This window comes from Brevundimonas sp. Root1423 (genome assembly GCF_001426805.1).
In genome coordinates, this window is the sequence record NZ_LMFL01000023.1 from 155573 (window position 1) to 210535 (window position 54963).

Here is a 54963-nt window from a genome sequence, read left to right on the forward strand (position 1 = left end):
AAGGTCTCGGCCGGTCCGAACAACACCTGGGTTATCACCGACGCCAAGGGCGGTCGCTCGACCATCACCCAGGCTGACGTGGCCCAGTCGAACGGCATGGTCCATGTCATCGACACGGTCCTGATGCCATAACCACGGCGTCATCGCTGAAACGAGAAGGGCCGCTCCATCGCTGGAGCGGCCCCTTTTCGTTCGCCGTAGGCGCCGCGCTATTCGCCGTTGCGAATCTGGTCGCGGGCGATGGACTGCAGTTCGTCCATCTTGCGGCGGATCTCGCCTTCCGAAACGGTCAGGCCGGCGCCTTCCAGATCCTGCGCGATCTTGCGGAAGACGTCTTCCTCGCCGGGCTGTTCGAAGTCAGCCTTCACGATAGCGCGGCCGTATTCCTCGGCGCCCGCCGCGTTCAGCCCCATTTTTTCAGCAGCCCACAGGCCAAGGAGCTTGTTGCGCCGGGCAACCGCCTTGAACTCCTGTTCCTGATCGAGGGCAAACTTGGACTCGAAGCCCTTTTCCCGATCGTCGAAGGTGGTCATGGGCGTTGCGAGGCTCCGTCAGGCGGCCCAAGCGCGGCCGCAGTCGAGGTGGTCTATATCCACCCCCTACCCGAACGCAACCGGAACTGACGGGGTTGCGACGAGCCGCCTCGGAAGCGTGTCAAAACGACGCTGGTTTGTGTCGCGGCGCCGCATCCGCTAAGGGTTCGCGCGACTTTTTCCCGCCCGCCCGATTCCGGATCAAGCCGCCCAGACACGGTCTGGCCGCTCGTTTCGCGTTTCCGACAGGCTCCGCCCGGACCGAAGATGATGAACGTCAAGCGCAAGAAGCTCTACGAGGGCAAGGCCAAGATCCTCTACGAGGGACCTGAGCCGGGCACGCTGATCCAGTATTTCAAGGACGACGCCACCGCCTTCAACGGCGAGAAGAAGGCCCAGCTCGAAGGCAAGGGCGTGATCAACAATCGTATCAGCGAGTTCGTCATGTCGCGCCTGAACGGCATCGGCGTGACCAACCACTTCATCAAACGCCTGAACCTGCGCGAGCAGCTGATCCGCGAAGTCGAGATCATTCCGCTGGAGGTCGTCTGCCGCAACGTCGTCGCCGGCTCGATGAGCCAGCGCCTGGGCATCGACGAGGGCACGCCCCTGCCCCGCTCGATCATCGAATTCTACCTCAAGAAGGACGAGCTCAACGACCCGATGGTCACCGAAGAGCACATCACGGCCTTCAACTGGGCCACGACCCAGGAGCTGGACGACATCCTGGCCATGACCGTCCGCGTGAACGACTATCTGTCGGGCATGTTCGGCGCCGTCGGCATCACCCTGGTGGACTTCAAGATCGAGTTTGGCCGGGTGTGGGAGAACGACTTCAGCCGNGTGAACGACTATCTGTCGGGCATGTTCGGCGCCGTCGGCATCACCCTGGTGGACTTCAAGATCGAGTTTGGCCGGGTGTGGGAGAACGACTTCAGCCGGGTCATCCTGGCCGACGAGATCAGCCCCGATTCCTGCCGCCTGTGGGACACCAATACGGGCGAGAAGCTGGACAAGGACCGCTTCCGCCGCGATCTGGGCAATGTGATCGAAAGCTACACCGAGGTGGCCCGCCGCCTCGGCATCATGAAAGTTCTGGGGCGCACCGTGAAGACNCATCCTGGCCGACGAGATCAGCCCCGATTCCTGCCGCCTGTGGGACACCAATACGGGCGAGAAGCTGGACAAGGACCGCTTCCGCCGCGATCTGGGCAATGTGATCGAAAGCTACACCGAGGTGGCCCGCCGCCTCGGCATCATGAAGGACATGCCGACCGTGATTCAGGGTGGACTGCACTAAGATGGCCAAGGTGAAGGTGCACGTGTTTCTCAAGCCCGGCGTTCTGGACGTCCAGGGCAAGGCCGTCGAAGGCGCCCTGCACGGCTTGGGCTGGTCCGGCGTGACCAACGCCCGCGTCGGCAAGCTGATCGAGTTCGATCTGGACGGCGTCGCCGATCCCGCCGCCGAGGCGAAGAAGATGTGCGAGCAGCTGCTGGCCAACACCGTGATCGAAAGCTACCGCATCGAGGTCGCGTGAAGCGGCTGATCCAGTTCTCGGTCGCGGCTTTCGTCGTGGTCTGCGTGCTGATCTTCGCCGCGGCGCTGGCCGGCGGGCTGACAGACGATTCGGCTTTCACGCCGGCTGCGAAAGACGCGGCGCACTAGCGACCCGGATCGCGATTGTGCGTTAGGCTGGCTCCAGACACAGCGAGGAGCGATCCATGGCCTTCACCGTCACCTCCACCGGCTTCATCGACGGCGGCGCCCTGCCGGACGCCCAAGTGTATGCAAAGGGCAATCGCTCGCCGCAGCTGAGCTGGTCCGGCGCGCCTGAAGGCACGAAGAGCTTCGCCGTCACCTGCTACGATCCCGATGCGCCGACCGGCTCGGGCTTCTGGCACTGGACCGTGGCCAACATCCCCGCCGATGTGACCGAACTGGCCGAGGGCGGCCCTGTGCACGCCGGCGCGGTCGAGGGCCGCACTGACTTCGGCGAGCCGGGCTTCGGCGGCGCCGCGCCGCCTCCGGGACACGGGCCGCACCGCTACATCTTCACGGTGTTCGCCGTGGACGTGGACAGCCTGCCGGTCACGCCGGAGGACTCGGGTGCCAAATACGGCTTCAACCTGCATTTCCACACCCTGGCCAAGGCCTCGATCACCGGGATCTACGAGAACAAGGGCTGAGCACCGCTCCCCCGCCTGACAAGCCGGCCGAACGCTGCTAAAGGGCGCCGCCATGAGCGCAGCCGTCATCGTCTTCCCCGGTTCCAACTGCGACCGCGACTGCAAGGTCGCCGTCGAACGCTCGACGGGCGAGCGGGTCCAAATGGTCTGGCATCAGGAGACGGAACTGCCGTCAGGCCTGGACCTGATCGTGCTGCCGGGCGGCTTCTCCTACGGCGACTATCTCCGCTGCGGAGCCATGGCGGTGCAGTCGCCGATCATGCAGGCGGTGAAGAAGGCCGCCGACGACGGCGTGGCCGTTCTGGGCATCTGCAACGGCTTCCAGATCCTGTGCGAGGCTGGAATGCTGCCGGGCGCCCTGCTGCGCAACGCGGGTTTGAAATACGTCTGCAAGCCGATCAGCCTGACCGTGACCAATGGCCAGACACGCTTCACCGCCGGCTATCAGGGCCAGCGTGAGGTGATCATGACCCAGGGCAATGGCGACGGAAACTATTTCGCCGCGCCGGAAGAGCTCGCCCGCCTCGAGGGCGAGGGTCAGGTCGTGTTTCGTTATGTCGACAACCCCAACGGCTCGGTGAACGACATCGCCGGCGTCCAGAATGCGCGCGGCAACGTGCTGGGGATGATGCCGCACCCGGACCGGGCGTTCGAGGAAGAGCTGGGCTCGGCCGACGGCGCGACCCTGTTCCGGTCCATCTACGCCGCCGCCTGAGCCGCGGCTCGGCGATGACCATGAGCGAACGTCAGAAGATGGTCGCCGGGGAGCCCTACGATCCGGGCGATCCCGGGCTTCAGGCCGATCATGCGGCCGCAAAACAGTGGATGATCCGCTACAACGCGGCTTTCGGATCCAGCCCTGCCGACCGGCTCGCCCTGCTACGCGAACGGCTGTCCGCGGCGGGTGACGGCGCGGTGATCCGCCCTCCGTTTCATTGCGACTACGGCTACAACATCTCGCTGGGCCGCGGCGCCTTCCTGAACTTCAACTGCGTGATTCTGGATGTCTGCGAGGTTGTCATCGGCGACCAGACCCAGATCGGCCCGGGCGTGCAGATTCTGACCGCGGATCATCCGCGGGCGCCGGAAGAGCGCGCCGCGGGGATCGAGTTCGGCAGGCCGATCCGGATCGGCCGCAATGTCTGGATCGGCGGCGGCGCCCTGATCCTGCCGGGCGTCACGGTGGGCGACGACGCCATCATCGGCGCAGGCTCGGTGGTGACCCGGGATGTCCCCGCCGGAGCGACGGTCATGGGCAACCCCGCGCGCGTGAAGGCCTAGACGCCCCAGGCCTTTCCGCCCGCGCCATAGTCGTCGATGGCCTGGAACATGGCGGAGACCAGCGCGCGCTCTTCCTCGGTCACCTCAGGCTTCCAGACGTCGAAGATAAGGACGGTGCGGTCCTGACCGCTGTCATTGGCCGCCTCGTGCTCGATGGTGTCGTCGAAGGCCCAGGCCTGACCCTCCTTCCATTCGCGCACGTCGTTGCCGACGCGGAAGCGCGAGCCCGGCGGCGCGATCAGGGGCAGGTGGCAGATCAGGCGGGTGTTGATCAGCCCGTGATGCGGCGGGATGCGCGCGCCGGGCGTCAGCCGCGAGAACAGGATCGACGGCGTCCGGCCGGGCACGCGGCACAATGGAACCCCGGAGAGGGCCTCGAGCGTGCGCGGGCAGCGGCGCGCCATGTCAGGCTGCTCCTCGCCGTCCTTCCACAGAAACAGGGCGCTCCAGTCGGCGTTCGAAGCCATGCCCTTCGAATCGGTGTTGGGCCGGTCGGCGCGGGGTTCGACATAGGGGCGGAACAGATCCGGTTCGGCCAGCAGGGCCTGAAGCTCGGTCCGGATGTCCGCTGTCGCATCCTCGACCGCCGTCATCCACGGCAGGGTCTCGCGCGGCTGGAACTGGATCTGTGGCAGGCCGGGCAGCAGATAGAAGCGCGGTTCCTGCTGATACAGCCGCTTGCGGCCGGCCATCAGGTCCAGCGACAGGGTGAAACGGTCGCTGGACGTCGCCGCGTCAAAGCCGGAGCGAGCCAAACTGTCAGTCAGGTATGACTGGAACCGCGCGCTCTGGTCCTGCATGGCGCTCTGGGCCCGCCGCAAATCCGCTACCAGATCGGCTGGGAGGCCCTTGACCTCGGCGGCGCCGCGCAGGGCTGAGCCGTAGAAACTGGCTGCCGCCCGATCATCGCCAAGGCCGACGAGGGCGTCGCCCTTGGCGATCAGCGCGCGCAAGTCCCGCGGATTGGCGCGCAGGACCCGGTCGGCCTCGGCCAGCCTCGCCTCGAACGTTCGTTGTCCAGCGTCTTCCCCCATGTGCTGATCGGTAGCCGGCGAGGGAAGCCCGTCAAGACGAAACGTCAGACCGCGGGATTGTCGGCCCGGGAACTGCCGTCCTCGTCAGAGCCCTGAACGCCGACAGACTGATCCAGCGCGTCGGGATCGCTCTCGTCGGGCGTGCGGACACCGCCGGGATCGCGCTGGGCCTTCAACTCGCGCTCACCAAGGCCGAGGCCCTGTTCGCGGGCGCGGTCGGCCTGAACGGTGTCCGTTTCGAACACCGGGGATTCGGAGGGGGTCGCGGGGTCTTTGTCGGCCATGGTCAGTCTCCATTCCTGAGGCCGGTTCAACCCGCGTCGAGACGTCCCGGTTCCGGGATTGAACCTTTGTCCGCGACCGCACGTACTTGTGTCCACGTCCGAGGAGAAACCGATGTCGTCCATTGTCCGCGCCACGCCCGCCCAGATGACCCGCCGGGTCATCGTTCTGGCGGCGGCGATCTTCGCGATCGTCGTCGGGCAGGGGCAGATGGCGCTGGGGCTGGGCCAGACGGCCGCCGAGTTCGCCGCCGACAGCGACGCGACCCTGAAGGTCGCCGGCTACGCCTTCGCCATCTGGGGTCTCATCTATCTGGGATTGCTTGTCTACGCCGTGCGGCAAGTCCTGCCACAGACGGGCGAGAGCCTGTTGATCCAGCGTTTCGGCTGGCCGTCAGCGGCGGCGATGACCGGTATCGGCCTCTGGATCGTCGCGGCGGCCATGGATGCGGAACTGGCGACGGTGGTCCTCATCTTCGGGTCTCTGGCGGTGCTGCTGGTTCCGCTACTCGGCAACGCGGGCGCGATTCGCGCCCTTCCCATCCGGGAACGCGATCGATGGATGTTGGTGTGGCCGCTGGCCCTGCTGGCCGGGTGGCTGACCGTGGCCGCGCCTCTGAACCTGATTACAGTGGCGACCGGCAACGGCGCCCTGCCCGCGGCGCTTCCGCCAACGGTCTGGGCGATGATCGCCATTGCCGTCGTCGGTGTTGTCGCCCTGGGCGTCACGCAACGCATCAGGACCGTCGCCTATGCAATCCCGATCGCATGGGGCTTGCTGGGAGCCTTCGTGGCGGAACAACCGCGCAATGGTGCGCTCGCTTACTTTGCGCTGGCCGCCGCCGTCGGGGTGCTGGTCGGAGCGATCGTGCTAAGCCTTGGCCTGCGCCGGGGCGTGGAACGACCCGTCAGGGCCTAACCCTCGTCCTGTTCGTCGTCGTTGGCGGCCTCTTTCGAGGCTCGTTCGGCGGCGGCCGAAGCGCCCGCATCATCGGCGGCGATCTCGGGCGCGTCGGGATCTTCGGGCGTCGCAGCGGGGTCGATGGGTTCGTTCGGCATCGCAGCCTCCTTCAGCTTCACAGAAACAATGGGCGTCAGAGCGCGATGTTCCGCGTGGGCGGCTGACACGACTCCCCTGAACGGCTAGAAGGCGCGCCCATGAGCGCTCCTGAAAAGACCATGGCCGAACTGGCCGCCGAATACGGCCTGGCCCCGAACGAATATCAGGTCGTCCTCGACCGGCTGGGCCGAGAGCCCAACAACGTCGAACTGGGCGTCTTCTCGGTGATGTGGTCCGAGCACTGCTCGTACAAGTCGTCCAAGATCCATCTGGGCAAATTCCCGACCAAGGGACCGCGCGTCATCTGCGGACCGGGCGAGAACGCCGGCGTCATCGACATCGACGACGGCGACGCCTGCATCTTCAAGATGGAGAGCCACAACCACCCCAGCTTCATCGAGCCCTACCAGGGNGCGCCGGCCTGGACCAAGGCGCCCTGGTGCAGGGATTTGTGATAGGGACCGCGCGTCATCTGCGGACCGGGCGAGAACGCCGGCGTCATCGACATCGACGACGGCGACGCCTGCATCTTCAAGATGGAGAGCCACAACCACCCCAGCTTCATCGAGCCCTACCAGGGCGCGGCGACGGGCGTGGGCGGCATCATGCGCGACGTCTTCACCATGGGCGCGCGCCCGGTGGCCCTGCTGAACGCCCTGCGCTTCGGCGACCCCTCGCACGAGAAGACGAAGCGCCTGGTGAAGGGCGTCGTCTCGGGCATCGGCGGCTACGGCAACTGCGTCGGCGTGCCGACGGTGGCGGGCGAAACCAATTTCCACGCGGGCTACAACGGCAACATCCTGGTCAACGCCATGTGCGTGGGCGTGGCGAAGGCCGACAGCATCTTCTACTCGGCCGCGCCGGGCGGCGGCATGTCGGTGGTCTATTTCGGCTCCAAGACGGGCCGAGACGGCATCCACGGTGCGACCATGGCCTCGGCCGAGTTCGACGAGGACTCGGACGAGAAGCGCCCGACCGTGCAGGTCGGCGACCCCTTCGCCGAGAAGCTGCTGATCGAGGCGACGCTGGAACTGATGGCCTCGGGCGCCGTGGCCGCCATCCAGGACATGGGCGCGGCGGGCCTGACCTCCTCGTCGGTCGAGATGGCCGGCAAGGGCGGCGTCGGCATCGAGCTGAACATGGACGCCGTGCCCCAGCGCGAAGAAGGCATGACCGCCTATGAGATGATGCTGTCGGAGAGCCAGGAGCGGATGCTGGCGGTCCTGAAGCCCGGCCGCGAGGAAGACGGCCACCGCATCTTCAAGAAGTGGGGTCTCGACGCCGCCGTCATCGGCAAGACCACCGACACCGGCCATCTGGTCCTGAAGCACCACGGCGAGATCGTCTGCGATGTGCCGCTGGCCCCGCTGTTCGACGACGCGCCCCTATACGACCGCCCGTGGGTCCAGCCCGCGCTGCAGCCGCGTCTGGCCCCCGCCGACGTGCCCGCCCCCGAGGTCTGGGTCGATGCGGTGCTGAAGGTGCTGACCTGCCCCGACATGGCGTCCAAGCGCTGGATCTGGGAGCAGTATGACCGCCACGTGATGGCCGACACCCTGCAGGACTCCTCGACGGGCGCCGACGCCGGCGTGGTTCGCGTGCATGGCACGGACAAGGGTCTGGCCATGACCTCGGACTGCACCCCCCGCTATGTGCTGGCCGACCCCTATGAGGGCGGCAAACAGTGCGTGGCCGAGGCCTGGCGCAACCTGACCGCCGTCGGCAGCCGGCCCATCGCCATCACCGACAATCTGAATTTCGGCAACCCGCAGCGGCCCGAGATCATGGGCCAGATCGTCCGCGCCATCGACGGCATGGCCGAGGCCTGCCGGGTGCTGGACTTCCCGGTCGTGAGCGGCAACGTCAGCCTCTACAACGAGACCAACGGCGCAGCCATTCCGCCGACCCCGACGGTCGGGGCCGTGGGTCTGCTGACCAACTATGACGTGGTTGTCGGCTTCGGCGGCATGGTCGAGGGCGACGTGCTGGTGCTGATCGGCGAGACGGTCGGCGAGCTGGGCTCGTCCATCTATCTGCGCGAGGTTCTGGGCCGCGAGGACGGCGCCCCGCCGCCGGTCGATCTGGCGCTGGAGCGGGTCACGGGCGACTTCGTGCGCGGCCTGATCGAGGCCGGAGACCTGACCTGCGTCCACGACCTGTCGGACGGCGGCCTGATCGGGGCGGCGGCGGACATCGCCCTGGCCTCCGACTGCGGGGTCGAGCTGGACGCGACCTCGGCGACCCACGCCCACATCCTGCTCTTCGGCGAGGATCAGGCCCGTTATCTGGTCGCCACTCCGGACGCGACGGGAATCATCGCGGCGGCCCAGAAGGCCGGATTGCACGCCTCGGTCGTGGGCCGCGCCAAAGGCCGGGACTTCTCCTCGGGCGGACCGGACGGCGACCTGTTCCGCGTGCCGCTGGATCATCTGCGCGAGATGCACGAGGCCTGGATGCCGAACTGGATCGAAGGCTGATGCGCGCCGGCCTGACGCTCGTTGCGGCCGCCGCGCTCGCTCTGGGCGCCTGTGACGGCGGCGGCGACCCGGTCCAGCAAGCCCTGCGCGAGACGGCGGCGACGAACCAGTCGGCGACGGTCAAGGAAGGGGTGACGAGCGCCCACGCGTCGGCGAGCCATGGCGCAACCCTTGGCGATCGGACCTTCGCGGCGTCAGAGGCGGCGATGCACGCGGGTATGGCGACGGCGTCAGGCGAGACCGTGGACGAAGCCTATATCGCCAAGATGATCGAGCACCATCGCGGCGCCGTGGCCATGGCGGACGTGGCCCTCGCGCGGTCGCAGGACGCCGAAATCCGCCGCATGGCGCAGGCCGTCAAGGATACGCAGATGCGCGAAATCGCCGAAATGCAGGCCTGGAAACCGGCTCCCGCATCAGGCAAGTGACGAGCGTCACATTTCCGGGCTAGGTCGGACGCGTCGCTGACCGGAGGCCGCCATGCGCTCGTTCGATTCCCTGTCCCGTCGCGGACTGCTGCTGGGCCTCGGCGTCGGCGGCGTGCTGGCAAGCTCCAGCCGTCAGGCGCTCGCCGACCCGGTGTTCGCGGAATACCCGTTCCAGCTGGGCATCGCCGCCGGCGACCCCGCCCCCGACGGCTTCGTGATCTGGACCCGGCTGGCCCCGCGTCCGCTGGAGATCGGCAACGGCATGCCGTCCCAGCCCGTGGCGGTGAAATGGGAAATCGCAACGGATCGCGGCTTCTCCAACGTGGCGCAGAAGGGCGAAGCTGTCGCCCGGCCCGAGATGGCCCACGCCGTCCATGTCGAGGTCGTTGGGCTGGAGCCCGGCCGGGACTATTTCTACCGCTTCATCGCCGGGACCGAACGCACTGCCACGGGCCGGGCCAAGACGGCGCCGGCGGCCGGGTCGGCGGTCGCCCGCGCCAAGTTCGGCGTGCTGGGATGCCAGGCCTGGGAGCAGGGCTTCTACACCGCCCACCGCAAGGCTGCGGCCGAGGACCTCGACTTCGTCTACTGCTACGGCGACTACATCTACGAAGGGCGCGGCAGCCGGACCTACACGGGGTCGGGCGGCACAATGGAGAACCCGCGCCAGCATTTCGGCGGCGAATGCTATTCGCTGGACGACTACCGGCGCCGCTACGCCCAGTACAAGATGGACACGGACCTGCAGGCCAGCCACGCGGCGGCGGCATGGTATGTGACGTGGGACGATCACGAGATCGCCAACAACTGGGTCGGCGCGTTCGACGACGGCGTGCCGCCCGAGGTCTTCCTGCTGCGGCGGCAGGCGGCGGCCCAGGCCTTCTACGAGCATATGCCGCTGCGCCGGTCGGCCTTCCCGCGTGGGGCGGAGATGCAGCTGTACCGCCAGTCGTCGTGGGGCGACTTGCTTGACCTGAATTTCCTGGACACCCGCTCCTACCGCTCGGATCAGCCCTGCGATGACGCCTGGGCGTCGACCTGCGCCGGCGTGTCGGCGCGGGACGCCGAGGTGCTGGGGCAGGCGCAAGAGGCGTGGCTGTACCGCAACCTCGACCAGTCGCGGGCGCACTGGAAGGTGCTGGCGCAGCAGATCATGGTGATGGATCTGGACCGCAAGGAAGGGCCCGATCCGGGCTACAACCTCGACACCTGGGCCGGCTATTCGATCCCGCGCCAGCGGTTGCTGGACCGGCTGCGCGAACGCCGGATCGGCAACACCATCGTCCTGACCGGGGACGAACACCAGAACTATGCGGGCGAGCTGTACCGCGACAGCCACAATCCCGAGGGCGCGCCGATCGCGTCCGAGTTCGTGACGACCTCGATCAGTTCGTCAGGCGACGGTCAGGACCAGCGGGCCGACGGGCGGCGATATCTGGTGGACAACCCCTTCCTCAAGTTCAACAACGCCCAGCGCGGCTATGTCGTCTGCGACGTGACGCCGGAACGTTGGCAGACCGAGTTCAAGGTGCTGGACAAGGTGTCTGACAAGACCGGCGTGCTGACGACCCGGGCGAAGCTGGCCGTGGCCAGCGGCGACGCGCGGGTCGTGCCGGCCTGACTAGAGGTCCAGCCGGTCAGCCAGCAGGGCGACGAGGCGGTCGGGCTTACCGTCGAACAGGCGGTCCAGCAGGTCCTGTACCTCGCCCTCGACATAGGCCTGCCGGTCGATGACGGCGTGATAGCACTGGCGGCCGTCTTCCCTGACCGATTTGACGGCGCCCTTCTGCATCAGGCGATGCAGAAGGGTCTTGATGGTCGCGTCGCCCCAAGGATTGGCCGCCTTCACCTCATCGATCAGGGAGGCGAAGGACAGCGGACCGCGCTGCCACAGCGCGGCGAGGACCGCGCTCTCGGCCTCCGTGACGTGAAGACGGTCGGCCATCAGGAGCCCAGAACGGTGCGGTCGATGCGGGCCTCGATGACCCAATGGCAGATCACGCCGACGACGCCAGCCAGCAGTCCCAGCAGGAACAGAAGGGCCGCTTCGGCAAAGCCCGGGGCCAGCACCGTGACCGGAACCGGTCCGCCGGCATTGGCGATGCCGATGAAGCCCATCAACAGCACGAACATCGCGCCCATGAGGCCCAGCAGCGGACCTCCCAGCCTCAACGCCGAGACATAGGCCGACCCGCCCGACAGTCGGCGGCCCGAAGCCAGCTTTAGCACTGTCAGGATCACGGCGGCCAGGGCGCCGACGACAAGCAGGAGCATGACCAGTTTCACCTCGGGCGAGGCGTCGCCGAACACATTGCCCAGCGTAATGTCGGGACCCGCCGCAGAGGCGACGCCGGGGGCCGCAAGCGCGGCCAGAAGGGCCACTGCGCCGGCGCAGGAAATTCGCGAATCAGTCATGAAAGTCTCCTTGGTTGAAGTGGGGCTGGCGCGCACAATCACGGGACTCGGACGGTGTCGATGCGATCACCGTTGACGAAGAGGATCATCGCATTCGGTTCGAAGTCCGCACGGACGTCCATGTCCGGGATGAAGAAGCTCGTCGGAGAGCGGGGCCTCAGATCGACGGGCGGCATACCGGGGATGGCGGCGCGCAGGCCTAGCGACGTGGGAGCGATCCCAATCTCAACGCCGTTCTGCAGCGCGTAGCGGCCGGCGAGCTTGGCCAGCCCGTCAGCTGGCACATCGACCGGCTGGGGAAATTCAAGCGGCGCCTGGCGGGGCAGCAGGAACGGCAGGGCCTCTCCGAGGGCTGCGGGATAATAGGTGATGTGGAAGTCGCCGGCGAAGACGTGCGTCGCCAGCCGGTCTCCTCTGCCGGCCAAAGCAGCCGAGAGCTCCCGCCCGCCCTTGAGCATGTAAGGCTCCTCAAGCTCGCCCCAGCCGACGAAAACGCGCGGTCCCTGGCCATTGGCGCTAATCGTGCGCAGCCGGTCCGGCGCCGTCGTGTCGGCCCAGACGGAGGGACTGGCGATGAGGTAGCCCGCAAACGCGTCGGGGTGGTCGGCCAGCACGTTCGCTGTGAAGATGCCGCCCAGCGAATGGCCGAACAGCACGGCGCGCGACGGATCAACCGGATAGCGCGCCTCGATGAAGGGCTTCAGTTCCTCAAGCAGGAAGCGTGTAAACCTGTCCGAGCGGCCGCCGCGCGCGACGCTTCCGTCCTGTCGGGCGACGGGGCGGGGCAGAAGGTCTGCTTCGCGGCTGTTCGGCTGGCCCTGCGGATAACCGACGGTGACCATATAGGCCGGCGACATCGCGCCCCCGCCGCCCAAGACCCAGCCCGCGGCGCCGGCGACGCCCCAGCCTCCGTCCAGTGCATAGACAGCGGCGGCCTTCTGACCGGGAAAGACCGGCGGCCGGGCCGGCGGGGTCACCTCGATCAGATAGTTCCGATCCGCGTGCCGGGACCGGACGATGAACTGCGTCGCCCGGACCTGAATGGCCGGGCCCTCCTCCACAACGGTCAGCGCTTGGGCGCGGGCAGGCTCGTATGGGACGAAGAGAAGGATCGAAGCCGCCAGAGCGGGGAGCAGGGCACGAACGAGCATGAGCCACCTGTTTACGACCGTAATCCGGTTAGATTACACACGTAAACTTCATCGTCAAGCGACCTGCGGGACCGCTTGGCTCAACCGCCCTCCGACCCGGATCGGCTCGACCCGCGTGGCCAGTCCGGTCCTGTCGTCGGTTTCGACATAGACGCCGCAGATCGTGGCCGGCCCGTGGGCCGGGGTGTAGCGGCCGCCCGATAGACGGGTGGTGAAGCGCCGCAGGGGCTCTTCCTTCTCGTTGCCGATCACCGAATCATAGTCGCAGCAGCCGCCAGCGTCAGTCTGGTAGGCGGTGCCGGCGGGCAGGATCTGGCAGTCGGCCGTGGGCACATGGGTGTGGGTGCCGACAACCAGCGACGCCCGGCCGTCGCAGAAATGACCCATGGCCATCTTCTCGGAGGTGGCCTCGCAGTGCATGTCGACGATGATGGCGTCGGCGACCACGCCCAGCGGACAGGCCGCCAGCTCCTTCTCGACCGCGCTGAACGGACAGTCCATCGGATCCATGTGGATGCGGCCCAGCACGTTCATAACCAGCACGGTCTTGCCGCTGTGGGTCTCGAACAGATTGGCCCCCGCGCCCGGAGCGTCCATCAGCCGCGGATAGTTGGCCGGCCGGATCAGCCGCGGCTCGCGCACGATATAGGTCAGGGCCTCGCGCTGGTCCCAACTGTGGTTGCCCAGGGTCAGGCAGTCAGCGCCGGCCATGAAGAGCTCGCGCGCGGTGTTTTCGGTGATACCGAAGCCGCCGGCGGCGTTCTCGGCGTTGACCACCACGAAGTCGAGTTTCAGGTCGCGCTTCAGCCCCGGCAGGTGATCGCTCAGGCCGTCCCGTCCGGACTTGCCGACGACATCACCGAAAAAAGCCAGTCTCATGCGAAGGCTCTATAGCCCTTCTCGGTCAGAACGCCATGCAGGCGGATATCGTGCGTCTCGACCGGCAATCGCTCGACCTCCTGTCCGGCGTAGGCGAAGCCGATGCGGATGACGTCGGGCAGGGCCGCGAAGGTGCGGTCATAGTAGCCGCCCCCCTGCCCCAGCCGCCCGCCAGCGGCGTCGAAGGCCAGCAGCGGCGTCAGGATCAGGTCCGGCTCGACCGCCTCCGCCAGCGGGAACGGCGCGGGCACGCCGGCCTCGTCCAGCTCCAGCGGCTCACCGGGCGACCAGCGGCGGAAAATCATGGGCGCGTCCCGCTCGATCACCACCGGCAGGCACAGTTCGCGCCCGGCCCGGCCGAGCGCCAGCGACAGGGCGTCGATGTCCAGTTCCGAACCTATGGCGCGATAGACGGCGACGATCTCGCCCGGCGGCAGGGCGTCGGCCTGCTCCGCGGCCCGCCCGGCCGCGCTTGCATCCAACCCGGCCAGACGCTTGCGCGTGGCCCGCATGGCGGCGCGGAGCTGATGCTTGTCGGTCATGGGGTGAACCGTCCGGCCGCGTCGAGCACGCGCCGCAGCCCTACGCCTCCGTCCGGCCGCGCTCAAGCAGCGAGCCGCCGCGCGGCGAGTGATAGTGCTCAAAAGAGAGGAGAAGGTTGGCGGCGCCGCGAGAACCGTGAAGAGCGTTTCAATCCTCTCGACCTGGGTAGCCAGGTGGGCGCCGTGTGCCCAGGCCCACGAGCCTGGTCAGGGACAGCTCCCTTCGAGTGAATTAAGGTCGCAAGGAAATGTTGCCTTCGACGTGGGCCGCAGCAAGACCCGCCGTCGAACAAGATAGTCGTTCCGCCGGGGCGGAACAATGGCGAGACGTCACAGACCCTGTGCGATCTTTTCCAGCCGGGCGGCGACGGCGTTCAGGGCCTCGGCCACGCCGTCGGTATTGGCCGCCGCGGACGGAGCCGGAGCCGCCCCGCCGTTGGCGCGCGCCTCGTGCAGTTCGTCGGCCAGCATCAGACCGGCCATCAGGAACAGGCGAATGTCGCCGACATGCCCGACCTCGCCCGCGACCTGACGCACATGGCCGTCGAACTGGCTGGCCAGGGTGCGGACGCGATCCTCCTGGCCATCGGCGCAGCCGACGGCGTAGGGGCGACCGTTGATCTCGACGGTAACAGTCGCCATCAGCGAGCCTCCTGTTCGGACAGGCTTTCACGAATGGCGTCGGCTGCGCGCGACAGGGCTTCAGCGGCGTCGCGGCCGGCCGCTTCCAGCTCGTGGATGCGGATGCGGTCGGTCTCGGTCGAGGGCTCGGGCGCGAACAGGTCGTCATCCGGCACGCGGCTGGATCCCGCCGCGCGTCCCTTGAGGTCCAGCAGCCGGCGCTCGAGCAGGGCGAGCGCGCGGTCGACACGGTCCTTGGCGGCCGAAGCAGCATCCATTCGGGTCAAATCCTCCAGAATCCGTATAGAACCCGCGCGCACGCCGGGGTAAAGCGGCGCGCTTCCTTTTTTCCGCCCCCCGACGAAAGGTCCTCCCCGTGACCGACGCCAAAAACGTATCCGAAAAGGCCACCCCCAAACAGATGGCCGACGCCATCCGGGTGCTTTCCATGGACGGGGTCGAAAAGGCGAACAGCGGCCACCCCGGCATGCCGATGGGCATGGCCGACGTGGCGACGGTGCTGTTTTCGAAATTTCTGAAGTTCGACGCCAGCCGTCCCGACTGGGCCGATCGCGACCGCTTCATCCTGTCGGCCGGCCACGGCTCGATGCTGATCTACAGCCTGCTGCACCTGACCGGCTACAAGGCCGCGACGAAGGAAGAGCTGTCGAACTTCCGCCAGTGGGGATCGAAGACCGCCGGTCACCCGGAATATGGTCACATGCCCGGCGTCGAGACCACGACCGGTCCGCTGGGTCAGGGTCTGGCCAACAGCGTGGGCTTCGCCATGGCTGAGCGCCATCTGGCGGCGCGGTTCGGCGACGGTCTGGTCGACCACCGGACCTGGGTGATCGCGGGCGACGGCTGCCTGATGGAGGGCGTGTCGCAGGAGGCGATCGCCCTCGCCGGCCGATACAAGCTCAGCAAGCTGACCGTGCTGTGGGACGACAATTCGATCACCATCGACGGCGCGGTCTCCCTGTCGGACGCCACAGACCAGAAGGCGCGCTTCAAGGCCGCCGGCTGGGCCGTGAAAGCCATCGACGGCCACGACATCAAGGCCATCAAGTCGGCGCTGCAGTGGGCGACCCGGCAGGACAAGCCGACGCTGATCGCCTGCAAGACCAAGATCGGTCGCGGCGCCGCCACCATGGAAGGCAGCCACAAGACGCACGGCGCCGCCCTCGGCGCCGCCGAGATCGCCGCCACCCGTCTGGGTCTGTCGTGGGCCCATGAGCCGTTCGAACTGCCGGAAGCCGTCGACAAGGCCTGGAAGAAGGTCGGCCGTCGCGGCGCCAAGGACCGCAAGGCGTGGGAGGCGCGGCTGAACGCGTCGTCCCAGGCCGCCGACTTCACCCGCGCGATTAAGGGCGACCTGCCCGCCGGCGCCTTCGACAAGCTGCAGGCGAAGATCGCCGAACTGGTCGAGACAAAACCGGCCCAGGCGACGCGTCAGTCGTCGGGCGCGGCGCTGGACGAGCTGTTCGCCGCCATTCCCGAACTGATCGGCGGCTCGGCCGACCTGACCGGTTCCAACAACACCTTCGTCAAGGGCACGCCGATCTTCGATGCGCCAACCTATGAGGGCCGGTACGTCAACTGGGGCATTCGCGAGTTCGGCATGGCCGCGGCGATGAACGGCATGGCGCTGCACGGCGGGGTCATACCCTACGGCGGCACCTTCATGGTCTTCTCGGACTACAGCCGGCCGGCGATCCGCCTGGGCGCCCTGATGGGGGTACGGGCTATCCACGTCCTGACCCACGACAGCATCGGTCTGGGCGAGGACGGGCCGACGCACCAGCCGGTCGAGCACCTGGCCGCACTGCGCGCCATACCGAACCTGCTGGTCTTCCGCCCCGCCGACACGGTCGAGGCCATGGAGTGCTGGCAGCTGGCGCTCGAGCACAAGACCGCGCCCTCGGCCATGGCCCTGTCGCGCCAGAAGACCGCTGCGGTGCGGACGGTCGCCGCGTCCGAAAACCTGTCGGCCAGGGGCGCCTATGAACTGCGCGCCGCCAACGGAACAGCCAAGGCGACCCTGTTCGCCACGGGCACCGAGGTGCCGCTTGCGCTCGCCGCCGCCGATGCGCTGGAAGCGGAAGGCACCCCGGCCCGAGTAGTCTCGGTCCCCTGTTTCGAGCTCTTCTTCCAGCAGCCCAAGGCTTATCAGGACGGCGTCATCGGGCGCGGCACGGTCCGCGTCGCCGTAGAGGCCGCGATCCAGCAGGGCTGGGAACGGTTCATCGGCGAGGACGGCGGCTTTGTCGGCATGGACAGCTTCGGGGCATCCGCTCCGGCAGAGGTTCTGTACGAGAAGTTCGGAATCACGACGGACGCGGTCGTTGCAGCGGTCAAGGCGCGACTTTAGAGCCATGGCGCATCTCGGGGCCGTCAGCCTGCTGGTCCGCGACTACGACGAGGCCAGCGCCTTCTTTGTCGGCAAACTGGGTTTCGAGCTCAGTGAGGACACGGACATGGGCGGCGGCAAGCGCTGGGTGCGGGTGACGCCGACGGGCGGCCAGACATCCCTGCTGCTGGCGCGCGCGACGACGGACGCGCAGCGCGACGCTGTGGGCCGACAGGCGGGCGATCGGGTCTGGCTGTTTCTCGAGACGGACGACCTGATCCGCGACCACGCAGCGTGGTCGGCGGCGGGCGTCGTCTTCCGCGAAGCGCCCCGTCACGAGCCCTATGGCAAGGTGGTGGTCTTTGAGGACCTTTACGGCAACGCCTGGGACCTGATCGAACCCGCCTGCCCTGGAAACTACTCCCACGCGCGTCCCCGGGAGACAAGATCGTCCCTAGCGGGACTGTAGCGGAAACCACGGGTTGAATGTAGCTTGCGAGCCATGAGCGATTCATCGAACGAAGATTCGGCGGCTTACAAGCGCCTGTGCGATGCCTTCCCCTTTAAGCCGCCGTCTGAGGTGCCCAAGGGTGTGCTCTACCATTACTGCTCTTCAGATACTTTCCACGCAATCGTAACAAACAAGACGATACGGTCTTCAGACCTGTCTAAAATGAATGATTTTAGAGAGCTGTCTTGGGGACTCGATCTTGCGAAAGATGAGATATCGGAGCACCGAGGCATCATAAGCGACAATTTGTCAGATCTACTTTTGGATCGGGTAGATTACGTAAACAAAAATGCCCGACTTCTTATATCGTGCTTTTCTTTGGAAGGGGACATACTTAGTCAGTGGCGCGCCTACGCAGAAGACGCCAAAGGGTTTTCGATAGGATTTGACTCGGCAAAGATCTCGAAATGCTTGGGGAAAATGGGAAAAGTTCTCTATAAAGAAGAAGAACAGCGGGCTGAACTAAAAAACAGATTAATAAACGGTGGGAATTTGTTCCATCAATGCCCTGAATCTCAAAAAAACAAGATGGCCTTAAGGATCGCTACCCAGCTTCTGACCGCCGCTTGCTATATGAAAAACTCAGCATTCTCCGAAGAAAAGGAAGTTCGCTCCACCAGGGCAGTTGTTTATATAGAATCCGAAAAGGGTTTTGATATCTCATCCCCTGGCGGCAAAGAAATCGACATAAAATTTTCAATACGCGGCGGGCAACTCGTGCCGTACGCAGATCGGACTTTCGGGGATCAGTCCGGAGCGATAAAGAAAGTGATATTGGGTCCGAAGAACAGCAACTCAGAGTCTGACGTTAAGGCGTTCCTGAGTTTCTCTTCATTGACAGTTCCTGAGGTATCTCGATCCGCGGCCAGTTATAGATGATGCGTATCGGCACCCCCCTTTCGGACACCGCCGTCCGCGTCATGCTTCTGGGCGCCGGAGAGCTGGGCAAGGAGGTGGCGATCGAGCTGCAGCGGCTGGGCGTCGAGGTCATCGCCGTCGACCGCTATCCCAATGCGCCCGCCATGCAGGTGGCGCACCGCAGCCACGTTATTCCGATGACGGATCCCCACATCCTCGCCGGGGTCATCGCGGCGGAGATGCCGCACATAATCGTGCCCGAGATCGAGGCCATCGCCACGGACGTTCTGGCCGAGATCGAGGCGGCGGGTCATGCCGTGGTCATCCCGACCGCCCGGGCGACCCAGCTGACCATGAACCGCGAGGGCATCCGGCGGCTGGCCGGGGAAGAACTGGGCCTGCCGACCTCGCCCTACGCCTTCGCCTCGTCGGCTGATGAACTGGCTGAGGCGGCGGAGCGGATCGGCCTGCCGGTCTTCGTGAAGCCGGTGATGTCCTCGTCGGGCAAGGGCCAGTCCTTCGTCGAGGCGCCCGATCAGATGGCCGACGCCTGGGCCTATGCACAGTCCGGCGGACGGGTCGAAACGGCGACGGTTATCGTCGAGGGCCGCATCGACTTCGATTTCGAGATCACCCTTCTGACGGTCCGCTCTATGCGCGACGGCGCCGTGCGAACGGATTTCTGCGCCCCGATCGGCCATCGTCAGGTCAAGGGCGACTATGTCGAGAGCTGGCAGCCGCAGGCGATGACGCCGGCCGCCTTCGCCGCCGCGCAGGACATCGCCGGCAAGGTCACGGATTCCCTGGGCGGTCTGGGCGTGTTCGGGGTCGAGCTGTTCGTGAAGGGCGATCAGGTCTGGTTCTCGGAGGTGTCGCCACGTCCGCACGATACCGGTCTGGTGACGCTGGCGACCCAGACGATGAGCGAGTTCGCCCTGCATGCCCGCGCTATCCTCGGTCTGCCGGTCGACGTCAGCCAGCGCGACATCGGCGCCAGCGCGGTGATCTACGGCGGTATGGACGCGGCGGGCATCGCCTTCGAGGGCGTGGCCGAGGCCCTGTCTGTCCCGACCGCCGACCTGCGCCTCTTCGGCAAGCCCGAAAGCTATGAGCGGCGTCGCATGGGCGTGGCGACGGCGAAGGGGACGACGACGGACGAGGCCCGCGAGCGGGCGCGGCTGGCGGCGTCGAATGTCAGGCCGGTCGCGGTCTAGAGGGGTGCGCCAACGGCCGCCTGCGCCTGTTCGGGACGCCGCGCAGCCAAGGCGGCGAGGGCCGCTTCAAGCCCGGGATCCCGGCCGGCCCGGCGATCCTGCGCCGTAACGGCGGCTGCTACGTCGGGCTTCACGCCGTTCTTTTCCAGACGCACGCCGCCCGCCGTCACGAAGTCGGCGCGGCTGAGCGTCAACCGGCCGCCGTCCGGCAGACGCGTCTCGCGAGAGATCAGCACGGCTCCTGCGGTTGGCGCGCCGACCACCACGGCGCGGCGCGCCTCCTGAAGGGCGGCGGGAGTGAGTTCGGCGGCGCTGCGGCTCTGGTCGTCGACCAGCACCGCGACATCGTTGGCGATCGGGGCCGTCAGCGCGCCGCAGCCGCCGGCGGTCCTCATCTCGATGCGTCGGCCGTTCCGGGGCGTGCGGGTCGCCCAGGCGCGGTCTGTCGGCAGGAAGCAGCTCAGCACCGCATCCGCCTCCATCAAACGACCGCCGGGATTGCCCCGCAGATCCAGGATCACGTCTGTGTCGGGCGTCAGGTCGGCCAGTTGCTGACCCATCCAGCGCCCCAGTCCCTGTTCAAACCCCTCGACCCTCAGGACCAGCACATTGGGGCGCGTGCGGTCGGCGACAAAGGCCGGGCGCGGCTCAAGAACGCGCGGATTCAGCACGGTCACCTTTGGAGCGCCCTCAGCATCGACCATGGTCAGCACCAGCGGCTGTCCCTCGACCACATCCTGTTCCGGGGTCCAGCCTGTCGCGCCGTCGACGATGAGCCGCCAGCCGACGCCCACGCCTGCTTCGGCCGCCGGGGAATCCTCCCGGACCTGCTCGACCAGATAGCTGTCCTCGCTGTCCTTCTCCGCGCGCAGCGACAGACCCACGGCGGCGCGGCGTTCGCGCAGTTGGTCCTGACGACGCGCCACCGCGGGCGGGGCGGCGCCGGCGTGATCGTCGTCCAGCAGGTTCAGCATCTCGCGCAGCGACCGGTACAGGGTCCGGTCATCCGGTGCGGCCAGCGCGATCGGACGCCACGTCCGGCGCGCGTTATTCCAGTCCACGCCGTGCAGGTGCGGGTCGTAATATTCGCGCCGGACCTCGTTCCAGACATGGTCGAAGACCCGCTGGTTCATCCGTACCCGGTCACGGCCCGGCGCGACCGGGGCCGCCGCCGGAGCCGACGGGGCCGCTGATGCGACCGCGGGATCGCCCGCCACAGCCGGAGCCGCGCAGAGCGCAAGGCTCATCGCGGCTGACACGGCCAGTCGTTCAAACAGGCGACGGAAGATCATGACGCCATTAGAGGGCGCCTTCGATGACTTTCAAATCACGAAGTCGCTGGACGGATCAGTCTTCATCGTCCTGTCGTGTTTCGATCCGGTGGGTGAAGACCTGGACATCGTGGCCCTGACCCCGTTCGCCTTCCTCGATGAATCCCGAGTGATCGGCGTCCATACGGGTGAAAGCTTCGCGCAGCGGGCCGGTGAACTCGGCCTCGCTGATGCGGCCGTCGTTGTCGGCGTCCATCTTGTGCTCGCCGTCCGGGCCGCCGAGGCGGTGGATCATGACGTTGACGTTGTGCTCGCCGGCGCCGTCGGCTCCACGCGGCAGATGCACGATGCGGGGGCCGCCCTCGCCGCCGGGACCGCGGATGACGATCCGGTGCTCTTCGCCGGGCCCGCCTTCGCTGCGACCCGAGAAGACCATCGTCCGGACTTCATGCTCGCCGCGCCCTCCGGGAGCGCCGTCGCTGCGCAACTCGAACCGATGCACGCCCGGACCACCCTCGCCGCCCGGACCACGCATGAACACGTGGGCGCCCGGGCCATGGCCCGACGACCGTTCCTCGGCCGACAGGCGGCCATCGCCATCCTTGTCCATGCGAGCGAAATGGTCGTTCATCGGCGCGGCGAACTCTTCGCGCGAGATCTGGCCGTCCCCGTCCTTGTCCAGACTGCCGGGCCCGTCGCCCATCATGATGAAGCGGGCGTGGGCTTCAGGCGAGGCTGGGGGAGCCGGCGAAGCCGGAGGGTCCTGCATCAGGGCGGCGGACAGGGCGATCAGGGTCAGCATGGGGCATGGGTTCCCGTTGTGGAGCGCCCCCTTCGACCATGCCAGCCTTGCACCCATGTTGCAGGCGATCCGGGAAATGTTTCAGCACTGAAATGACGGCGAGCGTCCGGTTCGCCACAATGGGCGTCATGCAAGCCGACCCCGCCCCCCGCATTCTCGTTGTCGACGACGATCCCGGCATCCGCGAGGTGCTGTGCGACTATCTGAGCCAGCACGGCTATGACGCGACCGGCGCCGCCTCGGCCGCCGAGATGGACCGGGCCATGGCGGCCCGCGCGCCCGACCTGCTGGTGCTGGACCTGATGATGCCGGGCGAGGACGGGCTGTCCGTTTGCCGCCGCCTGTCCGGCAAGGGCGGGCCCCCGATCGTGATGCTGTCGGCCATGGGCGAGGACACGGACCGGATCATCGGGCTGGAACTCGGGGCCGACGATTATCTGGCCAAGCCCTGCAATCCCCGCGAACTGCTGGCCCGGGTCAGGGCTGTTTTGCGCCGTCCTCGGGATGAGGCCGCCTCCGAGGGACCGGCCCTGACCTTCGCCGGCTGGCGACTGGATCTGTTGCGGCGCGAGCTGACCCGGCCTGACGGGCGCGCGGTCGCCCTGTCGGCGGGCGAATTCGCCCTGCTGCGGGCCTTCGCCGAAAGGCCGGGCCGGGTGCTGACGCGCGACCAGCTGCTGGAGCGGGCGCGGGGCGCGGACGCCGACGTGTTCGACCGGGCCATGGATGTGCAGATCAGCCGGTTGCGGAAAAAACTCGACGACGGGTCCGGGCTGGAGATGATCCAGACCCTGCGCGGCGAGGGGTATATGTTCGACGTCCGGGTCGAACGCCACGCCGGCGCCCGGGGCGCCGCGTGAGACGTCCGTCGTCGTTCCCGGTTCTGGTTCAGGTGGCTGCGCTGGCCGTGCTGGCCGTCGTCATGTCCCAGGCCGTAGCGTTCGGGGTCGTGGTACTGGCGCCCGAGCCGGAACCTGCGGGCTTCAGCATCGAAGCGGCGGCCAATGCGCTGAAAGGTCTGCCGGCTGAAACCTCGGACGGGCGCCCGTTACGTCGCCGCCTGACGGACAAACCGCTGGCGCTGAACGAGGCGGGGCCGGACGATCCGATGGCCATGGCGCTCGCCGCCGGTCTGGCCCAGCGCATGGGCGTGCCGTCCGAAACCGTACGCGTGCGCGTCCAGGGCGAGCGGCCAAGGCGGCTGCGGAACGATCGCAAGCCCGGATCCGGTTCGGTGGAGCACTACACCTTCGCCCTGAGGGACGCCGGGCGCCGCGCGCCGCAACCGCCTGGGCAGCCCTCCCCCCCGACTCCGCCCGGGCCGCCTCCCCCGCCGGAGCCCGTTCCGCCGAGGGGCGTGGTGGTCCTGCGGCAGGGCGACGAGATCCGCGCCCGGCTGCACACGCGCCACGCCCTGCCGCGAGGCGCCGACGGCGCCGCCTTTATCATCGACCGCGAGACGCGGCAGTTCAGCGTCCTTGCCGACCGGCTGACGTTCGCTCCCTTCTCAGCCTCCGTGCAGCAGGAAGACGGGCGCTGGGCCACGGTCGAGCCGCCGCGGGGCCTGTTGTCTCCGTGGCAGCAGCGGGTGCTTCTGGCCCTCGCCATCTCCATGCTGCTGCTGGCGCCGCTCGTCTGGTTCATGGCGCGCCGCCTCACCCGCCCGATCCGCGTCTTTGCGGACGCCGCCGAACGGCTGGGCGCGGACCCGGACGCCGAGCCGCTGACGCCCTCCGGCCCCAGCGAGGTGCGCACGGCCATCCAGGCCTTCAACGACATGCAGGCGTCGCTGCGCGACCACATGCGCCGGCGCACCCAGACGGTGGCCGCCATCGCCCATGACCTGCGTACGCCCCTGACCCGGCTGCGCTTCCGGGCCGAACAGGCGCCCGAGGCGGTGCGCGACCGGATGGCCGCCGACATCGAGGAGATGGACGCCCTGATCGCCCAGGCCATGGCCTATGTGCGCGGCGAGACGACCCCGGAGCGCCGTGAGCGGTTCGACCTGTCGAGTCTCGCCGAGGACTGCGCGGCGGGCTTCTCCGAAACCGGCGCGGCTGTGAGTTTCACCAACGGCGACGCCCTGCCGGTACAAGCCGACGCCGCCGCCCTGCGGCGCGCCCTGGCCAACCTGATCGCCAACGCGGTGAAGTTCGGCGCGGTCGCCCGCGTCAAGGCGGTATCCGAGGACGGCCGTGCAATAATCCTCGTCGAAGACGACGGTCCCGGCCTGCCCGAGGGCGAGTTGGAAGCCGTATTCGAGCCCTTCCATCGCGCCGAACGCTCGCGCAGCCGCGAGACGGGCGGAGCCGGCCTTGGCCTGACGGTCGCCCGTCAGGCGGCTCGGGCAGCCGGCGGCGACGTAACCCTGACCAATCGGCCCGGAGGCGGTCTGACCGCCCGGCTCACCCTACCACTCGTAGATCGTTCGACGGAGACGCCCTGATGCGAGCCCTGATCCTCGCCGCTGCCCTCGTGGCGGTCGTGCCTGCATACGCCCAGACCGCGGCTCCCACACCGCGAGACACGGCGAACGCGGTCGCGGGCCGCATTCGTGATCTGTATTTCGATCCCGCGGCAGGAGACCGCATCGCCGACGATCTGGAGGCGGAAAGCGCGGCCGGCGCCTTCGACGCCCTGACCGATCAGCGCGATCTGGCCGCCGCGCTGAGCCGGCGGCTGCGCCCTCTGGACGCGCATTTCAACGTGGCCTGGGACCCCAACGCGCCCGCCGCACCGGGGCCGGGCGCGGGACCTGTGCGCGTCGTCCGGGCTCCCGGCTCGCCGCCGCCGGCCGGGACCGCCAGGGAACCCGTCCGTCGGGTCCGCGCCGCCAATCCGATGGAAGCGCGCGGCCACTATGGCTTCCGCAAGGTCGAGATCCTGCCGGGCAACGTCGGCTATATCGACCTGCGCCAGTTTTCGAACATCGACTTCGAAAATCCCGCCGACCCGGCCCGGCGCGCGGCCGATGCGGCCCTGAGCTTTGTCGCCGAGGCCGATGCGGTGATCTTCGACCTGCGCGACAACGGTGGCGGCGCCCCCTCGATGGTCGGCTATCTGACCAGCGCCTTCACACCGGCGAACGCGCCGATCTACAACGTCTTCCACAGCCGCGAGGGGACCGAGAGCGAGGCCCCGGCGGTCTTCTATCCGACGCCCCGGCTGGACGTTCCGGTCTATGTGTTGATCAGCGGCCGCACGGGCTCGGCGGGCGAGGCCTTCCCCTACACCCTGCAGGGCGCGCGCCGCGCGACCATCGTCGGCGAAGCCTCCGGCGGAGCGGCCAATCCCGGCGGCATGGTCCCGGTGGGCGGCGGCTTCGCGGTCTTCATCTCGCAGGGTTCGCCGAAGAACCCTGTCACGGGCAAGAACTGGGAAGGAACAGGCGTCTCGCCCGACGTCGCCGTGCCGTGGGATCAGGCCCTGACGCGCGCCCATACGCTGGCGCTTGAGGCCATCCTCGCCGGCGACAACAACCGTATCGATGCGGCCTGGACGCTGCAGGCGATCAATTCGACGGCTCCGGCCGGCGATCTGACGCCCTACGCCGGCGCCTATGGCGAGCAGACCGTTTCTGTCGTCGGAGACCGGCTGAACGTCGTCCGCGGCCGCCGCCCGCCAGTGGCTCTGGTCCGACTGGACGGCGACCTGTTCACCGTCGTCGGTGATCCGGGCCGACGGGTTCAGTTTTCGCGGGACGAGGCCGGCCGGCTCGTGACCATGGACCAGCTCGGTTTTGGCGGCGCCGGTCCCCGCGCGCGCCGCACTGACTGATCTGCGTCGACGTTAACGGACGACCAAACCGGCCCGTGACGCGACGTGCACGGATCGACGGCTGGCTCAGGCCGCCCGAAACTGAGGACGGTGCTCCCCCCGCGCCGTCCTTCGAGCAAAGTCGTCATGCTTCGTTTCCGCCTACTCGCCGTCGGCCTCGCTATGGCGCTTGCTCTTGCGGGTTGCGGCGGAGGTGGCGGCGGGGACGGAGGCGGAGGCGGACCGCAGCAACCTCCCCCTCCTCCCCCGCCCCAGATTCAGGTCAGCCTGACACCGACGGAGATCGACCTCGCCCCCTCCTCAGGCTTCCAGTTCACCGCCACGGTGACGGGAACCGACGTCACCCAGGTCGAATGGTCGGCCAACGGCGGCACGATCAGTGCGGCCGGCCTGTTCACGGCGCCGGCGGCCGAGGGGACCTATCGCGTCACCGCGGCCAGCGTCGTGGACCGGTCGAGAACCGCGACCGCGACCGTTCGCGTCCGCACGCCGACCGCCGCCTCGTCAGCCTGGGTAACCGGCTACTACGCCGGCTGGTATTGGCATGCCTATCCGCCCGAGCGCGTGGATATGACCGCCATGACCCACTTCGTCTTCGGCCGGATCGCGCCCGGTTCCGGAACTCTGGGCGGAACCGCCGGCCAGTTGGTGAACGGGGCGACGAGCGCGCAGGAACTCCCGGGATCGCCCTATGCTCCGCAGACAGTCGAGGACTATCTGGTGTCCCGCGCGCACGCCTCCGGAAGGAAGGCCCTCATCATGCTGGGCGGGGCTGGCGACGGCGTGGGCTTCTACAACTCCACCGCGGACGGCGTGCGGCGGACCTTCGTCGTCAACCTCGTTAACTACATGGTTCAGCACGACTACGACGGCATCGACGTGGACTGGGAGGACTGCCTCAGCGAACCGAACGACTGCCAGGTCAAATTCCCGGCGGCCGAGGCGCAGCGCCGTCTGAAAGCCCTGATTGCGGAGATTCGCGCTGAAGCGAACGCCCGGCCCCGCTACCAGGGCGCGGGCCGGCAGGTGATCATCACCTTCCCGTGGTACGCCAAGAACATCAACTTCCTCGAGCCCGGCGGCAGGGTCGAACAATGGGAAGCCGACATCGCCAACATGGTCGATCAGTTCAACCTTATGAGCTACGGCATGGCCTATGTCGCCGGCGGCTGGCGCTCATGGCTGAGCACTCCGATCTACGGGGCCACAGGCGAGACACCCTATGATCTCGACACCAGCATTCGCGCCTATGTGGCGACCGGTGTTCCCCGCCGGAAAATCGGCATCGGCATCGGCTTCTACGGCATCTTCTACAGCCCCGACATCACGGCCCCCAGGCAGTTGGTGACCGGCGCCACCTCCGTCTACAACGACGACAATTCGTTGGCCTACAACGAGCTGAGAGAGAACGGCTATCTGTCGCGCGGGACCTACCACTGGGACGCCGTCGCCCGGGTCGGCTACCGGAGCTACAATCGCACCAACGGCTTCCCTAACGGCTACAGGCCGCCCGACGGAGCGCCGGCCGCCGGCATGCTGTCCTATGAGGACGAGGCGTCCATCCGGGCCAAGGGCGCCTGGGTTCGCGATCCTGCTACGGCGGTCGGAGGCACGATCCTCTGGACCATCAACTACGGCTGGCAGAACGATACCCAGACCAACCCGCTTCTCGACGAGGTAAAGCGCAGCTTCCTGCAGTAGGGTCAGGCGGTCTCAGCGTTACAGTTGATCACGCCTTGTTACGGGCGCGGGGTTGATCCTCGCGCCCGGCGGTTCCATTGAAGCGCCGAACATTCAGCCCTGCTTCTTCGGAGACCGCCCCATGACCATCCGCGTCGCCATCAATGGTTTCGGCCGCATCGGCCGCCTCGTCCTGCGCTCGATCGTCGAGCATGGCCGTCGCGACATCGAGGTGGTGGCGATCAACGATCTGGGGCCGGTGGCCACCAACGCCCACCTGCTGAAGTACGATTCGGTCCACGGCCGCTTCCCCGGCACTGTCGAGTTCGGCGATGACTGGATCGATGTGGGTCTGGGCAAGATCAAGGTCACGGCCGAGCGCGACCCGTCCAAGCTTCCGCACAAGGAGCTGAACGTCGACATCGCCTTCGAATGCACGGGCCTGTTCACGACCAAGGAAAAGGCCTCGGCCCACCTGACCGCGGGCGCGAAACGCGTACTGGTCTCGGCCCCGTGCGACGGCGCCGACAAGACCATCGTCTACAAGGTCAACCATGAGACCCTGACCGCCGACGACATCGTCGTGTCCAACGGATCCTGCACGACCAACGCCCTGGCCCCGGTCGCCAAGGTGCTGAACGACCTGTTCGGCATCGAGCGCGGCTATATGACCACCATCCACGCCTACACCGGCGACCAGCCGACGCTGGATACGATGCACAAGGATCTGTACCGGGGCCGCGCCGCCGCCCTGTCGATGATCCCGACCTCGACCGGCGCCGCCAAGGCGCTGGGTCTTGTCCTGCCGGAACTGAAGGGCAAGCTGGACGGTTCGTCGATCCGCGTTCCCACCCCGAACGTCTCGGTCGTCGACCTGAAGGTCGTGGCCGGGCGCGAGGTCACGGTGGAAGAGATCAACGCCGCCATCCAGGCCGCCGCCGACGGCCCGATGAAGGGCGTTCTGGCCGTGACCGACGAGGCGCTTGTCTCGACCGACCTGAACCACATCGCCGCCTCGTCCACAGCCGCCCTGCCCCAGACCCAAGTCGTCGACGGCAAGCTGGCCCGCGTTCTGACCTGGTACGACAACGAGTGGGGCTTCGCGACGCGGATGAGCGACACGGCGCTGGTGATGAGCAAGCTGATCTAGCCAACATGCCAACGCCGGAATGGGCTGAAAAAGAACAACGCCGCGATGGCGACAACCGGCGGGAACTCTGGCGTCTTCAGTGGTCGATGGCGAAGATGGACGCCTACGCCGCGCTCGGCGGACTCGTGGGCATCGCCGGCCTGCTGCTCGGGATCGGGTCCGCCATCGGACTGATGCATATCGCGCCAGCCCTAAACTTGGCCGGCGGGAGCGTCGCTTGTTTGATCTTTCTTGGCTTGGTGTTGTTGGCATTGTTCTACTCAACCAAGTGGCGTGAAGGTTTCATCGCGCGCCACATCACCCTTCCCGCCTTGCTTGCGTTTGGCGGGTTCGTGTTCGTGATCGTTCTCGAGACTTCAAAATGACCTTCCGCACCCTCGACGACGCCCCCTCCCTTGCCGGCGAGACCGCTCTCGTCCGCGTGGACTTCAACGTTCCGATGGAGGGTGGGCGCGTCACCGACGACACCCGCCTGCGCGTCGCCCTGCCGACGATCAACAAGCTGCGCGACGCCGGGGCCAAGGTCGCCCTGCTGGCCCACTTCGACCGGCCAAAGGGTCAGCGCGTGCAGTCGATGAGCCTGCAGCCGGTGGTCGACGATCTGGAGCACCTGCTCGGCGCCCCGGTCCGGTTCGCCAACGACTGCGTCGGCGACGAGGCGAAGGCGGTCCTCGCCGACCTCGACGCCGGCGGCGTGGTCCTGCTGGAGAACGTCCGCTTCCACGGAGGCGAGGAGAAGAACGATCCGGCCTTTGCGAAGCAGCTGGCCGAACTCGGCGACCTCTACGTCAACGACGCCTTCTCAGCCGCCCACCGCGCCCATGCCTCGACCGAAGGGCTGGCGCGACTGCTGCCCGCCTACGCCGGCGAGTCGATGCGGCGCGAGCTCGACGCGCTGGATGCGGCGCTGGGCAAGCCGCAGAAGCCGGTGATCGGCATCGTCGGCGGAGCGAAGGTCTCGACCAAGCTGGACCTGCTGAAGAACCTCGTCGGCAAGCTGGACCGGCTCGCGATCGGCGGCGGCATGGCCAACACCTTCCTGTTCGCTCAGGGGATCGATATCGGCGGCTCGCTGGCCGAGAAGGACATGGCCGAAACGGCGCGCGAGATCATGGCCGAGGCGCAGGCGCAGGGGTGCGAGCTTCTGCTGCCCGTGGACATGGTCGTCGCGACCGAGGTCAAGCCGGGCGCCGCCGCCCGGACGGTGCGCGCCGGAGACCCCCTGTCGGCCGACGACAAGATTCTGGACGCCGGTCCCGAGACCGTCGCCCGCCTGACAGCCGCCATGGACGCATCAAAGACCCTGATCTGGAACGGGCCTTTGGGCGTGTTCGAGGTTCCGCCGTTCGACGCCGCGACAGTGGCGGCGGCGAAATACGCCGCAGAACTGACCAGGGCCGGCAAGCTGGTCGCCGTCGCCGGCGGCGGCGACACGGTCTCGGCCCTGAACCACGCCGGAGTCAGCGACGACATGACCTTCGTCTCGACCGCTGGCGGCGCCTTCCTGGAATGGATGGAGGGCAAGCCCCTGCCCGGCGTCGAGGCGCTGCAGCTCCAGTGACCGTGGCGCCACGGGCGGCTTTCGGTCGCGTCGCGCGCATGTAACATTGCGTGACTTGAGCCCTGCCCGGCGCTAAACCACGGCAAAACCTCAAGGGCTCAGGAGACATCCCATGGCGCGCATCACGCTGCGACAGCTTCTCGATCACGCGGCCGAGAATGGCTACGGCCTGCCCGCCTACAATATCAACAACATGGAACAGGGACTGGCGATCATGGAGGCGGCGGAAGCCGTCAACGCGCCGGTCATCATCCAGGCCAGCCGCGGGGCCCGCAGCTACGCCAACGACATCGTCCTGGCCAAGCTGATCGACGCCCTGGCCGAGCTGTATCCGCACATCCCGGTCTGCATGCACCAGGACCACGGCAATGGCCCGGCGACCTGCGCCACCGCCATCCAGTACGGCTTCACCTCGGTGATGATGGACGGCTCGCTGGAAGAGGACGCCAAGACGCCCGCCAGCTACGAGTACAACGTCGACGTCACCCGTCGCGTGGTCCAGATGGCCCACAGTTGCGGCGTTTCGGTCGAGGGCGAACTGGGTGTTCTGGGTTCGCTGGAGACCGGCATGGGCGAGGCCGAGGACGGCCACGGCTTCGAAGGCAAGCTGGATCACTCGGCCCTGCTGACCGATCCCGATCAGGCGGTCGATTTCGTGCGCGAGACCCAGGTCGACGCCTTGGCCATTGCCATGGGAACCAGCCACGGCGCCTACAAATTCAGCCGGCAGCCCGATGGCGAAGTGCTGGCCATGAACGTGATCGAGGAAATCCACCGCCGCCTGCCGGACACCCATCTGGTTATGCACGGCTCGTCCAGCGTGCCGCAGGACCTGCAGGACATCATCAACGCATACGGCGGCCAGATGCCCCAGACCTGGGGCGTGCCGGTCGAGGAAATCCAGCGCGGCATCAAGCACGGCGTCCGCAAGATCAACATCGACACCGACAACCGCATGGCCATGACCGGCGCCGTCCGCAAATTGCTGGCGGAAAAGCCGGGCGAGTTCGATCCGCGCGCGTGGATGAAGCCCGCCAAGGAGGCGATGCGCAAACTCTGTCAGGAGCGTTTCGTCCAGTTCGGCTGCGAGGGCCAGGCCTCGAAGATCCGCCCGCTGTCGACCGCCCAGATGGCCCAGCGTTACGCCAAGGGCGAACTCAACCCGCACTTCGGCTCGGCCGCTTCAAAGGCCGCCTGACCGGAGAGACGGCGGCTGGCCTTCACCAGTCGCCGTACTGGCGGCGGAACCGCCAGCGTACGTCCCGCACATCGCGCTCGGCGTCGTCGATCGCGTCCTCGGCGCGTCGCCATTCGCGCTCGGTGTCCGCGCGTTCGCGGCGGATTTCCTGAATACGGTTGCGGATCGTCTCGCGCTGCTGATCGGTCAGCCCCTCTGCGCGCGCCTCGGCCTGTTTGGCGACGATCTTCTCGTCCAGTTCTTCCAGTCGGTTGCCGTGGGAATCGACCAAACTGCGGGCGCTGACCAGCGCCTGATCCACCTGATAGACGATCTGACCGTCCTGGTAGGCGGGCATGAAGTCCGCTTCCAGATACGAGGGACAGACCCCGGCGTAGCTGGAGCCCGTTCTTCCTTCCCGGAAACCGCGGTCCGGCGTGCAATACTGGATAAGCCCCTGCTCCCGACCGGCCCGGTAGGCGGCGTCATCCGGCGCAATCCCATGTTTGACGCAGGCTTCGGCATGTTCGCCCAGCCGGCTCATTGTCAGACCGGCCACGCCGTCCGCATACCCCTGCCCCGACCAATCGCCCGCTTGGCACTGTTCGGCGCTCATGGTCGCGCAACTGCCCAAGGCCAGCGCCACCCCGCCGGCCGCGGCTGCAAGAATCCAGACTCGCATGGTCTTCACCCCCCGGCATCAAGCCAAGCTTAACCATAAACTCACAGCCCGCCGTACGCCAAGCTGCGACTTGTGTGTCCGTTGGCCTGCCGTGCTAGATCGGCGACCGCCCGGTCTTCCGGGGCGGTGGAGCGCCCCGTGTCCGACGAACCCCTGCTGTCCGAAGATCTTCTCGCCGATGAGGATGGGGCCATCGTCCTTGAGGCGCGCCTTGAGAAGGGCGGCGTCCGACTCGACAAGGCCCTGACCGAGATTTTCCCAACCCTGTCGCGCGCGCGGCTTCAGGCGCTGTTGGCCGAAGGCGTCGTCACCCGCGACGGGGCCCCCGTCTCGGTGGCCTCGGGCAAGGCCCAGCCCGGCCTCTACGCCGTCGCCCTGCCGGCCGTCGTCTCGGCCATTCCGCAGCCCGAGGCGATCCCGCTGACCGTTCTCTATGAGGACGCCCACCTGATCGTCCTCGACAAGGCCGCCGGAATGGCGGTCCATCCCGCGCCGGGCAGCGAAACCGGCACCCTGGTCAACGCCCTGCTGCATCACTGCGCTGCGTCCCTGTCAGGCATCGGCGGCGTGGCGCGCCCGGGCATTGTGCACCGGCTGGACAAGCATACGTCCGGAGTGATGGTCGCCGCCAAGTCAGATGCGGCGCACGCAGGACTTTCGGCCCTGTTCGCAGCGCATGACATCGAACGCACCTACATCGCCCTGACGCGCGGAACGCTGCGCCCCGAGCATGGCCGTATCATCTCCAACCTTGGCCGCTCGACGGGCGACCGGAAGAAGATGGCGGTGCTGAACAGCGGCGGGCGCGAAGCCATCACGGATTATGTGGTCGAGCAGGTCTTCGGAGCCTCACCCCAGAAGGGGTCCAGGCAGGCCACGCCCCCCATGGCCTCGCGTATTGCCTGCACGCTCCACACCGGCCGCACCCACCAGATACGGGTTCACATGGCGTCGAAGGGCGCACCCCTGCTCGGCGACCCGGTCTATGGCACCGGCAGCCCCGCCAATCCCGTACGGGAGGCGATCGCCGCGGCGGGGCTGACCCGCCAGGCGCTGCACGCCGCCATCCTGGGGTTCATCCATCCGATCACGGGGGAGACGCTGCGGTTCGAAACGCCGCCGCCCGAAGACATGCGCCGGCTCGAGGAGGGCTTGTCGGTCCTGTGACATCGCGGTCTTGCTGTCCCCCCGGGCGATGGGCATCTGAAAACTGAACTTCCGCTGACAGGAGCGCGCCGTGTCCGACCCAGATATCCGCGACAACGCGGAAGCCCACCGCTACGAGCTGCCGGTCTTCGGGGAGGTTGCGGTGGTGACCTACAACCTCTCGGGCCAAAACCTGATGATCACTGAAACGCTGGTGCCCGAGCGTCTGGAAGGCCAGGGGATCGCCAGCCGGCTGGCGCGCCACGTTATCGAAGATGCAAGAGCGCGCGATCTGCTGGTCCTGCCGGTCTGCCCTTTCTTCGCCGGCTATCTTCAAAAACACCCGGACCATGCGGACGTAGTTCATCCGACCTACCGGCAAATCCTCGGTCTCTGATAGTCAGTCTTGATTAAGGACTGACCCTTTGCTATATGATCGCGCATTCGGTGCCGTGGCGCCGGGGCAACGGTCACGCTTTCGTGTGACGATCCGCCACTGACAAAGGCGGAAACCCGACCCTATTTCATCGGTTGAGGGGAGAGGCGACGGTGCACATTGGGTGGCCGCTTCCGAAGAACCCGCTCGTTCACACGGTCGGAGGGACCAAATGGCTGTTGCTAGATCACTCGCGGTTATGTCGCCTGAACAGGGGCTTTCGCGATACCTGACTGAAATCCGCAAGTTTCCGATGCTGGCGAAGGACGAGGAGTTCATGCTCGCCAAGCGCTGGACCGAGCACCAGGACGCCGAGAGCGCCCACCGGCTCGTGACCTCTCATCTTCGTCTCGTGGCCAAGATCGCCATGGGTTATCGCGGCTACGGCCTGCCGATCGGCGAGGTGATTTCCGAGGGCAACGTCGGCCTGATGCAGGCCGTCAAGAAATTCGATCCGGACAAGGGCTTCCGCCTGGCGACCTACGCCATGTGGTGGATCCGCGCCTCGATCCAGGAATACATCCTGCGCAGCTGGTCGCTGGTGAAAATGGGCACCACCGCCGCGCAGAAGAAGCTGTTCTTCAACCTGCGCAAGGCCAAGAGCCAGATCTCGGCCTTCGAGGAAGGCGACCTGCGTCCTGAGCACCTCGCGGCCATCGCCACCAAGCTGGGCGTATCCGAGGAAGAGGTCACCAACATGAACCGCCGCCTCGGCGGCGACTCGTCGCTGAACGCCCCGATCCGTTCGGACGGCGAGAGCGAGTGGCAGGACTGGCTAGCCGACGACACGGCGGTCTCGCAGGAAACAGCGCTGGCCGAGAGCGAGGAAAAGTCCATCCGCATGAGCCTGCTCGAAGAGGCGATGCAGGAGCTGACCGACCGCGAGAAGCACATCCTGACCGAGCGCCGCCTGAAGGACGACCCTGTCACGCTGGAAGAACTGGCCGGCCAATACGGCGTGTCGCGCGAGCGGGTCCGCCAGATCGAGGTCCGGGCGTTCGAAAAGCTGCAGAAGGCCATGCGCGCCGCGGCCGAAGAGCGGAACCTGGTCGACGCCTGACGACGACCCCCTCCCCCGCGCGGCGGGGGAGGCACTCAGGTTACCGCCGAGACCGTCTGAAACCGCTCGTCGCGCCAGCTTTCGCTGTCGAGGATATCGCCCAGAGTCTCGACAGCGTCCCAGACATCGACGTGCCGCACATACAACGGCGCGAAACCAAAACGGATGACATCCGGTCGGCGGAAGTCGCCGATCACGCCGCGTGCGATCAGGTTCTGCATAACCGCCCAGCCTTCCGGATGCGCGAAAGACACCTGGCCGCCCCTCGCTGCGGCCTCTCGCGGTCCGACGAGCGCGAGGCCATGCGCCGCGCACCGCGCCTCAACCCGTTCGATGAACAGGTCACCCAAGGCGCCCGCCTTGATCCGCGCCTGCCCCATGTCCACGCCATCGAAGGCGTCGAGCGCAGCGTCAAGCGCCGTCAGACTGAGGATCGGCGGGGTACCGCAAAGCCAGCGGTCCATCCCGGGGGCGGGCTGGTAATTGTCCACAAAGTCAAACGGCCGGGCGTGGCCCATCCAGCCGGACAGGGGATTGCGCAAGGTCGCCTGGTGGCGTTTGGCCACGAACAGATACGCCGGCGCGCCCGGGCCGCCGTTCAGATATTTGTAGCCGCAGCCCGCCGCCATATCGGCGCCGTCCCGGTTCAAACCGATGTCCAGCACGCCGGCGCTATGGCTGAGGTCCCACAGGCTCAGGGCTCCGGCTGCCCGCACCGCCGCGCCTTGCGCCGCCATGTCTCGCACCATGCCGGTGCGGTAGTGGACGTGGCTCAGCAGGACGACAGCCGTCCGATCATCCAAAGCCGCTTCGAAGCCGCCCGGTTCGACGACCCGCAGATCGATCCCGGGCATCACCTCCGCCAATCCCTGCAGGATGTAGAGATCGGTCGGGAAGTCCCCTCGCTCGATGATGACCGTCTTCCGATCCGGCCCTTGGGCCCGCACCGCCGCGGCCGCCAGTTTGAACAGGTTCACGGAGACGGAATCCGCGGCGATGACTTCGTCCGCTCCGGCCCCGATCAGCCGTGCAATCTTGCCGCCCACCTGCTGCGGAAGGCGGATCCAGCCATGGCTGTTCCAGCTGGAGATCAGGTCCCGCCCCCATTGCTGCCCGGTTGTCTCGCCCACCCGTGCCGCCGCCGCATACGTCAGGGCGCCCAACGAGTTTCCGTCCAGATAGATGGCCCCGTCCGGCAGGCTGAACCGCTCCCGAACGCCGCCCAGCGGATCGGCGGAGTCACGATCGAGACAGGTCTGGCGGGTGGTCATGCTCGAGGCTCCGGTTGCCGGGCGGCTATCGCTCTCTACAGTGAGCTGCCGCGCCGGTGAAACGGCGACTTCGACAGGACCGATCCGAATGCGCCTGACCTTGGCCGCGCTGGCTGCATCCATATCGCTGGCCGCCTGCATATCCTCGTCCGCCGTGGTTGACCCGGTGGAGACCCGAACCCCCATCACCTTCAGTCAGCTGCTGAACCAGCCGCGACAGGACGCCGATCGCCGCATCGTCTATGGTGCCGATCCGCTGCAGTTCGGGGAGTTGTGGGTTCCGAAGGCCGGGCGCCGCCACCCCGTCATCGTCCTGATTCATGGCGGCTGCTGGCGCGCCGATCTGCCGGGCACCGAACTGATGGACTATATGGCCGCCGACCTGCGGGATCGGGGCTACGCTGTGTGGAATCTGGAGTATCGCCGCATCGGCCATCCGGGTGGCGGCTACCCGGGAACGTTCCAGGACATCGCGGCCGGCATTGATCAGTTGCGAACGCTGGCGCCGCAGTATGGGCTGGACCTCCGCAGGGTCGTGGTCTCGGGACACTCAGCAGGCGGCCATCTGGCGCTGTGGGCCGCCGGTCGCGATCGACTTCCGGCGTCGAGCCCTCTCCGTGTCGAGAACCCTTTGTCGGTGCGCGGAGCCGTCCCATTGGCCGGCATTGCCGACCTCGCCAGCTATCGCGAGACCGGCCCGGACGCCTGCGGAGGGCCCGCCACTATCGACGGACTGGTCGGCGTTGAGGGAACGGACGGTCGCGACGTCTTCGCCGACACATCGCCGCCCGCCCTGCTGCCGCTCGGCGACCGGCAGGTCGTGGTGTCGGGAGCCCTCGACCACATCGTACCGCCCCGGTTCGGACAAGCCTATGCGGCGGCCGCTTCTTCCGCGGGGGACCCGGCAAACTCGGTCGTACTGGAAGGCGCAGGCCATTTCGAACTGATCGACCCGACCTCGGCCGTCTGGCCTCGCATCCTGAGAGCGTATTCGGATCTGCTTCGCTAACGCCGACGCGCTCTAGCCCGCGCGCTTCATCGGCTCGACAGGGGCCATTGCCAGCAAGGCGCCGATAGGGGCCGACAAGGTCTCTTTTGTCGCCGGCCCCGAGGCAAGGCTGACCTCCAGCGCGCCGACGGCGACCACGAGCCGGGAATCCGACATCTTCATCGCCAGCGCCTTCAGCTGCGCGGCCTGCTCACGGATAGCCCGAACGGCCTGCACCGGATCACTGTCAAACTGGTCCAGCGCCGAGGCCAGGATGCGCATGGCCTGATCCTTGGCTGCGGCGTTCTGTTCGGCGCCCGTTGCCGGCTTGTCAGCCTTGCGCTTGCCCGGGCCGGAAAATTCGCCGGAATTGAACCGCCGCCGGTCCGGCCCGACATAACCGACCGCCTCGACCCAGTCCCGCGGCTTGAGCGCGACGTTCTCGACGCGCTTCAACAGGTCGCCGCTGGTGAACGGTTTGCGCAGAAACTCGTGAACGCCTGCGTCGCGCGCGCCCAGAATGGTCGTCGCCGTGGCCTCGGAGGTCACCATGATGATCGGCACGCGGCGGCAGGCCAGATGCGACCGCCGCACGTCACGCGCCAAGGCCTCTCCGTCCAGCTTGTCGCCGGTGCGTTCCGTGAAGATGATCCCTGGTTCAAGCTCCGCCGCCGTCCGCAGCGCGCGGTCGGTGTTCGGCTCAACCACGATCTCCGCCGCGCCCAGCCCCTTGATAATCTCGGTCAGCATGCGCGCGGAATGCGGGTTCGGATCGACGATCAGAACCCGACGCAGCATCGGCGCCAACTTGACCAGCACGCGACTATCGACAGCGAACAAGATGCACTCCTCCACACCGGAAGGATCATCCTTAACGAGCGGCGGTTAAGGCCGGTTGAACGTCATCAGCCCCGGAAGGGGTCGTGCATCATGATGGTGTCGTCGCGTTCCGGGCTGGTCGACAGCAGGGCGACGGGCGCTCCGATCAATTCCTCGATGCGCCGGACGTATTTGATCGCGTTCGCGTTCAGGTCACGGAAGCTACGGGCGCCCGCTGTGCTTTCGCTCCAGCCCTCAAGCTCCTCGAACACCGGCTCGGCCGCGGCTTGGGCCTTCAGGCTGGACGGCAGATAGTCCAGCACCTCTCCGTCGATGCGGTAGCCGGTGCAGATTTTCAGGGTCTTCAGCCCATCCAGTACATCCAGCTTGGTCAGGGCGATCCCTTCGATGCCGTTGATCGCCACCGACTGACGCACCAGCACCGCGTCGAACCAGCCGCAGCGACGCGCCCGGCCGGTGTTGACGCCGACCTCGCGTCCTACCGTGGCCAGATGCTGGCCAACCTCGTCGTTCAGTTCGCAGGCGAAGGGGCCCTCGCCGACCCGCGTCGTGTACGCTTTCACGATCCCGAGCACATAGCCGACGCCGCGCGGGCCAATGCCCGAGCCAGCCGCGGCCTGACCAGCCACGGTGTTGGAGCTGGTCACATAGGGATAGGTGCCGTGATCGACGTCAAGAAACGCGCCTTGAGCGCCCTCGAACAGCACCCGCTTGCCATCCCGCCGCGCCTTGTCGAGCACGCGCCATGCGGGCTGAACGTAGGGAAGGATCTTCGGTGCGATCTCCAGCAACTGACGAAGCAGCGCCTCCGGATCGATCGGTTCGAGGCCCAGTCCGGCCCGCAGCGGGTCGTGGTGAGCGCGCAGACGGTCGATCTTGACCTTGAGGTCTTCCGCGCTGGCAAGATCGCACACCCGGATCGCCCGGCGTCCGACCTTGTCCTCATAGGCGGGACCGATGCCGCGCCCGGTCGTACCGATACGGGCGCCCGGCGCGCTGGCCGCCGCCTCGCGCGCGACGTCCAGAGCCGGATGGATGGGCAGGATCAAACAGGCGTTGTCGGCGACGATCAGTACTTCCGGGCTGATGCGGACGCCCTGCGCCTCGATCTTCCCGATCTCGCCGACGAGATGCCAGGGATCGACGACCACGCCGTTGCCGATGATCGACGGCTTGCCCTGCACCACGCCTGAGGGCAGCAGCGCCAGCTTGTAGACCTTGCCGTCCACCACCAGCGTATGACCGGCGTTGTGACCGCCCTGGAACCTGACGACCATATCGGCCCGGTTCGACAGCCAGTCGACGATCTTGCCCTTGCCCTCGTCGCCCCACTGGGCGCCGACTACTGCGACGTTCGCCAAGACTGTTCTCCGCTGTCCGGGATTTCGGAATGCGGGCGCAGCCTATAGCCGGGGAATCGGCAGGTGTCCCGTCGCCGGACGATTATTCCGACAGCGCGGTCTCGAACGCCCAGTCCAGCCAGGGCGTCAGCGCGTCGATATCCGCCACATCAACTGTGCATCCGCACCAGATTCTCAGCCCGGCCGGCGCATTACGGTGGCTCTCGATATCGAATGCCGCGCCTTCTTCCTCGACCAGCGCCTTCATCCGGGTGACCAGAGCGCGGCGACCGTCGTCGTCCATGGCCGCGACCCGGCCGTCCACGATCTTCAGGCAGACCGAGGTCGTCGACCGCGTGGCCGGCTCCTCTGCCAGATACTCGACCCAGTCGGTCCGGCTCACCCAGGCGTCCAGCGCCGCGGCGTTTGCGTTCGTGCGCGCGATCAGGGCCTCCAGTCCGCCGGCCGCCAGTCCCCATTCGACCGCATCGATCCAGTCCTCGATCGTCCAGACCGAAAAGGTGTTCAGCATCGATCCGTTGGCCAGCAGCCGGTCGAAACCGTTCGCATCCCGCAGGCGCAGCACCTTGGGCACGCTGCGGGGCGGTTCATAGCGGTCCAGTCGTTCGACAGCCCGGGGCGACAGCGCGGCCACGCCCAGACCCGCTTCGCCGCCCAGCGCCTTCTGGAAGCTGAAGGTCACCACATCCAGCTTGCTCCACGGCAGGTCCATGGCGAAGGCCGCCGACGTCGCATCGCAAATGACCACGCCTTCGCGGTCGTCCGCGATGAAGTCGCCGTCGGGCGCGCAAACGCCGGAGGTCGTGCCATTCCAGGGGAACACCAGGTCCTTCGACGGATCCACCCGGGAGGTGTCCGGCCAGTCGCCCCAGGGCGCGGTCAGCACCTCCGGCTCAAGCTTCAGGTGATCGACCGCGTCGGTCGCCCAGACCTTGCCGAAATTCTCGAATGCCAAAACCTGAACCGGCCGTTCGCCAAGCATCGACCACATGGCTGCCTCGACCGCCGCCGTGTCGGACCCCGGGATGTAGACGAGCACCCATTCCGCCGGGACCTGCAGCAGTTCGCGAGTAAGTCTCAGCCCCTGTGCGAACCGCTCAACCACTTCAGGCGCGCGGATGCCGCGTCCCAGCAGCTCGTGCGAGACCGCCTGCGACGACCAGCCCGGACGCTTTGCTGTCGGCCCCGACGAGAACCACGGACGCGCGGGTTTCACATTCGGCCGGTTGACCATCAATCGCGCCACGGCTTGTAGGGACCCGTGTCCCGTAACGTCTGGGCGACCTTGGTCAGGGCCGGGTTCTCTTCCTCAGGCAGAATGATCATCAGCTTGGCCAGAAGATCGCCGCGCTTGCCGTCCGCGAACGCTCCCCGCCCTTTGAGCCGCAAGACCTTCCCCGAGTTCGACCCCTTGGGAATTGTCATCGAAACCGTTCCCTCCGGCGTCCGCACCGGAATCTTCCCGCCCAGAACCGCGTCGGGCAGGGACACGGGCAGGTCCATCGTCAGGTCGCCCCCATCCCGCGTGAACACAGGATGGCGCGCGAGTTTCAAGGTGATCAGCGCGTCGCCGGCCTCGCTGCGGCCCGACGCTCCGGGCGCACCCTGCCCCCGCAGCCGGATCGTCTGGCCGTCGGCCGCGCCCTTGGGGATCGTTACATCCAGCGTCCGGCCATCCGAGAACTGGATGCGCCGCGTCGCGCCTGAGATCGAATCCTCCAGACTGATTTCCAGCGTCGCCTTGACGTCCGCTCCACGTCCGAGCCCTGCATTGGCGAAGCCGCCGCTTCGCGCGCTCCCGGGCCGGGCGCCGCCGCCGAACATCCCCCCGAACAGTTCATCCAGATCGATGTTCTCGAAGCCCTGCTGCCTGGCGCCGCCCTGGCCGAACGGATTGCCGGCCGTACCTCCGCGACTCTGCCCGCCGCCGAACCCGCGGAACTGCTCGCGGCCGTCGGCGTCGATTTCGCCACGGTCGTATTTGGCGCGCTTTTCCTTGTCGCCCAGCAGGTCGAAGGCGGCCGTGATCCGCTTGAATCGCTCGTCAGCGACTGTGTTGCCAGGGTTCTTGTCGGGATGTAGTTCCTTCGCGAGTTTGCGGAACGCCTTTTTGATTTCGTCCGCGCTCGCGCCCCTCGAAACGCCCAGTTCCTTGTAGGGATCGCCCGCCACGTAGAAATCGCTCCTGCGCCGGGCCCAAGCAGCGCGAAGCGCGTCAGCCCACTGAATACCGATTGACCAGTTAGGCCATCATGGGGATTCCGCAAAGGCGCGTCGCCGAAAACTCTGACGGAACTAGCGTAACGGCGCCGTCGCCTCGTCGCCCCACCCATAGCCTTCGCCCCATTGCGACACCGCCACGACTCCGTCGGGTCCGGGACCGCCGGGGAAATCGGCAGCTGCATTCGCCGCGGAATAGATCGTCGCCTCGGCCAGCGCAGCTTCTGCATTTCCGTCCTTTCCCAAGGTCCGCGTCACAGATCAGGACACTGCCGACTCCGCCGGCTCAGTCCTGATTTCCCGTCATGCCCAAAGACTAGCCGACCAGCGCACCAAGGCTGGAAGACTGGATTGAGAAAAGCTCAACGTGTTGTTCAGGTGGGATTTTATCTCGCGAACCCGACTATAGATCCGCCGATGGCCAGCGTAACGTCACAGGAATTCGTTGCGATCAGGCTGCGGCTTCTCCGCCAAGCGAGCCTGCCTCGCCAGCATCCCGCTGCGATGCGCGGTTCATGACATCGAGCAGTTCGGTCAGCTGGATCGGCTTTCCCACATGCCCGTCCATGCCGGCGGCCAGGCAGCGCTCGACGTGCTCGGGTTGAACATTGGCGGTCAGCGCAACGATCGGCGTGCGCGCCACTGCGCCGCCCATACCGCGGATCGTCCGCGTTGCAGTCAGCCCGTCCATCACCGGCATGTGCACGTCCATCAGGATCAGGTCGTAACCCCCGAACCGGGCGGCCTCGACCGCCTCGGCGCCGTCGCAGACGGTGTCGAGCTCAACGCCGAGCCCGCCCATAATGGCGGTGACCAGTTCCCGGTTGGCCATGGCGTCGTCGGCCATCAGGACACGAAGCCCTGACGGAACGATCATGTCGGTCGGCGCCGCCTGATCGCCGCTGGCCTGGGCGCATGTCATCGGGATAGTGAACCAGAAGGTCGACCCTTCTCCGGGCGTACTGTCCACGCCGATCTGCCCGCCCATCATCTCGATCAGACGATGCGAGATCGCCAGACCCAGCCCTGTCCCGCCATAGACACGGGTCGTAGAGGCGTCGGCTTGGGTGAACCTGTCGAACAACTGCTTGATCTTGTCCGGCGCAATGCCGATGCCGTTGTCGCTGACTGACACCTTCAGTCGCACGGCATCCGCTGCGACCGTCAACCGGATCTCCCCGGCCGAAGTGAATTTCACGGCGTTGGACAGGAAATTCAGCGTGACCTGACGCAGCCGCCCCTCGTCTCCCATCACCGCCGGCGGCAGATCGGCGGCCACATCGACGGTCAGGGTCAAACCACGGGCAAGGCACTGGTTCTCCACGATCGCCGCAGCCCCTTGCGCCATGGCGCGGGGATCGAACGGCTGCGGATCCAGATCGACCGCGTCAGCTTCCAGCTTGGAGTAGTCGAGGATGTCGTTGATCACGCTCAGCAGCGCATCGCTCGCTGTGGCGATCCGGCTGGCCCACACTTGCTCGGCGGGCGGCAGGCTCTCGCTGGCGACCAGAAGACCCGAGAAGCCGATGACGCTGGTAAGCGGCGTCCGCAGTTCGTGGCTCATATTGGCCAGAAATTCCGACTGGGTCCGGGCGCCGGCTTCGGCCCGGTCACGCGCCTCCGTGAGCGCCTGTTCCATCATCTTGGTGTCCGTGACATCGCGCACGACGTCCTGGAATTCGACGGCGCGCCCTTCCTCGTCACGAATAATGGACGTCCGGGCTTCGAACCAACGAACGCCCGTCCGCGTCAGCCCCCGATAGGTCACGCCGCGGTTCTTCCAGTCCGGCGGAGACCGGACAAATTCCCGGAAATTCTCGGCCAGCCTCGGCACGTCCTCCGGATGGATCAGGTCCGTCACCGGGCGCCCCACCACCTCTTCCGGCGTATACCCGCTTACCGTCTCGATCGAAGGCGAGACATAGGTCACCAGGCCGTCCACGCCGTAGGCGATGATGATGTCGGTCGCGCGATCCGCAAGCAGTCGATAGCGGCGCTCGCTGTCGGCAATTTTTTGCGCGGCCTCTGCCGCCTCCGTCACATCACGAAAGACGCCGACGATCGCCTTGATGCGTCCGTCGTCGTCTCGCTCGGTCCTGGCTTGGGTTTCAACCAGCCGCTCCTGACCGTCAGCCCGGATCAGGCGGGCCCGGATTCCGAAGCCATCGCCCGTCTTCACGCTCTCCATAACGGTTTCCTGGACCATCGTCCGGTCGTCCGGATGGAAGAAGGCGACGGCGTCCTCGAGTCCAGGATCGAAAGTCTCCCGCGTCACGCCATAGATGGCGTAAACCCGATCCGACCAGGTCGATTTGAAGGTCTCGGTATCCATCCGCCACTGACCGACACCAGCCATTTCCTCCGTTAGCCGTAGCAGAGCCAGCTGTTCGGCCTGTTGTCGGGCAGCCTCCGCGCGATCGAGAATCTCGCCGGCCATCCGGGCGAGCAGCTTCAGATTCCCGATTTCGGCGTCGCCGGGCCGGGTCCGGGGCCGGCTGTCCATCACGCCGATGGCGCCAACGCTCTCACCTGCGGCGTTGACAACCCCGACGCCTGCGAAAAACCGCAGATGCGGTTCGCCCGTCACCATCGGATGCATGCACACACGATCGTCCGCCAGAGCATCCTCAATAACCAGAACGGCGCCTGGTCCCAGGCTGCTGACCAAATGGGTCACGGTCTGTTCTCTGGGCAGTTCTTTTTGGTCCAGACCGACATTGGCGCGGAAGATGGTCCGGTCGCCGTCGCAAACGCCGATCATGGCGTGCGGCGTGTCGAACATCGCGCAGGCAAGAGCGGTCAGCCGATCGAACGGGCTTTCAAGGTCCAGTCGGCTCGGCGCCGTCGTTCGCGGCTTTTTCGAACTCGCTCCCATACAGACAGCTTGCACGGGAACCACGAAGTTTCGGTTAGCGCTTTCCGCTAACGCCGCGCTCGAGCATCCACTCCGGCGCTTCGAAATCGAGGGCGTCCTCGGACTTCTCCAGCGCCAGTTCCGATACCGTCTGCCCTTTCACGGACACCCCGGCCGCATGCACGCTGTCCGGGTCGCCCGACACGAGCGGGTGCCAGTCCGCCAGCCCGCGACCCTCGTTGATGCGACGATACCCGCACGACAGCGGCATCCACTGGAGCGCCTCGATGTTCCAGGGCGTCAGCTTGATGCAGTCCGGCACATGCTGGCGGCGATTGGCATAGTCGGTGCACGTGCACCGCTCCGCATCGAACAGCTTGCAGTGAACCCGGGTCGGCACCACCTCGCCGGTGTCCTCGTCCTCGAACCGCACCAGGCAACACAGGCCGCAGCCGTCGCACAGACTCTCCCACTCCTCGCGGGTCATCTGCTCAAGGCGCTTGGTTTGCCAGAAGGGCTTCTCCATCGGCGCCTGTTAGCCTCTCGCGACCCGCCTGTCTCCACAAGACGCCGGCGCCGGTGGTCACAAAGGCGCATACGCCCTATATGGCCGCCTTCGACCGCGCAGCCTCCCCGCCGCGCCGCGTGTCCAGGTTTTGCATGGCCCCCCGTCCTCCTCTCGTCGCCCTCAAGAACGTCCGTCTCCAGGATGGCCAGCGCCCGCTGTTCGACGGGGTCGATATCGCCGTCGAACCGCGCACCCGCGCCGCCCTCGTCGGCCGCAACGGGGCCGGCAAGTCGACCCTGATGAAGATGGTCATGGGCCTGATCGAGCCCGACGCCGGTGACCGCTCGGTCCAGGCTGGAACCCGCTTCGCCTATGTGCCCCAGGAACCGGTCATCATCGGCGAGACCCTGCTCAACTACGCCGAGTCCGGCGGTGCGGACCACTGGACCGCTGAAGCCTGGCTGGAGACCTTCGGCCTCGACCCGTCCAAGCCCGCGGTGAACCTTTCCGGCGGCGAAACCCGTCGCGCTGCCCTCGCCAAGGCCTTCGCCGAAGAGCCCGACCTGCTCCTGCTCGACGAACCGACCAACCACCTCGACATTCTGGCCATCGAATTGCTCGAAAACGAGCTGCTTCAGGCCCGCTTCTCCGTCCTCGTGGTCAGCCACGACCGCGCCTTCCTGAACCGCGTCACCCAGTCCTGCCACTGGCTGGAAGGCCGCCGCGTCCGCACCCTCAACAAGGGCTTCGCCGCATTCGACGAATGGGCGAGCAAGGTTCTGGAGGAAGAAGCTCAATCCCTTCAACGCCTGACAAAAACCATCGAACGCGAGACCGAGACCTTCTACCGCTCGATCACCGCCCGCCGCACCCGCAACGAGGGACGTGCGCGTTCGCTGGACGCCCTGCGGGCCGACCGCAACGAGCGCCTCAAGGACGTCCCGCGCGAGCTTAACCTCGGCGTCGACTCAGGCGCCACGTCCGGCAAGCTGGTGGCTGACCTCAAGGGGGTCTCGAAGACTTTTGGCGAGCGGCCGGTCATCAAGCCCTTCACCACCCGCGTCATCCGGGGCGACCGGCTCGCGATCGTCGGGCCCAACGGCGCGGGCAAGACCACCCTCGTCAAAATCCTGCTTGGCGAGCTCGCGCCTGATGAAGGCACGGTCAAGCTCGGCGCCAATCTCGAACCCGTCTATCTCGACCAGTCCCGCGAGGGTCTGCGTTCCGACATGACCCTGTGGGACGCCCTTACCCCCGGTGGCGGCGACAGCGTCCTTGTGCGCGGAATCTCCAAGCACGTGGCCGCCTATGCCAAGGACTTCCTGTTCCAGGAAGGCCAGCTCCGCCAGCCGATCTCGACCCTGTCGGGCGGCGAGCGCAACCGCCTGTTGCTGGCTCGCGCGTTGGCCAAGCCGGCCAACATGCTCGTCCTCGACGAGCCGACCAACGACCTCGACATGGACACGCTCGACAAGCTGGAAGAGCTGCTTGAATCCTACGACGGCACCCTGATCCTGGTCAGCCACGACCGCGACTTCGTCGACCGCCTGGCCACCTCGACCATTGCCATGAACGGCCGTGGCGACATCGTCGAGACTCCGGGCGGCTGGACCGACTTCATTCGCCAGAACCCCGGTTTCCTCCAGCCCGGCGCCAACCCGCGCCCGCAGGACAAGGAGGCCGCCCAACGCGCCGCCGCCACGCCTGCACCCGCTTCAGTCGCCGCCGCGCCGAAGAAGCCCGGCAAGCTGACCTTCAAGGACGCCCACCGCCTGAAGGAGCTGGAAGGTCTGCTCGCCTCCCTGCCCGACGACATCGCTCGCCACGACGCGACGCTGGCCGATCCCGACCTCTACGCCCGCGACCGTAAAGCCTTCGACCGCGCCACCGCCAACGCCGACCGCGCCCGGTCGCTTCTGGCCGCTGCCGAGGAGGAATGGCTGGAGCTGGAGGCGAAGCGCGAGGCCCTTTCGGCCTGATCCGACCCGGCGGATTGATCGAAACGATCCATTCGGCCGGAATTTTCGCCCCGGACACCGGACCTGTGCAGAAGTCACAACAGCTTCACACAACACAGAAAATTGCACGGTCCGCACAAAACCATCCCCGGCCTGCAAACTTTATCCCCAAGACCGTCCACAGACGGTCATTCCGGACCGCTTGCTAGATCCGCGGATCGGAGCGAGCTTGATCAGGCCGAGGGACACGGCGGCGCGGAAAACCGGGGAGACCCGGGGCTCAAAGCGGACCGGCCCGGCTCTCTGAGGGAGACAGGATCAAGGCCCAAAAGGATCCTTCGAAGGCTTCGGCCGGAGAAGACCAGGCGGGAACCGGATCGGGATCGATGGACGGCGCGAGGCTAGACCTCGTGGAACGCCGGAGACCAGGAGCGCGACAGGATACAGCCGACCATCGCCGGGGTTCGCCCCGCTGATGCAAAGCCAGGGTCTTGAACCTCAATGGCCAAGTCCAACCCGGACTTGGCGAGGGGACGAGGAAAACCGGTTCGCCGGGGATCTTCGTCCCCTCGCTCAATTCCGGCGGGACCTCAGGGTCCGGCCCCGGCGCGCACCCGTTGAACGCCCCCTTCCCCTTCTTCCGGCTGAGCCGTAAACCAAGGTCATGACCTTGCGTGGGAATCGCCGTTTCCGGCCTGACCGCCGCGCCGTGATCGCGGGCGCGGGTGCGCTGGCGGCCGTGGCGGCTGTCTCGGCCTGTCAACGCGCCGAGGCTCCCGTCGACGAGGAGGGTCGCGTCCGCTTGCGCTTCGCCACCGACTGGCGCGCCCAGGCCGAACACGGCGGCTTCTACCAAGCCCTGGCGTCCGGGGCCTACGCTCGTCGCGGCCTGAACGTGCAGATCATCCAGGGCGGTCCCGGCGTGAACGTGCCCCAGCTGCTGGCGTCGGGCGCCGTCGAACTGGGCATGGGCTCCAACAGCTTCATTCCCCTGAACCTGGTCGCCGAGGGCGCTCCGGTGAAGGCCGTCGCCGCCTTCTTCCAGAAGGACCCGCAGGTCCTGATCGCCCATCCGGATCCGGCGCTGGAATCCATCGCCGACCTTCAGGGACGGCCCTTCCTTCTGGCCGACGCCTCGATCACCGCCTTCTGGGTCTGGCTGAAAGCCAAATACGGCTTCACCGACGATCAGGTCCGCAAATACACCTTCAACCTCGCGCCCTTTCTCGCCGACGAGCGGGCGGTGCAGCAGGGCTATCTGACCTCCGAGCCGTACACGATCGAGCAGGAGGCGGGCTTTACGCCCAAGGTCTTCCTGCTGGCCGACGAGGGCTATCCCTCCTACGCCACCATGGTCCTGGCCCCCGACGCCTTCGCCCGCGACAACGCCGCCGCCCTGCGCAGCTTCATCGCCGGCTCAGCCGAGGGCTGGCGCGACTATATCCAGGGCGATGGCAAGGCCGCCGACGCCCTGATCCGCAGGGACAACCCCGAGATGACCCAGGCCATCCTCGATCAGGCTCGGGCCAAGCTGAAGGCCAACGGCATCGTCGACGGCGGCGACGCGGCCCTCTACGGCCTCGGCGCCATGACCGCGGAACGCTGGCAGGCCTTCTTCGACGTCACCTCGGGCGCCGGCGTCTATCCGGCCGGCCTCGACTGGCGCAAGGCCTTCACCACCCAGTACCTCCCCGGCCGTGGCTGAGCCGACGGCCACGCTTTCGGGCGCTGTCGTTCAATACCCCGGTCGGCCGCCGCTGGGCCCTGTCGACCTGTCCATCATCCCCGGAGAGATCGTCGCGCTTGTCGGAGCTTCGGGCGCCGGCAAGTCCACTATCCTTAGATTGCTTGCCGGACTTGAGGCGCCTTCCGAAGGACGGGCCACGCGCGCGTCCGGCCCCGCCCATACAGGCTTCGTCTTTCAGGCGCCGACGCTGATGCCTTGGGCGGACGCCCGGACCAATGTCGCCCTGCCGCTGGAACTCGCCGGCGTCGCCCCTGCCGAAGCCCGCCGCCGCGCGGACGAGGCGCTCTCGGCCGTCGGTTTGGGCGACCGTCTGATCGCTCGTCCGCGCAAGCTCTCCGGCGGCATGGCCATGCGGGTGTCGCTGGCGCGCGCGCTGGTCGCCGGACCCGACCTCCTGCTTCTTGACGAGCCGTTCGCCGCCCTGGACAGCATCACCCGACGCGGCCTTATCGAGGACCTGCACCACCTGTGGGCGGCCCGCTCGCCCCGCCCCGCCATCGTCTTCGTCACCCACGACGTCGAGGAGGCCGTCTATCTGGCCGACCGCGCTCTGGTTCTAGACGCTGCGACGGGGCGTATCGCGGCGGAACAGACCTTGCCCGGATCCCTGCCGCGCCCCGGAAGCTGGCGCATGAACACCGATTATCGCTCGGCGGTGGAGGCTCTGGCCCAAGCCCTCGCTGATGCAATGCGCTCACCGCAGGCGCCCGCATGACGCGTCTCCTTCCGCCTCTTCTGCTGACTGTCCTTCTGCTGGCCGCTTGGGAGATCGCCTGCCGGGCATTGCACGTCCCGGCGTATTTTCTGCCCCCGCCCAGCGCCGTGGCGGTCGCCCTTGTTGACCGCGCGCCCCTTCTCGCCGTCTCGGCCGCCGCCACCTTCTGGATGGCGATGCAGGCCCTGCTCGTCGCCGCCGTCATCGGCGGCGGCCTGGCCCTGATCGTCTCTCTGAACCAGCCGGCTGAACAGGCGGTTCGCCCTCTGGCCGTCGCGCTGCAGGTCACGCCGGTCGTCGCCATCGCGCCGCTGGTGCTGATCTGGACGGGGCTGGACCATGCCGACCGCGCCGTCGTGATCCTCGCAGCCACAGTCGCCTTCTTCCCTCTGTTCTCCGGCGTGCTTACCGGGCTCAAGGCCGCCGATCCGGACCTCGAACGCCTGTTCGATCTCTATGACGCCACGCCCCTCCAGCGCCTGATCCGGCTGCGCCTTCCCGCCGCGCTGCCCTTCATCCTGGAGGGGCTACGCGTCGCTTCCGGCCTCGCGGTCATCGGAGCGGTGGTGGCCGAGTTCGTCTCCGGCTCGGGCGCGACCCAGGGGCTGGCCTGGCGCCTGCTCGAGGCCGGCAACCGCCTGCGCACCGCGGACATGCTCGCGGCGCTGGTCCTGTTGATGACCATGGGCCTGACGCTCAACGCCTTGGTCAGCGCACTGGAGGACGCCGTTAGGCGTCGAACCCTTTAGATATTCGCATTCTGACGCTTCCCTGAAGCCTCTCTCGTTAGGCCCGCCTTAAGGCCCTGATGCCTAGCGTACGGCTTCAGTCCTGCGTCCGGAGCCGCCCCTTGCGCCGCGTCCACAGTCTCCCGATCGCGCTCCTCGCCGCCACGACCATGGCCGGCGCGGCCGTGGCCCAGACATCGCAACCGGCCCCAAGACAGGATCTGCGCCAGCTCTCGTGGCCGGGCAGGACCACGACTGTCTCGGCCACACCGGCTGCGACCCGCCCTGACCTGCGCCGGTCCAACCTTGTTATTCCCCACGGCGGCTTCAGCGCGTCGGCGCCGACCCCGGCCGCCCCGGTAGCGCCTGCGCCCCGGCGAACCCTGACGCCCGCCAACGCCTGGCTCCGGCCCGTGCCTTCGCCCGTGCCCGCGTCCGCGCCCGCCACGCTGGCGCCGATCCCGGCGGAAGTTTCGCCGCAACCCGCCCCGGCCGCGCGCCCGACGGCCATGCCCGACTACCTCCCTGATCAGGGCGGACGCGGCCAGCGCGCGCCGGCCGACGTCATCTACCCGCCGGCCGCGGAGGCCGCTCCGTCCGCCCCGACCGTGAGCCCGGACCAGCCAGCCGACCCCATGGCGCCCCGCCGCGACGCCCCGATCTTCCGTCTGCAACAGGCTGCGCCCCCTCCCGAACAGGCCGCCGAGGCGCCCGCCGCTGCCGAGGTTCAGGCCGCCGCGCCCCGGCCCCGTTATGTCGCCGAGGTCACCAACACCGGAGAGCGCCCGCCTCAACAGGGCGCCCGCTACTACTCCGTTCATCGTCAGAACGGCCGTCAGCCTGACACCTTGGCGATGCCCGAACCGACCTTCGTCGATGCGCTGGCCATCACCATGACCCAGACCCCCGCCTCGCAGGATCTCGCAGAGCCCGAACAAGGCCCGACGCTGATCCGTGACGGTCAGGGCCGGACGCGTCCTGCTCCCGCGGCTTCCGACGGGGACCATCAGTGAGTCAGGAGGCGGCCCCGATGTCCGCGCCTTCGCGCCTTCCCGACCTGATCGCCCTGGCGGAAGAGGGCTCCAGTGAGAAGCGGCGCGCCCTGCTGCGCGAACTGACCGACCACTTCTTCGGCGGTTCGACCCGGACCGCGACCGAAGACGGTCTCTATGGAGCTGTCCTGACGCGGCTGACCGAGGACATGGAAGTCGCCGTCCGAGCCGAACTGTCGGCGCGTTTCGCGACCGCGCCTGATGCCCCGCACAACCTGATCCGGCGTCTCGCGAATGACGAGGCCGCCGTCGCGGGCGCTGTGCTGGCCTCTTCGCCCGTGCTCACCGACGAGGACCTGCTGGGGGTCGTGCGCAAACACGGCCAGGACCACCTGCGCGCTGTTTCGGCACGACCTTCCGTGTCAGAGGCGATCTCGGACGTCATTGTCGAGCGGGGCGACGACGAGACCCTTGGCACGCTGCTCCGCAACGACGGAGCCCGGCTCTCGCGTCAGGCGTCCGAAGCCGCGATCGAACGGGCGAAAGCCAACCCGGCGCTTCATGAGGCGGCGGTCGAACGCGCCAGCCTGCCGCCGGACCTGCTCAACGAAATGTATTTCGTGGTCGAGGCCCGGCTCCGGGCCCAGATCCTTGAACAGAACGCGCGGCTTGATCCGGCCCTGCTGGAGAGCGCCATCGCCGCTGGCCGCACCCGTGTCGCCACGGTCGACGGCGCCCTGCCCGCCGACTACGCCGAATGCCTCGCCTACGTCGAAGAGCTCAAGGCCGCGGACCAGCTGTCGCCCCGGATGCTGGCCCGCTTCCTGCGCTCCGGAGGGACGACATCGTTCCTCATCGCCTTGGCCCAGCTGTCAGACATCGACTTCCACACCGCCCGCCAGATCATCGAACGGCGCGAGCTGGACGCCTTGGCCGTGGTCTGCAAATCGGCGGACCTGGATCGCGCGCTGTTTCTGACCTATGCGGTGGTGCTGCTGAACGACGACGGCGACGCGATGGCCAAGGCTCACGCCTATGCCCGCATGTACGCCGACCTCAGTCGCGACGCCGCCCTGCGTACGTTGAGATTCTGGCGCATGCGACGCGGCGCCCAGGCGGCCTGACCGAAAGCCGGACGCAAAAACGCCCGCCTCCGTTCCGGAAGCGGGCGCTCAAGCCATCGATGTGACGGATTATTTCTTGGCGCGGCCGGCGGCGGCGCGGGCGGGCTTGCGGCCGCCTTGGCCGAGGCCCATCGACTTGGCAAGATCCGAGCGGGCCTTGGCGTAGTTCGGTGCGACCATGGGATAGTCTTTCGCCAGACCCCATTTGGCCCGGTATTCCTCGGGGCTCATATTGTATTTGGTGCGCAGGTGACGCTTCAGCGACTTGAACTTGCGGCCATCCTCCAGGCAGATCAGGAAGTCGGGCGTAATCGACTTGCGCACCGGAACCGCCGGGTCCTTGACCTCGGGCTCGGGCTCGACGGCGCCGTTGGAAACCTGGGTCAGGGCTGCGTGAATGCTGGAGATCAGGCCCGGCACTTCAGTCGCCTGAACATTGTTGTTACCAACGTAGGCGGACACGATGTCCGCGGTCATCTCGAGCAGTTGAGCGTTATCTTCCACGTGCAGGCCCCGTCTTGTTGAAATCAATTCTGGACTGAATCGGTCGGTGATGAGGTCAATAGATTTGTTCCGTATCTAAATCAACCGCGACGCTGACCATGGCCACGGCGTTTCTCAGCAAGTCGGAGAATTACTGTAGCTCCGCTCGCTCGGGTAGAAACGGGCCTCGCTTTTGGTTGCAATGCCGCAATCAACGCCCGAAGTTTTCAGCCAGGGCCAACATGGCGGCGCGTTCCGGGGCGGAGTAATCGTCGATCCCTTCTTCTTCGCCGTCGCGGATCGCCCTGAGTAGAGCGGGCGTCAGGGCGGAAGACAGCGACCAGTTCCAGTACCGCAGCACCGTCTGGGCCCGATCGACCGCCAGCATTTCATAGGTGACCTGGACCCGTTCCCATGCCGGGTGAACCGATCCATCCTGGGCCGTTTCGGGCCGGCGCATCGAGCGCCACAGGCCTTGCAGATCGGTCTTGCCCAGACCCGTGGCCTTGCAAAGGATCGCCAGCGGCTCCCCGCCGGGATCGCCCATGATCTTGGCTCCCGTGATCGGCTTCACGCCCGACAGATAGGCGATCTCGGTCGCGACCTCGCGATTAAGCCCCCCTGCGGCCGCAGCGGCCACGGCCTGCTCCAGCCCGCCATACGGGCTCTTCTCGATTGCGGCCCGGTTTCTCTGACGGCGCTCGATAAACTGCAGCGCCTTGCGCGACACCGGGTCCTGCCAGTTTTCATCGGCAGCCATGGCGAAGACGTCCTCGGCCACCTCCTGCATGACTTCGCGCGATACAGCGAAGCGCTGAAGGATGGTCCGGCGATCCTCGGGCGAGGACCACCAGAACATGACATAGGCCCCCGACGGCCGAAGTTCGGGACGCTTGAGCACGGGGCCGCACAGGTGCGGCTCCTGCCGGCTCAGACTGACCACCCCCTCGATCGCCGTCTGGCACAGACGTGCCGTGCTGTTGCGCAGCACGGCCTCGATGACATGGCTCTCGCCGAAACTCAGCAGGGTCTCTGTCACAACCTCCGACAGCCCGCGGCGGCTGGCCATCAGGAACCTGTGCTCGGGGCCCGTGTCTCGCGCGCAGGCGACCAGATCGGCGTCGGACAGCGAGGCGCACTGCTCGATCAGCAAACCCGCGATCTCGGGCTCGTCGCGCAACAGCATCCGCGCAAGGGCGTTGGGCAGTTCCGCCAGCGGGGCCAGCCGCTGGGCCACCCGCCTGCGATCCTCCGGACCGGCCAGACGCAGCATCTCCACCAGCAGGTCGCCGGTCACCGCGCGCTCAAACGCGTTGATCCGGCTGGTGGGCAGAGACACCACATCGGCCAGGCGCTTCAGCAGCGCATGGCGCGCGCGGAAACCGCCTTCCGGGGCGGCATCCTCGTGAATGGGCGCGGGCTCGGACATGTCGACCGCGATGTTATGGCCACGCCGGTTAACCGGCTGTGACAGCCGGCCTAGTCGCCCAAGGCCTCCAGCACGGCCGCTTCCGGCAGGTTCGGGTCCGCAAGCGGGTTGGCGCTGACCTGATGATACCAGTCACGGGAAACCTGCGGGCGCGGGCGCGCGAAGCGAATCCAGTCCACGTCCAGCGCCATGTCCACCTGGGCTTCGCGGTTGACCGTGCGGTTCGCGACCTCCGCGTTGTCGGGCCCTTGCGGCACGTCAACACTATGGGTGTAGGCGATCAGGCCCACCTGCATGCGGGGGCTGTTCTCCATCCGGTAGAACCGGTCCCGAACCTGCCAGCGGGTCTCGCCTTCCGGCCGAGCCAGCGCGAACAGGGCCATGCCCACACGCACCAGCCTCAGTTCGATCCATCCCGTCGGCGCGGGCCGAAGCTTGAGCGACGAATAGCTGTTGTAGGTGCCCTTCGTTTCAATCATCTGCTCGCCGGCGTTATTCCCCACGCCAGTGGTGATGAAATGCCAGTTCTCGCTGCGCGGCGACCAGCTGGCCGCGGTCGAGGCGTTCGGCACCCGCGCCATCAGCCCGCCCAGCGACCAGTTGCCGCCGGGGATGTCGCCATTCAGGCCATGCGCCCGGACCCGGGCCCGTACATCGAAGTCTCCGACGACGTCCCGGAAGATAAAGGGTGCATTCAGGTCCCGGACCCAGGCGGAGTGGTGCGGCTCGATCCGCAGGAGCCCCGGCTCGACCCCGCCTACGTCCAGCGTCTTGAACTTGTCCGGCCAGCCGAAGGCCTGGTCGAAACGGGTCCAGCCGGTCAGGGCGCTGCCGTTGAACTCGTCCGAAAGGGTCGCAATGTCCTGCGCCGGCGCGGATTGCGGGCCGCCGGCACGTACGACGTTCTGGGCGGCCGACGGCACGGCGAGACCGGCGACGGACGCGAGGGCGAGAACGGCGGCGAGACGACGCATGGGAATTCCTTTGTTGAGCGAACCTGATCTCGCCCTTGGTGGAGCCCGTGCGTCAAACTGCCAGCGACCAAAGTCCCGCCCCCCGCGACGGGAGCGCCGTTACAGCCCCTCGAACAGCGCCGTCGACAGGTAGCGTTCGGCGAAGCTGGGAACGATGGCGACGATGGTCTTGCCGGCGTTTTCATCCCGCGAGGCCAGACGGAAGGC

59 protein-coding genes, 1 other RNA gene and 3 pseudogenes (2 of these 63 only partly in view) are annotated in these 54963 nt (G+C 67.1%); 36 read left to right on the forward strand and 27 right to left on the reverse strand.

The features are described from left to right. Window positions 1-132, forward strand: the 3' end of a protein-coding gene (locus tag ASD25_RS14095) for a fasciclin domain-containing protein (protein WP_056617865.1). It extends 489 nt beyond the left edge of the window; the window shows 132 of its 621 coding nt (coding positions 490-621); the start codon falls outside the window, past its left edge; its stop codon occupies window positions 130-132. A 77-nt stretch (window positions 133-209) separates the two neighbouring features. Here ASD25_RS14095 and ASD25_RS14100 read toward each other — a convergent pair whose 3' ends face one another. Further along, on the reverse strand, window positions 210-533 hold the full coding sequence (locus ASD25_RS14100) for a DUF1476 domain-containing protein (RefSeq protein ID WP_056617868.1): 324 nt from the start codon (window positions 531-533) through the stop codon (window positions 210-212). Between the two features lie 270 nt (window positions 534-803). On the opposite strand from ASD25_RS14100, the gene ASD25_RS14105 reads away from it, so the two are divergent. The 8 genes and pseudogenes from ASD25_RS14105 to ASD25_RS14125 all read left to right on the forward strand — a co-directional run. Further along, window positions 804-1375 (forward strand): phosphoribosylaminoimidazolesuccinocarboxamide synthase (locus ASD25_RS14105; RefSeq protein WP_235562733.1); only part of this gene is annotated, 572 nt, incomplete at its 3' end. 1 nt (window position 1376) lies between these two features. Continuing rightward, a pseudogene (locus ASD25_RS32020) lies at window positions 1377-1648 on the forward strand (phosphoribosylaminoimidazolesuccinocarboxamide synthase); the annotation flags it as partial. A gap of 5 nt (window positions 1649-1653) precedes the next feature. Further along, window positions 1654-1833, forward strand: a complete 180-nt coding sequence (locus tag ASD25_RS29460) for a phosphoribosylaminoimidazolesuccinocarboxamide synthase (protein ID WP_304439657.1) — start codon at window positions 1654-1656, stop codon at window positions 1831-1833. Between the two features lies 1 nt (window position 1834). Continuing rightward, on the forward strand, window positions 1835-2071 hold the full coding sequence (gene purS, locus ASD25_RS14110; protein ID WP_056617871.1) for a phosphoribosylformylglycinamidine synthase subunit PurS: 237 nt from the start codon (window positions 1835-1837) through the stop codon (window positions 2069-2071). Then, window positions 2068-2199: a hypothetical protein gene (locus ASD25_RS32825; protein WP_255356162.1), complete on the forward strand. Its 132-nt coding sequence runs from the start codon at window positions 2068-2070 to the stop codon at window positions 2197-2199. The genes purS and ASD25_RS32825 overlap by 4 nt, the downstream gene beginning before the upstream one ends. A gap of 56 nt (window positions 2200-2255) precedes the next feature. Continuing rightward, window positions 2256-2720 carry a YbhB/YbcL family Raf kinase inhibitor-like protein gene (locus tag ASD25_RS14115; protein ID WP_056617874.1) on the forward strand — a complete coding sequence of 155 codons (465 nt, stop codon included), beginning with the start codon at window positions 2256-2258 and terminating at the stop codon, window positions 2718-2720. A gap of 52 nt (window positions 2721-2772) precedes the next feature. After that, window positions 2773-3435: a phosphoribosylformylglycinamidine synthase subunit PurQ gene (purQ, locus tag ASD25_RS14120; RefSeq protein WP_056617878.1), complete on the forward strand. Its 663-nt coding sequence runs from the start codon at window positions 2773-2775 to the stop codon at window positions 3433-3435. Window positions 3436-3455: 20 nt separating this feature from the next. Beyond that, complete coding sequence (locus ASD25_RS14125; RefSeq protein WP_304439652.1) at window positions 3456-4001, forward strand: sugar O-acetyltransferase; 546 nt, start codon at window positions 3456-3458, stop codon at window positions 3999-4001. Here ASD25_RS14125 and ASD25_RS14130 read toward each other — a convergent pair. Further along, the gene (locus tag ASD25_RS14130; RefSeq protein WP_056617883.1) at window positions 3998-5035 is read right to left on the reverse strand and encodes an aspartyl/asparaginyl beta-hydroxylase domain-containing protein; all 1038 of its coding nucleotides are present in this window, start codon (window positions 5033-5035) and stop codon (window positions 3998-4000) included. The genes ASD25_RS14125 and ASD25_RS14130 overlap by 4 nt on opposite strands. A gap of 44 nt (window positions 5036-5079) precedes the next feature. After that, on the reverse strand, window positions 5080-5319 hold the full coding sequence (locus ASD25_RS14135; protein WP_162252076.1) for a hypothetical protein: 240 nt from the start codon (window positions 5317-5319) through the stop codon (window positions 5080-5082). A 112-nt stretch (window positions 5320-5431) separates the two neighbouring features. Here ASD25_RS14135 and ASD25_RS14140 point away from each other — a divergent pair, with 112 nt between their 5' ends. Next, window positions 5432-6235 (forward strand): hypothetical protein, encoded by an 804-nt coding sequence (locus tag ASD25_RS14140; RefSeq protein WP_056617889.1) that lies wholly within the window; start codon window positions 5432-5434, stop codon window positions 6233-6235. Here the strand turns inward: ASD25_RS14140 and ASD25_RS30480 are convergent. Further along, window positions 6232-6375 (reverse strand): hypothetical protein, encoded by a 144-nt coding sequence (locus ASD25_RS30480; protein WP_156389315.1) that lies wholly within the window; start codon window positions 6373-6375, stop codon window positions 6232-6234. The two genes, ASD25_RS14140 and ASD25_RS30480, sit on opposite strands and share 4 nt — an antisense overlap. A 99-nt stretch (window positions 6376-6474) precedes the next feature. Here ASD25_RS30480 and ASD25_RS29465 point away from each other — a divergent pair. The 4 genes and pseudogenes from ASD25_RS29465 to ASD25_RS14155 form a co-directional block, all read left to right on the forward strand. Beyond that, window positions 6475-6788: pseudogene (locus tag ASD25_RS29465) on the forward strand (phosphoribosylformylglycinamidine synthase II); the annotation flags it as partial. A gap of 1 nt (window position 6789) precedes the next feature. Continuing rightward, window positions 6790-8853, forward strand: a pseudogene (purL, locus tag ASD25_RS14145) (phosphoribosylformylglycinamidine synthase subunit PurL); the annotation flags it as partial. Then, entirely contained in the window at window positions 8853-9281 is a 429-nt protein-coding gene (locus ASD25_RS14150; RefSeq protein WP_056617892.1) for a DUF305 domain-containing protein, read from the forward strand. The pseudogene purL and the gene ASD25_RS14150, both read left to right, overlap by 1 nt. 52 nt (window positions 9282-9333) lie before the next feature. Continuing rightward, window positions 9334-10902: an alkaline phosphatase gene (locus ASD25_RS14155; protein ID WP_056617895.1), complete on the forward strand. Its 1569-nt coding sequence runs from the start codon at window positions 9334-9336 to the stop codon at window positions 10900-10902. On the opposite strand, the gene ASD25_RS14160 is transcribed toward ASD25_RS14155, so the two are convergent. The 8 genes from ASD25_RS14160 to ASD25_RS14190 form a co-directional block, all read right to left on the reverse strand. After that, window positions 10903-11226 (reverse strand): BlaI/MecI/CopY family transcriptional regulator, encoded by a 324-nt coding sequence (locus ASD25_RS14160; RefSeq protein WP_056617899.1) that lies wholly within the window; start codon window positions 11224-11226, stop codon window positions 10903-10905. It abuts the gene before it with no gap. Continuing rightward, entirely contained in the window at window positions 11226-11696 is a 471-nt protein-coding gene (locus ASD25_RS14165) for a MotA/TolQ/ExbB proton channel family protein (RefSeq protein WP_056617903.1), read from the reverse strand. Before ASD25_RS14165 ends, ASD25_RS14160 begins: the two co-directional genes overlap by 1 nt. 38 nt (window positions 11697-11734) lie before the next feature. Continuing rightward, on the reverse strand, window positions 11735-12847 hold the full coding sequence (locus tag ASD25_RS14170; protein ID WP_056617906.1) for an alpha/beta hydrolase: 1113 nt from the start codon (window positions 12845-12847) through the stop codon (window positions 11735-11737). A gap of 54 nt (window positions 12848-12901) precedes the next feature. Beyond that, entirely contained in the window at window positions 12902-13726 is an 825-nt protein-coding gene (locus tag ASD25_RS14175) for a TIGR00282 family metallophosphoesterase (protein WP_056617910.1), read from the reverse strand. Next, a complete protein-coding gene (locus ASD25_RS14180) occupies window positions 13723-14268 on the reverse strand; it encodes a 5-formyltetrahydrofolate cyclo-ligase (RefSeq protein WP_056617912.1) in 546 nt (181 codons plus the stop codon). The genes ASD25_RS14175 and ASD25_RS14180 overlap by 4 nt, the downstream gene beginning before the upstream one ends. A gap of 118 nt (window positions 14269-14386) precedes the next feature. Then, window positions 14387-14547: non-coding RNA, 6S RNA (gene ssrS, locus ASD25_RS29470), on the reverse strand. Between the two features lie 51 nt (window positions 14548-14598). After that, entirely contained in the window at window positions 14599-14910 is a 312-nt protein-coding gene (locus ASD25_RS14185) for a cell division protein ZapA (RefSeq protein WP_056617915.1), read from the reverse strand. After that, entirely contained in the window at window positions 14910-15167 is a 258-nt protein-coding gene (locus tag ASD25_RS14190) for a hypothetical protein (RefSeq protein ID WP_056617918.1), read from the reverse strand. Before ASD25_RS14190 ends, ASD25_RS14185 begins: the two co-directional genes overlap by 1 nt. Before the next feature lie 143 nt (window positions 15168-15310). On the opposite strand from ASD25_RS14190, the gene tkt reads away from it, so the two are divergent. The 4 genes from tkt to purT are packed head-to-tail and all read left to right on the forward strand — an operon-like array spanning window position 15311 to window position 19822. Further along, window positions 15311-17260, forward strand: coding sequence for a transketolase (tkt, locus tag ASD25_RS14195; protein WP_056619141.1), 1950 nt, complete (start codon window positions 15311-15313; stop codon window positions 17258-17260). A 4-nt stretch (window positions 17261-17264) separates the two neighbouring features. Then, window positions 17265-17708, forward strand: coding sequence for a VOC family protein (locus tag ASD25_RS14200; protein ID WP_056617921.1), 444 nt, complete (start codon window positions 17265-17267; stop codon window positions 17706-17708). Window positions 17709-17741: 33 nt separating this feature from the next. Continuing rightward, on the forward strand, window positions 17742-18629 hold the full coding sequence (locus ASD25_RS29475; protein ID WP_082572420.1) for a DUF2971 domain-containing protein: 888 nt from the start codon (window positions 17742-17744) through the stop codon (window positions 18627-18629). Beyond that, entirely contained in the window at window positions 18629-19822 is a 1194-nt protein-coding gene (purT, locus tag ASD25_RS14205) for a formate-dependent phosphoribosylglycinamide formyltransferase (protein ID WP_056619144.1), read from the forward strand. Before ASD25_RS29475 ends, purT begins: the two co-directional genes overlap by 1 nt. Here purT and ASD25_RS14210 read toward each other — a convergent pair. Both ASD25_RS14210 and ASD25_RS14215 read right to left on the reverse strand, forming a co-directional pair. Continuing rightward, a complete protein-coding gene (locus ASD25_RS14210; protein WP_235562734.1) occupies window positions 19819-21114 on the reverse strand; it encodes a S41 family peptidase in 1296 nt (431 codons plus the stop codon). The genes purT and ASD25_RS14210 overlap by 4 nt on opposite strands. A 55-nt stretch (window positions 21115-21169) precedes the next feature. Next, complete coding sequence (locus ASD25_RS14215) at window positions 21170-21895, reverse strand: EF-hand domain-containing protein (RefSeq protein WP_056617924.1); 726 nt, start codon at window positions 21893-21895, stop codon at window positions 21170-21172. Between the two features lie 128 nt (window positions 21896-22023). On the opposite strand from ASD25_RS14215, the gene ASD25_RS14220 reads away from it, so the two are divergent. The 8 genes from ASD25_RS14220 to fba all read left to right on the forward strand — a co-directional run bounded on the left by ASD25_RS14220 (window position 22024) and on the right by fba (window position 31261). Next, window positions 22024-22755: a response regulator gene (locus tag ASD25_RS14220; protein WP_200943643.1), complete on the forward strand. Its 732-nt coding sequence runs from the start codon at window positions 22024-22026 to the stop codon at window positions 22753-22755. Beyond that, the gene (locus tag ASD25_RS14225) at window positions 22752-24341 is read left to right on the forward strand and encodes an ATP-binding protein (protein WP_156389316.1); all 1590 of its coding nucleotides are present in this window, start codon (window positions 22752-22754) and stop codon (window positions 24339-24341) included. The genes ASD25_RS14220 and ASD25_RS14225 overlap by 4 nt, the downstream gene beginning before the upstream one ends. Then, window positions 24341-25672, forward strand: a complete 1332-nt coding sequence (locus ASD25_RS14230) for a S41 family peptidase (RefSeq protein ID WP_056617929.1) — start codon at window positions 24341-24343, stop codon at window positions 25670-25672. Before ASD25_RS14225 ends, ASD25_RS14230 begins: the two co-directional genes overlap by 1 nt. 126 nt (window positions 25673-25798) lie before the next feature. Further along, a complete protein-coding gene (locus tag ASD25_RS14235; protein ID WP_082572422.1) occupies window positions 25799-27373 on the forward strand; it encodes a glycosyl hydrolase family 18 protein in 1575 nt (524 codons plus the stop codon). A 121-nt stretch (window positions 27374-27494) separates the two neighbouring features. Then, window positions 27495-28502: a type I glyceraldehyde-3-phosphate dehydrogenase gene (gene gap, locus ASD25_RS14240; RefSeq protein WP_056617936.1), complete on the forward strand. Its 1008-nt coding sequence runs from the start codon at window positions 27495-27497 to the stop codon at window positions 28500-28502. A 5-nt stretch (window positions 28503-28507) separates the two neighbouring features. Continuing rightward, window positions 28508-28867, forward strand: a complete 360-nt coding sequence (locus ASD25_RS14245) for a hypothetical protein (RefSeq protein WP_156389317.1) — start codon at window positions 28508-28510, stop codon at window positions 28865-28867. Further along, window positions 28864-30063, forward strand: coding sequence for a phosphoglycerate kinase (pgk, locus tag ASD25_RS14250; protein ID WP_056617942.1), 1200 nt, complete (start codon window positions 28864-28866; stop codon window positions 30061-30063). The genes ASD25_RS14245 and pgk overlap by 4 nt, the downstream gene beginning before the upstream one ends. Before the next feature lie 112 nt (window positions 30064-30175). Further along, window positions 30176-31261 (forward strand): class II fructose-bisphosphate aldolase, encoded by a 1086-nt coding sequence (gene fba, locus ASD25_RS14255; RefSeq protein ID WP_056617945.1) that lies wholly within the window; start codon window positions 30176-30178, stop codon window positions 31259-31261. Window positions 31262-31283: 22 nt separating this feature from the next. Here fba and ASD25_RS14260 read toward each other — a convergent pair whose 3' ends face one another. Continuing rightward, window positions 31284-31922 (reverse strand): DUF2799 domain-containing protein, encoded by a 639-nt coding sequence (locus ASD25_RS14260; protein WP_156389318.1) that lies wholly within the window; start codon window positions 31920-31922, stop codon window positions 31284-31286. Window positions 31923-32060: 138 nt separating this feature from the next. Here ASD25_RS14260 and ASD25_RS14265 point away from each other — a divergent pair, with 138 nt between their 5' ends. The 3 genes from ASD25_RS14265 (at window position 32061) to rpoH (ending at window position 34564) form a co-directional block, all read left to right on the forward strand. Beyond that, the gene (locus ASD25_RS14265) at window positions 32061-33089 is read left to right on the forward strand and encodes an RluA family pseudouridine synthase (protein WP_082572423.1); all 1029 of its coding nucleotides are present in this window, start codon (window positions 32061-32063) and stop codon (window positions 33087-33089) included. A 70-nt stretch (window positions 33090-33159) separates the two neighbouring features. Next, complete coding sequence (locus tag ASD25_RS14270) at window positions 33160-33465, forward strand: GNAT family N-acetyltransferase (RefSeq protein ID WP_056617954.1); 306 nt, start codon at window positions 33160-33162, stop codon at window positions 33463-33465. 211 nt (window positions 33466-33676) lie between these two features. Then, window positions 33677-34564: an RNA polymerase sigma factor RpoH gene (rpoH, locus tag ASD25_RS14275; protein WP_056617958.1), complete on the forward strand. Its 888-nt coding sequence runs from the start codon at window positions 33677-33679 to the stop codon at window positions 34562-34564. A gap of 35 nt (window positions 34565-34599) precedes the next feature. Here rpoH and kynU read toward each other — a convergent pair whose 3' ends face one another. Then, window positions 34600-35835: a kynureninase gene (kynU, locus tag ASD25_RS14280; RefSeq protein ID WP_056617961.1), complete on the reverse strand. Its 1236-nt coding sequence runs from the start codon at window positions 35833-35835 to the stop codon at window positions 34600-34602. Between kynU and ASD25_RS14285 the strand changes: the two genes are divergently transcribed. Continuing rightward, entirely contained in the window at window positions 35834-36844 is a 1011-nt protein-coding gene (locus tag ASD25_RS14285; RefSeq protein ID WP_200943635.1) for a S9 family peptidase, read from the forward strand. The two genes, kynU and ASD25_RS14285, sit on opposite strands and share 2 nt — an antisense overlap. 12 nt (window positions 36845-36856) lie before the next feature. Here the strand turns inward: ASD25_RS14285 and ASD25_RS14290 are convergent, their stop codons facing one another. The 7 genes from ASD25_RS14290 to ASD25_RS14315 all read right to left on the reverse strand — a co-directional run bounded on the left by ASD25_RS14290 (window position 36857) and on the right by ASD25_RS14315 (window position 44624). Then, the gene (locus ASD25_RS14290; protein WP_235562765.1) at window positions 36857-37621 is read right to left on the reverse strand and encodes a two-component system response regulator; all 765 of its coding nucleotides are present in this window, start codon (window positions 37619-37621) and stop codon (window positions 36857-36859) included. A 107-nt stretch (window positions 37622-37728) separates the two neighbouring features. Next, window positions 37729-39024, reverse strand: a complete 1296-nt coding sequence (locus ASD25_RS14295; RefSeq protein ID WP_056617964.1) for an adenylosuccinate synthase — start codon at window positions 39022-39024, stop codon at window positions 37729-37731. Window positions 39025-39106: 82 nt separating this feature from the next. Next, entirely contained in the window at window positions 39107-40258 is a 1152-nt protein-coding gene (locus ASD25_RS14300) for a phosphoserine transaminase (RefSeq protein ID WP_056617967.1), read from the reverse strand. Next, a complete protein-coding gene (locus tag ASD25_RS14305) occupies window positions 40258-41196 on the reverse strand; it encodes a DnaJ C-terminal domain-containing protein (protein WP_056617972.1) in 939 nt (312 codons plus the stop codon). The genes ASD25_RS14300 and ASD25_RS14305 overlap by 1 nt, the downstream gene beginning before the upstream one ends. A gap of 123 nt (window positions 41197-41319) precedes the next feature. Further along, window positions 41320-41490 carry a hypothetical protein gene (locus ASD25_RS30485; RefSeq protein ID WP_156389319.1) on the reverse strand — a complete coding sequence of 57 codons (171 nt, stop codon included), beginning with the start codon at window positions 41488-41490 and terminating at the stop codon, window positions 41320-41322. Between the two features lie 205 nt (window positions 41491-41695). Next, on the reverse strand, window positions 41696-44119 hold the full coding sequence (locus tag ASD25_RS14310; protein ID WP_082572425.1) for a PAS domain-containing protein: 2424 nt from the start codon (window positions 44117-44119) through the stop codon (window positions 41696-41698). Window positions 44120-44153: 34 nt separating this feature from the next. After that, on the reverse strand, window positions 44154-44624 hold the full coding sequence (locus ASD25_RS14315; RefSeq protein WP_056617977.1) for a YcgN family cysteine cluster protein: 471 nt from the start codon (window positions 44622-44624) through the stop codon (window positions 44154-44156). Between the two features lie 134 nt (window positions 44625-44758). Here ASD25_RS14315 and ASD25_RS14320 point away from each other — a divergent pair, with 134 nt between their 5' ends. The 6 genes from ASD25_RS14320 to ASD25_RS14350 all read left to right on the forward strand — a co-directional run bounded on the left by ASD25_RS14320 (window position 44759) and on the right by ASD25_RS14350 (window position 51870). Beyond that, window positions 44759-46585, forward strand: coding sequence for an ABC-F family ATP-binding cassette domain-containing protein (locus ASD25_RS14320; RefSeq protein ID WP_056619156.1), 1827 nt, complete (start codon window positions 44759-44761; stop codon window positions 46583-46585). A 643-nt stretch (window positions 46586-47228) separates the two neighbouring features. Continuing rightward, window positions 47229-48269 carry an ABC transporter substrate-binding protein gene (locus ASD25_RS14325; protein ID WP_056617979.1) on the forward strand — a complete coding sequence of 347 codons (1041 nt, stop codon included), beginning with the start codon at window positions 47229-47231 and terminating at the stop codon, window positions 48267-48269. After that, window positions 48262-49026 (forward strand): ABC transporter ATP-binding protein, encoded by a 765-nt coding sequence (locus ASD25_RS14330; protein ID WP_056617982.1) that lies wholly within the window; start codon window positions 48262-48264, stop codon window positions 49024-49026. Before ASD25_RS14325 ends, ASD25_RS14330 begins: the two co-directional genes overlap by 8 nt. After that, on the forward strand, window positions 49023-49775 hold the full coding sequence (locus ASD25_RS14335; RefSeq protein ID WP_056617984.1) for an ABC transporter permease: 753 nt from the start codon (window positions 49023-49025) through the stop codon (window positions 49773-49775). The genes ASD25_RS14330 and ASD25_RS14335 overlap by 4 nt, the downstream gene beginning before the upstream one ends. A 101-nt stretch (window positions 49776-49876) precedes the next feature. After that, on the forward strand, window positions 49877-50767 hold the full coding sequence (locus ASD25_RS30490) for a hypothetical protein (protein ID WP_156389320.1): 891 nt from the start codon (window positions 49877-49879) through the stop codon (window positions 50765-50767). 17 nt (window positions 50768-50784) lie between these two features. Next, a complete protein-coding gene (locus ASD25_RS14350; protein WP_056617993.1) occupies window positions 50785-51870 on the forward strand; it encodes a DUF2336 domain-containing protein in 1086 nt (361 codons plus the stop codon). Window positions 51871-51939: 69 nt separating this feature from the next. Here ASD25_RS14350 and ASD25_RS14355 read toward each other — a convergent pair whose 3' ends face one another. The 4 genes from ASD25_RS14355 to cysK all read right to left on the reverse strand — a co-directional run. Then, window positions 51940-52374, reverse strand: coding sequence for a MucR family transcriptional regulator (locus tag ASD25_RS14355; protein ID WP_056617996.1), 435 nt, complete (start codon window positions 52372-52374; stop codon window positions 51940-51942). 190 nt (window positions 52375-52564) lie between these two features. Continuing rightward, window positions 52565-53782, reverse strand: a complete 1218-nt coding sequence (locus tag ASD25_RS14360; RefSeq protein WP_056617999.1) for a DUF2336 domain-containing protein — start codon at window positions 53780-53782, stop codon at window positions 52565-52567. A 50-nt stretch (window positions 53783-53832) separates the two neighbouring features. After that, window positions 53833-54756, reverse strand: a complete 924-nt coding sequence (locus tag ASD25_RS14365; protein ID WP_056618002.1) for a hypothetical protein — start codon at window positions 54754-54756, stop codon at window positions 53833-53835. Window positions 54757-54855: 99 nt separating this feature from the next. Then, window positions 54856-54963, reverse strand: partial view of a cysteine synthase A gene (gene cysK / locus ASD25_RS14370; protein WP_056618005.1) — the 3' end only. Its footprint extends 873 nt past the window's final position; only the last 108 of its 981 coding nucleotides appear in the window; its start codon lies off the right edge, out of view; its stop codon occupies window positions 54856-54858.

What these genes read in the sequence shown, in the direction of transcription:
- fba (WP_056617945.1), top strand. Translation starts at nt 30,176, where the DNA reads ATGGCGCGCATCACGCTGCGACAGCTTCTCGATCACGCGGCCGAGAAT.
- ASD25_RS14210 (WP_235562734.1), bottom strand. Translation starts at nt 21,114, where the DNA reads ATGATCTTCCGTCGCCTGTTTGAACGACTGGCCGTGTCAGCCGCGATG.
- ASD25_RS14165 (WP_056617903.1), bottom strand. Translation starts at nt 11,696, where the DNA reads ATGACTGATTCGCGAATTTCCTGCGCCGGCGCAGTGGCCCTTCTGGCC.
- ASD25_RS14335 (WP_056617984.1), top strand. Translation starts at nt 49,023, where the DNA reads ATGACGCGTCTCCTTCCGCCTCTTCTGCTGACTGTCCTTCTGCTGGCC.
- ASD25_RS14285 (WP_200943635.1), top strand. Translation starts at nt 35,834, where the DNA reads ATGCTCGAGGCTCCGGTTGCCGGGCGGCTATCGCTCTCTACAGTGAGC.
- ASD25_RS14190 (WP_056617918.1), bottom strand. Translation starts at nt 15,167, where the DNA reads ATGGATGCTGCTTCGGCCGCCAAGGACCGTGTCGACCGCGCGCTCGCC.
- gap (WP_056617936.1), top strand. Translation starts at nt 27,495, where the DNA reads ATGACCATCCGCGTCGCCATCAATGGTTTCGGCCGCATCGGCCGCCTC.
- ASD25_RS14135 (WP_162252076.1), bottom strand. Translation starts at nt 5,319, where the DNA reads ATGGCCGACAAAGACCCCGCGACCCCCTCCGAATCCCCGGTGTTCGAA.
- ASD25_RS14360 (WP_056617999.1), bottom strand. Translation starts at nt 53,782, where the DNA reads ATGTCCGAGCCCGCGCCCATTCACGAGGATGCCGCCCCGGAAGGCGGT.
- ASD25_RS14325 (WP_056617979.1), top strand. Translation starts at nt 47,229, where the DNA reads ATGACCTTGCGTGGGAATCGCCGTTTCCGGCCTGACCGCCGCGCCGTG.
- ASD25_RS14220 (WP_200943643.1), top strand. Translation starts at nt 22,024, where the DNA reads ATGCAAGCCGACCCCGCCCCCCGCATTCTCGTTGTCGACGACGATCCC.
- ASD25_RS14350 (WP_056617993.1), top strand. Translation starts at nt 50,785, where the DNA reads ATGTCCGCGCCTTCGCGCCTTCCCGACCTGATCGCCCTGGCGGAAGAG.
- ASD25_RS29475 (WP_082572420.1), top strand. Translation starts at nt 17,742, where the DNA reads ATGAGCGATTCATCGAACGAAGATTCGGCGGCTTACAAGCGCCTGTGC.
- ASD25_RS14115 (WP_056617874.1), top strand. Translation starts at nt 2,256, where the DNA reads ATGGCCTTCACCGTCACCTCCACCGGCTTCATCGACGGCGGCGCCCTG.
- ASD25_RS14160 (WP_056617899.1), bottom strand. Translation starts at nt 11,226, where the DNA reads ATGGCCGACCGTCTTCACGTCACGGAGGCCGAGAGCGCGGTCCTCGCC.
- ASD25_RS14315 (WP_056617977.1), bottom strand. Translation starts at nt 44,624, where the DNA reads ATGGAGAAGCCCTTCTGGCAAACCAAGCGCCTTGAGCAGATGACCCGC.
- ASD25_RS14185 (WP_056617915.1), bottom strand. Translation starts at nt 14,910, where the DNA reads ATGGCGACTGTTACCGTCGAGATCAACGGTCGCCCCTACGCCGTCGGC.
- ASD25_RS14170 (WP_056617906.1), bottom strand. Translation starts at nt 12,847, where the DNA reads ATGCTCGTTCGTGCCCTGCTCCCCGCTCTGGCGGCTTCGATCCTTCTC.
- purS (WP_056617871.1), top strand. Translation starts at nt 1,835, where the DNA reads ATGGCCAAGGTGAAGGTGCACGTGTTTCTCAAGCCCGGCGTTCTGGAC.
- ASD25_RS14155 (WP_056617895.1), top strand. Translation starts at nt 9,334, where the DNA reads ATGCGCTCGTTCGATTCCCTGTCCCGTCGCGGACTGCTGCTGGGCCTC.
- ASD25_RS14215 (WP_056617924.1), bottom strand. Translation starts at nt 21,895, where the DNA reads ATGCTGACCCTGATCGCCCTGTCCGCCGCCCTGATGCAGGACCCTCCG.
- kynU (WP_056617961.1), bottom strand. Translation starts at nt 35,835, where the DNA reads ATGACCACCCGCCAGACCTGTCTCGATCGTGACTCCGCCGATCCGCTG.
- ASD25_RS14310 (WP_082572425.1), bottom strand. Translation starts at nt 44,119, where the DNA reads ATGGGAGCGAGTTCGAAAAAGCCGCGAACGACGGCGCCGAGCCGACTG.
- ASD25_RS14320 (WP_056619156.1), top strand. Translation starts at nt 44,759, where the DNA reads ATGGCCCCCCGTCCTCCTCTCGTCGCCCTCAAGAACGTCCGTCTCCAG.
- tkt (WP_056619141.1), top strand. Translation starts at nt 15,311, where the DNA reads ATGGCCGACGCCATCCGGGTGCTTTCCATGGACGGGGTCGAAAAGGCG.
- ASD25_RS14245 (WP_156389317.1), top strand. Translation starts at nt 28,508, where the DNA reads ATGCCAACGCCGGAATGGGCTGAAAAAGAACAACGCCGCGATGGCGAC.
- ASD25_RS14200 (WP_056617921.1), top strand. Translation starts at nt 17,265, where the DNA reads ATGGCGCATCTCGGGGCCGTCAGCCTGCTGGTCCGCGACTACGACGAG.
- ASD25_RS14260 (WP_156389318.1), bottom strand. Translation starts at nt 31,922, where the DNA reads ATGCGAGTCTGGATTCTTGCAGCCGCGGCCGGCGGGGTGGCGCTGGCC.
- purT (WP_056619144.1), top strand. Translation starts at nt 18,629, where the DNA reads ATGCGTATCGGCACCCCCCTTTCGGACACCGCCGTCCGCGTCATGCTT.
- pgk (WP_056617942.1), top strand. Translation starts at nt 28,864, where the DNA reads ATGACCTTCCGCACCCTCGACGACGCCCCCTCCCTTGCCGGCGAGACC.
- ASD25_RS14230 (WP_056617929.1), top strand. Translation starts at nt 24,341, where the DNA reads ATGCGAGCCCTGATCCTCGCCGCTGCCCTCGTGGCGGTCGTGCCTGCA.
- purQ (WP_056617878.1), top strand. Translation starts at nt 2,773, where the DNA reads ATGAGCGCAGCCGTCATCGTCTTCCCCGGTTCCAACTGCGACCGCGAC.
- ASD25_RS14235 (WP_082572422.1), top strand. Translation starts at nt 25,799, where the DNA reads ATGCTTCGTTTCCGCCTACTCGCCGTCGGCCTCGCTATGGCGCTTGCT.
- ASD25_RS14300 (WP_056617967.1), bottom strand. Translation starts at nt 40,258, where the DNA reads ATGGTCAACCGGCCGAATGTGAAACCCGCGCGTCCGTGGTTCTCGTCG.
- ASD25_RS14180 (WP_056617912.1), bottom strand. Translation starts at nt 14,268, where the DNA reads ATGACCGACAAGCATCAGCTCCGCGCCGCCATGCGGGCCACGCGCAAG.
- ASD25_RS30480 (WP_156389315.1), bottom strand. Translation starts at nt 6,375, where the DNA reads ATGCCGAACGAACCCATCGACCCCGCTGCGACGCCCGAAGATCCCGAC.
- ASD25_RS14150 (WP_056617892.1), top strand. Translation starts at nt 8,853, where the DNA reads ATGCGCGCCGGCCTGACGCTCGTTGCGGCCGCCGCGCTCGCTCTGGGC.
- ASD25_RS14100 (WP_056617868.1), bottom strand. Translation starts at nt 533, where the DNA reads ATGACCACCTTCGACGATCGGGAAAAGGGCTTCGAGTCCAAGTTTGCC.
- ASD25_RS14130 (WP_056617883.1), bottom strand. Translation starts at nt 5,035, where the DNA reads ATGGGGGAAGACGCTGGACAACGAACGTTCGAGGCGAGGCTGGCCGAG.
- ASD25_RS14125 (WP_304439652.1), top strand. Translation starts at nt 3,456, where the DNA reads ATGAGCGAACGTCAGAAGATGGTCGCCGGGGAGCCCTACGATCCGGGC.
- ASD25_RS14365 (WP_056618002.1), bottom strand. Translation starts at nt 54,756, where the DNA reads ATGCGTCGTCTCGCCGCCGTTCTCGCCCTCGCGTCCGTCGCCGGTCTC.
- ASD25_RS14175 (WP_056617910.1), bottom strand. Translation starts at nt 13,726, where the DNA reads ATGAGACTGGCTTTTTTCGGTGATGTCGTCGGCAAGTCCGGACGGGAC.
- rpoH (WP_056617958.1), top strand. Translation starts at nt 33,677, where the DNA reads ATGGCTGTTGCTAGATCACTCGCGGTTATGTCGCCTGAACAGGGGCTT.
- ASD25_RS14290 (WP_235562765.1), bottom strand. Translation starts at nt 37,621, where the DNA reads ATGCTGCGTCGGGTTCTGATCGTCGATCCGAACCCGCATTCCGCGCGC.
- ASD25_RS14140 (WP_056617889.1), top strand. Translation starts at nt 5,432, where the DNA reads ATGTCGTCCATTGTCCGCGCCACGCCCGCCCAGATGACCCGCCGGGTC.